This is a genomic window from Ruegeria hyattellae (assembly GCF_041537925.1).
Classification (GTDB): Bacteria; Pseudomonadota; Alphaproteobacteria; order Rhodobacterales; family Rhodobacteraceae; genus Ruegeria_C.
In genome coordinates this window covers 223584-281254 of record NZ_JBGOSH010000005.1, presented here as the reverse complement: position 1 = coordinate 281254, position 57671 = coordinate 223584, and the positions used below count along the sequence as shown (strand labels likewise).

Here is a 57671-nt window from a genome sequence, read left to right as displayed (position 1 = left end):
TCTTGCAAATCTCCTGCACGCGCTGCCAATAGCCCTCGGGCGCTTCGATCACGCCGCCACCGGCTGTCACCGGCTCAAGACACAGTGCGCCAACTGTTTCGGGGCCCTCGCGCAGGATGACCTCTTCGATCTGATCTGCCGCCCATTCGCCGAAATTCTCTTCCGGTGCACCGTCCAGCTCGTGCTTGCGGTATTCCATGCAATGGGGCACCCGCACGAAATCGGGGGCAAAGGGGCCGTATTGCACGGTGCGTTCGTCCTGACCACCCGCCGACATCGTCGCGAGCGTCGAGCCGTGATAGTCGCGGTCGCGATACAGGATCTTGGTCTTCTTGCCGCCATAGCGCTTATGCGCGATCTGGCGGACCAGCTTGAACGCCTTCTCGTTCGCCTCGGAACCGGAGTTTGTATAATAGACCCGGGTCATGCCCGGCATCTTCTCGATCAGCTTTTCGGCAAAGATCGATCCGGGGATCGAGCCCGCGGAATTGGCGAAATAACACAGCTTCATCAACTGGTCATAAACGGCCTTGGCGATGGATTCGCGGCCATAGCCCACGTTAACGGTCCAGACCCCGCCCGAGACCGCATCCAGATGTTCCTTGCCCTTCTGGTCCCAGACGCGCATGCCTTTGCCTTCGACAATGATGCGCGGATCATTGGTTTCAAAGGGCTTGTGCTGGATCAAGTGGTGCCAGATATGGGCGCGGTCGGCCTCGACCACGCGGCTCAGGTCGTTTTCGTTGAACGTGCCGTCCATGACAGGTCCTTTCTGCTATGTCTGTGCGCGCCGGAAGGGTCAGAGAATCCTTGCGACGATCGGATGTCCTACCTTTTCAGAAACGCCAAAACGGGGTTGACCGTTAGGGCCAGAACCAAGGGTGGTCTATAGCCAAATGGGGCTGCGCGGCGCGCAAGCCGGTAAGATGGTTGGGGATTTCCATCGCGACCCAATCCCGGCATTATCCCGGGGCGTAGGGGAGGAACGGCGCATGTCGCAGACGAAAATCTATGAAAGCCAACTGGACAAATGCGGGGCGAATTTCACGCCCCTGTCGCCGCTCAGCTATCTGCAACGCAGCGCTTCCGTCTACCCGGACTATCCGGCCGTGATCTATGGCGCGCGGCGCTATAGCTGGGCCGAGACCTACGCAAGGTGCCGCAGGTTGGCCAGCGCGCTCACGCGGCGCGGGATCGGCAAGGGTGACACGGTGTCGGTCATCGCCGCGAATATCCCCGAGATGTATGAGGCGCATTTCGGCGTGCCGATGGCGGGCGCGGTGCTCAACACGATCAACACGCGGCTTGACGCGGCGGTCATCGCCTTCATTCTCGGACATGCTGAGGCAAAGGTGCTGCTGGTCGATCCCGAATTTTCGCAGGTGATCGCAGAGGCGCTGAAACAGGTCGATCTGCCGGACCTGCTGGTGGTGGACATGGAGGATTCCAGCTTCGAGGGCGGCCAGACCGTGGGCGCGCTGAGTTATGACTCTCTTCTTGCCGAAGGCGATCCGGAGTTCGACTGGTCGCTGCCGGATGATGAATGGGACGCGATCTCGCTGAACTATACCTCCGGCACAACCGGCAATCCCAAAGGGGTTGTCTACCACCATCGCGGTGCCGCGTTGAACGCGACCTCGAACATCCTGACCTGGGGGATGCCGCAGCACCCGGTCTACCTGTGGACCCTGCCGATGTTTCACTGCAATGGCTGGTGTTTTCCCTGGACCATGGCGGCGAATGCGGGCACCTCCGTTTGCCTGCGCGCAGTGCGGGACGAGGCCGTGTTCCGGGCGTTTCGCGACCATCAGGTCACTCATTTCTGCGGTGCGCCCATCGTGCTCAACATGCTGGCCAACGCGCCGGACGCGCAGAAACAGTTCGATCATGCGATCAAGGTCATGACCGCCGGTGCCCCGCCCCCTGCCGCCGTTATCGAAAAGATGGAGATGATGGGCATCGAGGTGACCCATGTTTACGGTTTGACCGAGACCTATGGTCCCTCTGTCGTGTGCGCCTGGAAGGACGAATGGAATACGCGTTCTGGCGAAGAGCGTGCCACGCTCAAAGTCCGGCAGGGCGTTAAATACGTGGCTTTGTCCGGCCTGATGGTCGCCGACCCCGACACGTTGGAGCCGGTCCCGGCGGATGGCGAGACGATGGGCGAGATCTTCATGCAGGGCAATATCGTTATGAAGGGGTATCTCAAGAACCCGGACGCCACCGAAAAGGCGTTTCGCGGTGGATGGTTCGCCTCGGGCGATCTGGGTGTGATGCACCCGGACGGCTATGTAGCGCTCAAGGACCGGTCAAAGGACATCATCATTTCGGGCGGCGAGAATATCTCGTCCGTCGAGGTTGAGGATGTGCTGTATAAGCACCCCGCGGTGTTAGAGGCCGCGGTGGTGGCCAGGCCGGACGAAAAGTGGGGCGAAACACCCTGCGCCTTCGTCGAGCTCAAGCCGGGGGCGGATGCGGACGCGGCGAGTCTGATCGGCTATTGCAGGGACAACATGGCCCATTTCAAAGCCCCCAAAACCGTGGTGTTTGGTATTCTGCCTAAGACATCCACCGGTAAGATCCAGAAGTTCCTGCTGCGCGACCGCGCCCGCGCTCTGTGAGCGCGGCTGCCAATTTTCTTCGAAGACAAAATGGACCAGAGCAAAGGCCGGATGTCGCGCCAAAAAGGGCTTTGCAACGGCCTTGTCCAAGCGGTCTCGAAACCGCTTGGTTTCTCAATGCTCGTCGAAAATCGACAGGTTCAGATCCAGCATTTCCCCCATCCAGATCGCGCGGTCGCGATGATCTGCCAGGTGATCTCCGGTTTCGGGATGGGTGAAGACGGTCAACCCCTGCCGATTCAGAATCAACCAGGGGACCACCTGAGCGAACGCCTCGGGTGCAAAGGCCAATTGACAGCTCCATCGTGGATGTGGGCCGACGGCTTTGGCGTGCATCCGGCCCATTTCGACCGGAAAGAGCTTTGCTGCCTCTTCACAGACCTTCTGCGCCGCGTCTTGGGTTGCGGCGTCGAAATAGACATGGGCGTGGTAGCCGGTGATCTTTGACATTTTGGGTCTTCTGCTCCGCGCCTGATCAGGATAATTGTTCCGTCCCCGCTGCACGAACACTTTCGGAGATCACCTGCAACTGACCCGCGATCGGGCTGGTCTTGCGCCAGATCATACCGATGGTGCGCGAGGGGCGGGGGGTGTCGAACCGGGCGACTGAGACTGTGGCCGAACGGGTTTCCACTGGGACGGCCATATCCGGGATCAGCGTGACGCCGATCCCCGCGCCGACCATCTGAACCAGCGTCGACAGCGAACTGCCGTCCAGCCCCTCGCGGGGCAGGGCCGATCGGATGTTGCAGAAGGACAGGGCCTGATCGCGAAAGCAATGCCCTTCTTCCAGCAGCAGCAGGCGCATCTTGCGCAAGGACTCGGCGCTGGGTGTTGGCTTGCCCGCATCCACCTCAGGCCGGATCAATACGAAATCTTCGGCGAACAATTCCACCTCGGTGAAGGCGGGTTCTGATACCGGGAGCGCCACAATGGCGGTGTCGAGGCGGCCTTCAGTGACTTCCTCCAGCAGCTTTGAGGTCAGTGTCTCGCGGATGTGCAGGTCTAGCCCCGGATGAGATCGCGACAGCGCACCCACTAGCGATGGCAGCAGATAGGGGGCAACGGTGGGGATGACGCCGATGCGCAGGCGACCCGCCAGTTCTGCCTGTGAGGCGCGCGCCATGTCCGCAAGCTCGTCCACCGAGCGCAGGATGTCGCGGACGCGCACGGCAAATTCCTCACCGAACCCGGTCAGCCGCACATGCCGTGCACTGCGTTCAAACAGTTGAACACCAAGGTTTTCTTCCAACTCCTTGATCTGCACCGACAGGGCAGGCTGCGAGATTGCGCAGGCATCGGCGGCCCGTCCGAAATGGGCGTGGCGCGACAGCGCCTGAAAATACCGAAGCTGGCGGAGAGTGAGATTATTCATAACTAAAAACTATCGCAACAATCGGAAAATGCAACTTAATGCAATCCTCGGGTTTTGCTAATCTTCCACCATCAGCTACGGGGAGGAGGATGCGATTCCGGTCAGGGCACCCGCAACAGGGATGCCCGATGCCAATGGCGGGAACCGGACGCAGCAGACCCTTGCGCGGACACTCAGACGTAACGCAGCCATGATCGGAGACCCAAGATGGACGGCAACGACATCGACAACACCGGCAAATGCCCGGTGATGCATGCACACACGACTTTTGCCAGCAGATCAAATTCGGACTGGTGGCCCAACCAGCTTAACCTGCGCATTCTGCACCAGCATTCCAGCCTGTCGGATCCGATGGGCGCTGGGTTCGATTATGCCGACGAATTCAAGAAACTCGACCTGAAGGCGCTCAAGCAGGATCTCTATGCACTGATGACCGACAGTCAGGATTGGTGGCCCGCCGATTACGGCCATTACGGCGGTCTGTTCATTCGGATGGCCTGGCACAGCGCGGGCACTTATCGGACGGCGGATGGGCGCGGTGGTGGCTCGACCGGCACCCAGCGCTTTGCACCGCTCAACTCCTGGCCGGACAATGGCAACCTGGACAAGGCGCGTCGGCTGCTCTGGCCGATCAAGCAGAAATACGGCAACCAGATCTCATGGGCCGATCTGATGATCCTGGCAGGCAATTGCGCCATCGAATCCATGGGTGGCAAGACATTCGGCTTTGCCGGTGGCCGCGCCGATATCTGGGAGCCAGAGGAAGACATCTATTGGGGTGCGGAAAAAGAGTGGCTGGCCACCAGTGACAAGGACAACAGCCGCTATTCCGGTGAGCGCGATCTGGAAAACCCTCTGGCCGCTGTTCAGATGGGCCTGATCTATGTGAACCCCGAAGGTCCTGACGGCAATCCCGACCCGGTTGCCTCGGGCCGTGACGTGCGCGAGACCTTTGGCCGCATGGCGATGAATGATGAGGAAACCGTGGCACTGGTCGCCGGGGGGCATACATTCGGCAAGGCACATGGCGCGGGCAATCCTGATCTGGTCGGGGCCGAACCCGAGGGTGCGGCGATCGAAAATATGGGGCTGGGCTGGATCAATCAGTATGGCTCGGGCAAGGCAGGCGACACCACCACCAGCGGCATCGAAGGCGCGTGGAAGCCGAATCCGACAACCTGGGACAACGGCTATTTCGACGTGCTCTTCGGTTATGAGTGGAAGCTGGTCCAAAGCCCTGCAGGAGCCAACCAATGGCAGGCACAGGGCGTGGCCGAGGAACACATGGTCGTTGATGCCTTCGATCCCTCGAAGAAACACGCGCCTATGATGACCACTGCGGACATGTCGTTGCGGATGGACCCGATCTATGAGCCGATCTCGCGCCGGTTCCATGCCAATACCGAAGAGTTCGCGGATGCCTTTGCCCGGGCGTGGTTCAAACTGACCCACCGCGATATGGGGCCGCGCGCGCTCTATCTGGGGGACGAGGTCCCGGCAGAGGAACTGCTCTGGCAGGACAACGTGCCGGCTGTGGATCACACGCTGGTGGATGCGGCGGATGTGGCCGATCTGAAGGCGAAAATCCTTGCTTCGGGTTTGTCGGCTTCGGAACTGGTTTCGACCGCATGGGCCTCGGCCTCGACATTCCGTGGGTCGGACAAGCGGGGCGGCGCCAATGGTGCACGCATCCGTCTGGCACCGCAAAAGGACTGGGAGGTCAACCAGCCCGCGCAGCTCGCCCGTGTGCTGGACGTGCTTGAGGGCATTCAGGCCGCGTTCAACGGGTCTGCGAGCGGCGGCAAGAAAGTATCGCTTGCCGACCTGATCGTGCTGGCAGGCGGTGCCGCAGTGGAATTGGCCGCCAAAGAGGCTGGTCATGCGGTTGAGGTGCCGTTTACGCCCGGTCGTACCGATGCCTCGCAGGACCAGACCGATGTGGAGTCATTTGATGTGATGGAGCCGGTCGCTGACGGGTTCCGAAACTATCAGAAGGCGGAATACGCGGTGTCGTCGGAAGAGCTGCTTGTGGATCGTGCGCAACTTCTGACGCTGACGGCGCCCGAGATGACCGCGTTGGTCGGCGGTCTGCGGGTGCTGGGAGCCAATGCCGACGGCGCGTCTCACGGCGTATTCACGGATCGGCCCGGAAGCCTGACAAACGACTTTTTCGTCAATCTGGTCGACATGGGCACGGAGTGGAAACCGGCAGATGACGGTGTCTATGAAGGTCGCGACCGGAAAACCGGGGCGGTTAAATGGACCGGTACGCGGGTTGATTTGGTCTTCGGGTCCAACTCGCAATTGCGGGCTCTGGCTGAGGTTTATGCCCAGGATGACGGGGCTGCGCGTTTTGTTGGCGATTTTGTTGCCGCCTGGACAAAAGTGATGAACGCGGATCGCTTTGATCTGATCTGATCGGCCTTTTACAACACGAAAGGGCGCGCCAGAACAGGCGGGCCCTTTTCCTATGTCGGCGAAGATCTGAAATGGCTGTCAATTCCTTGGAACTCCGAAATGAATCCAGTTTTGAAGTTGAGTGGGGCCATCGGGGGCATTAGTTAATTGACATGAATGCATGTTGGTTGGTCACTCCGTATTTCTTTGATGAATATGATGGTCGCCTGACAGAGGCTGTGCCGCTGTCCTTGCCCTACACAACCAATGACCCAGTTGGCATTGTGGACAGGACGCCAGATAGTTTGGCCAAGGCGCATCGCCCAATCGTGGATTTTGTATACTCTGTGGTCGAACGGGGCGACTTGCCTGTGTCGATTGCTGGCGACTGCGCTGCAAGTTTGCCGGTCCTGGCAGGGTTGCAACGCGCTGGCATGAGCCCTGCGCTCGTCTGGCTTGATGCTCACGGGGATTTCAACACTCTCGAGACATCTCCCTCGGGCTTTTTGGGGGGCATGCCATTGGCGATGATGGTTGGACGCGGCGACCTTTCGATTGCCAGGAAGTCGGGTCAGAAACCGGTTCCGGAAGAAGATGTCTGGTTGATTGATGCCCGCGACCTTGACCCGCTCGAAGAGGTTGCTCTCAGATCATCTCGGATAAATCGCCTGCAGATAGACAGTTTGGACGAATTGGCATTCGACAGGCCGGTCTATCTTCACATCGACAATGACATAGTCGACGCAACGGACGTGCCTGCAAACAATTACCCTGTGTCAGGTGGCCCCAGCCTCTCTGCGACGATGGAAAAGTGCGAGGCATTCGCGTCGAAAAACACTCTATGCGCAATATCACTGAGCGGGTGGAACGGGCGCTTGGATCACGACGGATTAACGGGCCGCGCCTGCCAGACACTACTTTCTTCCATCACGTCAGCGGCGATTTGAATACACGCACCATTGCCGGCCTAGATGTTGGGCTGCGTGAGGTCCGCCAATGCCGCGATTGGGGAGCTTTCAGTTCTGGGTCGGGACGCCTCCGAACCGCATAAGGAAAGGGCCAGCTCTCGCCAGCCCTTTCCAAACCACCGAGAGTTTCTTCAATCGCCGTCGGCGACTCCTTCGGCCCGTGCGCGGGCGCGGCGGGCGCGGTAGCTGGGCAGCACCACAAGAATCACCGCAAAGATCAATAGCCCCAGCGTCATCGGACGTGACCAGATGAACCCCATCCCGTCATAAAGCTGCATCGCGCGCGAGAAGTTGTTCTCCAACAGCGGCCCCAGGATGAACCCGATCAGCAGCGGAGCCAGCGGATAGTCGGCAAAGCGCAAGATCGTGGCACAGATGCCGAAACCCACGAGGAGCAGCAACTCGGTCGCGTTGTTCTGGCCGATATAGGCCCCCATCAGGGTAAAGAACAAAATGAACGGGATCAGGAAGTTGCGCGGCACTGCCAACACCTTGGCGATGTAGGGGATCAGCGGCAGGTTCAAGATCAGGAGAACCAGATTGCCCAGATACATCGAGATGATCACCGCCCAGAAGATCTGCGGCTCATCCACCATCAGGCGCGGACCCGGCGAGACGTTGAGCGCGATCAATGCGCCTAGCAGGATCGCCGTGGTGCCCGAGCCGGGAATTCCCAGCGTCAGAAGCGGTACGAAGGACCCGGTACAGGCGGCATTATTGGCACTCTCCGGTGCGGCGATGCCTTTGATTGCGCCTTTGCCGAATTGTTTCTGCTCTTCCTTGGGAGCGATGTTGCGTTCCACCGCGTAGCCAAGGAAAGAGGCGATAGTTGCGCCAGCCCCCGGCAAAACCCCGATGAAAAAGCCTTGCAAGGACTGACGGCCAATCACCGGTGCGATGCTTTTGGCCTCTTGCCGGTTGATGCGCAGATTAGTGATCTTGCCGCCATCCTCGCCATCGCCGGTTTTCGAGCGGCCCGGATCCAGCACAAGATAGATCGCTTCTGGCAGGGCAAACATCGCCATGGCCAGCGTGATGAAGCCAAAGCCCGATTGCAGATCCATGATCCCCATGGTGAAGCGCGGCATGTTGAACAGAACGCCTTCGCCCACGGTGGCCATGATCAGGCCCAGGAAGGTCATCAGCAGCGCTTTGGCCACCTGACCAGTTCCGGCAAAGGCGGCAATGGCCGAAAGCCCCACCACCATAAGAGCGAAGTACTCTGATGAATGAAACAACAACGCCACCGAGGCCAGCATGGGCGCAAAGATCATCAGCAGGATCGCCCCGATGGAGCCCCCCGCAAAGGACGAGATTGCCGCCACCGTCAGCGCCTTACCGGCCTGCCCGGATCGGGCCAACGGATAGCCGTCGAAACTGGTCGCCACGGTCGACGCGACCCCCGGCGCGTTGATCAGGATCGAGGAGGTCGAGCCGCCAAAGACAGCGCCGTAATAGACGCCCGCCAGCAGGATCAGCGCAGTCGACGGATCGCCGATAGTGATCGCCACGGGGATCATGATCGCAATGATCGACATCGGGCCAAGGCCCGGCAGCATGCCGATAAAGGTTCCGATCAGGCAACCGCCGATGACCATCATGATATTGGTGAATGTAAAGGCCGTTGCGAGGCCCGTCATAATGCCTTCAAACATGTTAGCCTCCGTTCATGAAGCCAGGCAGGGGGCTCAGGAAGATCCCCAGCACCGCATCGACCAGATACCAGACGCACCCCGCAGCAATACCGGCAATCACCGCCATCAGAACAAAGCGTCGCTCGCCCAGAATGAATGAGCCCAGGAACAGGAACAGGAAGGTCGCGGACAGAAAGCCGAGCGGGCGCAACAGCAGCGCATAGGCAACCATCAACCCCAGCAGCATCAGCGCCTGACCCACATTGTAATCGCCCAGACGCGACAGATTGATATCGGCGGCATCTTTCTTCTCGGGCGATTTTTCAAGCCCCAGAACGATGGCCAGCGAGAACAGGATCGCACCTACTGCCAGAACCTTGGGAAAGCTCGATGGCCAGATCGGGCTGCGTTGCATGATCGGCGGCAGAACCCCGTCCATGGTGAAATAGGCGGCATAGCCATAGGCCACGCATACCAGCAGAATGACAAAGGCGATCCAGCGATCCAGCGCCATCTCAGTGTCCCTCTCTTTGCTTGTGAAAACGCCCGGGGATTTTGGTGCCCCGGGCGCTGTTGAGCGAGTGGTTTACGCCCGGATCAGAGGAAGCCCAGCTTCTTCATCAGATCGCCAATGGTCTGTTCCTGGCCTTCGAGGAAGACCTTGAAGTCGTCGCCATTGTTATGGATGTCGACCCAGCCGTTGCGGTCACGGACTTCGGACCATTCCGGCGTGGCGTACATAGCCTCAAGCGCGGCCTGATAGGCGGCCAGCTTGTCTTCGGGCAAGCCGGGAGCGGCAAAGAAACCGCGCCAGTTCACAAAGGTGGTGTCGTTGCCCTGTTCCTTCATGGTCGGCGCATCGGGGAACGCATCCACGCGCTCGTCCGAGGTCACACCGATGATGCGTACCTCACCGGCCTTGGCCAGTTCCACCGCTTCCGAGAAGCCGGTCGAGACTGCCTGAACCTCGCCGGACAGCAGACCCGCCATGGTGGCGCCACCGCCATCATAAGGCACGTATTTCATGGCAACTGGATCAGCACCTGCCGCTTCCATCACCATGGCCGCGACCAAGTGGTCCATGCCGCCGGGGACCGAGCCGCCGCCAACGGCCACGCCGTTCGGGTCAGCGTTGAACGCCTCGATAAGCCCGTTCAGGTCCTGAATGTCGCCATCTGCGGGCACAACTAGCGCCGCGTAGTCACCGATGGTGCCAGCCACCAGCGTCAGATCGCGGAAGCTTTGCGGAAAGACGCCCGTCAGCGAACGGATCACGATGGGCGTCGAGTTCACCATCATTGTGCCATGCTGGCTGTCGGCGTTCTCGATCAGATAACCGATCGCCTTGCCACCGCCGCCGCCGGACATGTTCTCATAAGACGCGCTGCCCACCAGCCCCGCCTTGGTCAGTGCCTCACCGGTGCCGCGCGCGGTGCCGTCCCAGCCGCCGCCCGCACCGCCGGGAATGAGGAAGTGGATACTGTCGACAACCTGATCGGCTGCCATTGCGGCCTGGCCCCCAAAGCTCAGCGCGGCCGCGGTTGCGGCCATCATGACCCGGCGGGTCACGTTCATTCTTGTCATGGTGTCCTCCCGTTTGACAAAAGGCGGCTGGGCCGCCCATCACTAGAAGACAAACACGCAAAGCTGACACAAACCTGTCGCGGCGGATCAAAGCGAAGGCCCAAACATGCGGTTCCTGCTGGTGGAAGATTCAATGACGCTCGCTTCGGCGGTGCTGGACCGGCTGCGGCTGGACGGTCATGTGGTTGATCACGCACCCGATGTCGAGCAGGCCCGCGCCTTTGCATCTGCCGCTGATTACGACTTGATTTTGCTGGATATTATGTTGCCCGATGGCGACGGGCGAGACTTCTTGAAGTCGCACCGTCTGGCCCGGAACGAGACGCCTGTGATCGTGCTGACCGCACGCTCGGCAGTGTCGGACCGGGTCAGTGTTCTGGACCTTGGCGCGGATGATTACATTACCAAACCCTTCGATTTTTCCGAGCTTGAGGCCCGCTGTCGCGCGGTTCTGAGGCGGCGTGGCGGGGGTGCATCCACCGTACAGCGATTCGGAGATGTCACGTTCGACCCGCTGGCTGGAGCCCTGACTGTGGGTGATCGTCGTGTCAGCCTACGCAACAAAGAACTACGGTTGCTGGAGATTTTTCTGAGCGCGCCGGACAGGATTTTTTCCAAGCCCAAGCTGGTGGACCGCCTGTTCAGCTATGACGAAGATGTCTCGGACAACGCGATCGAGGTCTATGTGGGCCGGTTGCGCAAGCACCTCAGTGGATCGGATGTGGAAATCGTCACCGTGCGCGGCATGGGCTACAGGATATCGCGCGTATGAGCCGCTCCGCACAAGTCAGCGGCTCGATCCGCCGTCGCCTGATCGGTCAGCTGGTGCTTGGCTCGGCGGTGCTGGCCGCAGTACTGGTCTTGCTGGTAATCAACTTGGCCAGAAACGTGGCGCAGGACACGCAGGACAGTATCCTGATGGCCAGCGTGACCTCGATCCTCGACACGATGACCGTGAGGGATGGAGAGATTTCCGTCGACCTGCCTTATGCAGCGCTGTCGATGCTGGGCAATGTCAGCGAGGACCGGGTGTTCTACCGCATCCTTGCCGATGGTCAGTTGCTGACCGGATATGACGATCTGCCCGATCCCGGTGAGCCGGGCCGCGAAGGCGGCTACGTCACCGCACCATATGCGGAATCCGAAATTCGCATGGCCACCGCCGAGCGCCGCCTGTCGGTGGGAGGAACCCCGATCATGGTCACAGTCTCGGTCGCCCAGACCCGGCAGGGGCTGATGCAGACGCTGGCGCAGGTCTCGCGCATCGGCGGCGCGGTGGGGGTCGGGTTCTTTGTGCTGGCCGCATTGCTGGCGGTTCTGACCACGCAATCCGGTCTGCGCCCGCTGCGCGATCTGGCGGGCGCCGTGTCGCGGCGCGGCCCCAAGGACCTGCGCCCGGTCAAGGGGCCGGTGCCGCAGGAAATGGCGCCGCTGGTCACCTCGCTCAACTCGTTCATCGACCGCTTGCGCTATTCGCTGTCCCGATCCGAGGATTTCATCGCCGAAGCCGCGCATCGCGTCCGCACGCCGCTTTTTACCGTGCGCACCCAGGCCGAGATTGCGCTCAGGCGGGTCGAGCGTCCCGAAAACCGCGCCGCGATTAAAGAGATGATCCGCGCCCTTGACGAAAGCTCGCGCGCGGCCGGTCAGTTGCTCGACCACGCGATGGTCACTTTTCGCACCGATCATTTGGAGAAAGAGCAGGTTCGCCTTGTCGACCTGGCCGAAGAACTTGTCGACCGTCTGCGCCCGGTCGCCGATCTGCGCGATATCGGGCTGTCCACGCAAAGCACCGGAAACCCGGTGGTTCAGGGCGACGCCGTGCTGATCGAAAACGCGCTGCGCAACGTGCTGGACAATGCCATTAAATACTCTGCCACCGACGGTGATGTTTCGATGCGCATCGGTCAGCAGGGCGGGCAGAGTTTCATCGAGGTCCGCGATCATGCCGGAGGCTTCCCCGAAGGCGCTCTGCATCGCATGACCGAGCGGTTCGCGCGCGGCGACAACGCCGGTGGCACCGTCGGGTCCGGCCTTGGCCTGACCATCGGGCGCGAGGTGCTCGAGGCCCATGGCGGCAGGCTTGCCCTTGAAAACAAAGGAGATGGCGCATGCGTCACGCTGTGGTTCCCGGCCTCGTGATCGCGTTTTGGATGCTGTTTGCCAGCGCACTGCACGCCTATGAAATCGAAGGCGAGTTGCGCGTCGGTGACCCTGCGGCCGACACGCAATTGCGCATCATCTCGACCACCGACATCGACCTGTTCGAGCCGCTTCTGGCCGCATTTGTTGATGCAAACCCCAAGATTGCCATCGACTATGTGGTCGCCAGCAGCGCCGAGGTCATGAAAGCGGTACAAAGCGGCGACCGTTTCGATCTGGCATTGTCTTCGGCGATGGATCTGCAGACCAAACTGTCGAATGACGGCTATACGCAGCCCTACAGTTCGGCGGCCACCGATCTTGTGCCCGACTGGGGCAATTGGCGCGATCACCTCTTTGCCTTTTCGCAGGAGACAGTGACGCTGGTAATCTCACCCGCCGCCTTCGAGGGGCTGGAGATTCCGCAGACACGGCAGGACCTGATCCGCCTGCTGCGCGATCACGAAGACCGGTTCCGGGGCAGGATCGGCACATATGACATTTCGCAAAGCGGCGCGGGGTATCTCTTTGCCACGCAGGACGCGCGCGCCTCGGAAAGCTATTGGCGGTTGTCCGAGGTGATGGGAAATCTGGGCACGCGGTTCTTCTGCTGCACCAGCGAAATGATCGAGAAGGTAGCCACCGGTGAAATCGCCATGGCCTATAACGTGCTGGGCAGCTATGCGGCTGCCCGAACGGACCTGGCCTACGGTATCCGCATCGTCGAGTTGCAGGATTACACGATCATGATGCTACGCACCGCTGCCATCCTGCGCGACGCGCCCAATCCGGAGACCGCCGGTCTGTTCATTGACCATCTGATCCGCGCCGCCTGGGGCCCTGCCGAGCTCGACTATTACCCGTTCCCCCGCTTTCCTGCACCTGAGGGCGCCGTCAGCGCAACCCGCCGGCCGATCCGGCTGGGGCCGGGGCTGCTGGTTTATCTGGACGGATTGAAGCGCCGGGCTTTTCTGTCGGAATGGCGCGATGCAATGCGCTGGTGACGGGACATCCTGCTATTCTTGAAACGCCGCGGCCAAAGGCGCCGGCAAGTCAAACTCCGTCAAAACCCGCGCACGAGCCTCGGCTGACATCTTGCGCGCGGTTTTCTGAACGATGCTTTCGATCTTCTCGGGTGTATGTTTCTCAGCGAAGGGCGCGAAATACCATTTCAGAAACACGAAGCAGATCACATCCTCCAGCGCCTGCACCTCGGCATCGCGCTTGATGCCCTGTTTGCGCAGCATCCGGCCCGTGGCGTCGACATCCTCGGGACCATAGCCCTCGGTCTCCATCCGGGCGCAGACCAGTTCGGCATGATGCTCGGCTTGCGCGCGCCGCCATGCAAGATACCCGGCACGGCCTTCGGGATATGCGCTGCGTGCCAGTTTCCAGCGTTCCACATGCTGCCCGCGCGCGGCGATCTGCAACGGCTCTGAGGCATCGGGGACAAGACGCGCCAGTTCCTCGCTCATGCGCTGACCATAGAGCAGCGCTTCGGGTTGACCCTCGTCCTGGCGCGGGTCCTTTGCGTTGGTGGCATCAATGGCGTCGATTACACGGGTAAGGGCGGCTGTCATGGCGGGCTCCGGCTGTGGCTGTCGTAATGGCGGCCCCATAGGCGCAGCGTTTCCTTGGCTTGTCCAGATAGGCTAGAGTGCCATTTCATCGATGGGAATGATCGCGCCGCGATGCGCAATAACCCGTGCCGCCAGGTTGTGCCCACGGCGCATGGCCTCGTGATCGGTGCTTCCGCCCGCGATGGCCGCCAAGTAACCGGCGTTGAAACTATCACCGGCAGCCGTGCTGTCGATCACCCGCGCGACCCGCACCAGCCGGTCGGGCACTGTCTTGTCAGCCAAAGATAACGGCCCCTCGGCCCCGCGTTTGAGCGCGCCGCGCGTTACTCCCGCCCCGGCGAGCCGGGCCAGAACCGCATCCTCGCTGCTCTCACCGAACAGCGCCATCTCGTCATCGACCGAAGGCAGCGCCAGATCGGCCCGCGACCAGTACCGCATGGTCCAGTCCTGTGCCGCATCACGGTCCTCCCAGAGTGTCGGGCGATAATTGCTGTCGAAGGCAAACCATCCACCCGCCGCCCGGAATCTGTCGATCCGCTCAGCCAGCAGGGCACGGACAGAGGCGGGAAGAACCGCCAGTGTGATGGCCGAAAGATAGACCAGGTCGAATTGATCCAGTACATCCGGCGTTACCTTGCAGGGCGCCGAGAACAACGTGCGGGCCGCTGAATCTGAGCGCCAGTAGGTAAAGCTGCGCTCGCCGGTTTCATCGGTGTCGATGGCATAGAGGCCGGGGGACTTGTCCGCCCGCTGCTCGATATGCGTGGCGTCGATCCCGTGCGCGGCCATGTCGGCCAGGATGCGCGCGGAAAATCGGTCAGTTCCCAGTGCGGTCACGTATGATATCGGGGTGTCCGCATCGGGCAACAGCCGCTTGAGGTACACGGCCGTGTTATAAGTATCCCCGGCGAAGCCCAGCCGGATCTGGCCCTGCGGGTCAGAGGCCAGCTCGATCATCACTTCACCGATACAGGCCAGCCTGCGGATGGAACGCTTGGGCGTCATGGTCAGGTCTCTTTCTCAGTGTCAGATATCGCCAAAGGTGGCCCGCACCTGAGCCCAGGCTTCAGCAAGGTGGGTGCGCAAGGCCTCTTCGGCGGCGTCGGGATCGCGCATCAGGATGGCTTCGAAGATGGCCTTGTGGGCCTCGAAATTACGCCGATTCCGATCCGGCAGCCGCGGCATCCGCATCCAGTGCGGCGCCAGCCAGGTGGTATAGGCGCGCTGGACCGCAGGTAGCACGGGATTGCGTGAAATATTAAAGAAAACGGCATGAAATTGCGTATCTGTCAGATAAAATAGTTCGGAATCATTAATAGCCATCCGGTTCTCGTCAAGCGCGTATTTGAGGGCCGAGATATCGTCCCGCGTCGCGTCCTTGGCCGCCTGACGCACCAGCGCCGCCTCGACCATGATGCGGGTCTCGAACAGGTTGCGCACACCGCCCGGTTGGTCCAGCAGATGCCCGACCACGCCGCTGATGGTTTCGATCGCGGTATCGACTCCGGGTTTGCGCACCACCGGGCGAAATCTCGGGCGGGTCTCGACCAGTCCCTTGCCGGATAGCATTTGCACCGCCTCACGGACGACGGTACGCGAGATGTTGAACTCTTCCATCAATTCGCGTTCCGAGGGCAGGGGGTTACCATCCACTAACTGGCCGGTCCGGATCTTGCCCTCGAGAGCCCGAACGATCTGGTCAGCGGCTCGGCCCGCGCTTGTGCCTGTCTTTACCACTGCGGCTCCTATTTTGCGTGACTATGTGGAGGCGACGCAAGGATCGCCCCTGTTTTTGTCATACAAAATCGACAGTCCAATTGCAATCAGCGGTCGGTTTTCGCGACTTTTTCTATGAGATGGAAGTATTTGGTTATACCAAATAGGCGGCGTTTGGAAAATTTGCCTGCTATAGCAGCGGGCTGCATTCCGGCACCGGAGTTTTGACCTGCCCGCAGCGTTTGTGCAGCAACAGGTTCTCGGCGGCCAATTGACCCATCGCTGCGCGGGTTTCAAGGGTGGCGCTGCCGATATGCGGCGTCAGAATGGTGCGCGGATGGGCGCGCAGGGTGTTGGGGATGCGCGGTTCGTCCTCGAACACATCCAGGCCCGCCCAACCCAAGCGATCCTCTTGCAGGGCCGACGCAAGCGCGGCCTCGTCCACGACCGAACCGCGCCCGACATTGATCAGCACGCCTTGGGGGCCGAGGGCCGCGATCACCTCGGCATTCACCATGTGCCGGGTTGCTGTGCCTCCGGGTACTACGCAGATCAGCGCATCCACGGATTTTGCCAGGTCGACAAGATCGTCATGGAAAGCGTAACTGGTATCTTTCCGCGACCTGGCGGTATAGCGGATGGTACAACCGAAGGCTTCGAGCTTTCGGGCTATGGCCATGCCGATCCTGCCCAACCCCAGAATGCCGACCGACCGCCCATCCGCGCTGCGCGCCAGGGGCAGCTCTCTGTCTGTTTCCCAACGGCCGGTCCGCGCCTGCGCCATCTGTGCCTCCCAGTTCCGATAGCAGGACAGGTAGAGCAGAACTGCGGTACTGGCGACTTCTTCGTTCAGGACATGTGGAGTATGGGTCACCAACACCCCGCGCCGCACCGCCGCATCGGTGTTGATCGCGTCGTAGCCGACCCCGTTGCAAGAGATCAGTTCCAGAACCGGCAGCGCCGCAAGATAAGTGTCGGGCAATCCCAGATGCCCGTCGGTCAGCACATAGCGGATCCGCCCACCATTCTTTCGCAACCAGCGCAGCGGATCAGCCATGTCGCAGGACTGGTGCAGGGTGAATTCCGTCCCCAGCGTGGCGCGCATGTCCTCCGTTATCGGGGCCACAACAAAAACGTCGCGCATCAGGTCCTCAATGGTTGTCGCGGGGCAGAGACTTGCGTGAGATGTCGCGGTAGTCCGGTGCGCCCCGCAGCACCATGCCCTTGTCGAAAGGCTGTACCAATTCGCGGAAATATTGCTGCCAGGGCGATTGGCTTTCAGGCACGGGATAGCCGCCTCGTGCCTGCAAATCGACCCTGCGTGCCGCCAGTTCGGCCTCATCGAGCAGAATATCCGCCGTGCCCTTGGTCAGGTCGAACCTGACCCGGTCACCGGTCCGCAACAGTGCCAGCCCGCCGCCATCCGCCGCCTCGGGCGCTGCGTTCAGAATGGAGGGCGACCCGGAAGTTCCCGATTGTCGCCCGTCACCGACGCAGGGCAGTGCGTCAATCCCGCGTTTGAGCAGATAGGCGGGCGGTCGCATGTTGACCACCTCGGCTCCGCCGGGATAGCCCTTGGGGCCAGCACCGCGCATGAACAGGACGCAGTTTTCGTCGATCCCCTCTGCCGGGTCGTCGATCCGGTGGTGAAAATCTTCTGGCCCGTCGAACACCACTGCACGCCCTTCAAACGCGTTCGGGTCGTCGGGATTTGACAGGTAGCGGGCGCGGAACTCCGGACTGATCACGCTGGTTTTCAGGATTGCGCTGTCGAACAGGTTGCCCTTGAGGTTGATGAACCCCGCCTCGGGCTTCAAGGCCTGCGCCAGCGGTCGAATGACATCTGCATTGCTCGAGCGCATTGCTCCGCAATTGTCACCCATGCTCTGCCCGTTCGCGGTGATCGCATCCGGATGGGGCAGGAGCCCGGCGGCAAGCAACTCGCCTATCACTGCCGGGACACCACCGGCACGGTGGTAGTCCTCGCCCAGGTATTCTCCGGCGGGTTGCAGGTTGACCAACAGCGGCACCTGATGCCCCACGTCCTGCCAGTCGTCATTGTCCAGTGGCACGTCCAGATGCCGCGCAATGCCGTTCAGGTGGATCGGTGCATTGGTCGACCCGCCAATGGCCGAATTGATGACGATGGCATTTTCGAAGGCCGCACGGGTCATGATGTCGCTGGGTCGCAGGTCGTCCCAGACCATATCGACGATCCGCCTGCCGGTCTCATAGCTGATCTGCCCGCGCTCACGGTAGGGCGCCGGGATCGCCGCCGCGCCGGGCAGTTGCATGCCAAGTGCTTCGGCCAGAGAGTTCATCGTCGTCGCGGTGCCCATCGTGTTGCAATAGCCCACCGAAGGGGCAGAGGCGGCGGCGATCTCCATGAATTCGCTGTCGTCGATCTCACCGGCGGCCAGCTTCTCGCGCGCTTTCCAGATCACCGTGCCCGATCCGGCGCGCTCGCCCTGATACCAGCCGTTCAGCATCGGCCCGACGCTGAGTGCGATGGCCGGCACATTGACCGTTGCCGCCGCCATCAGCAGCGCCGGGGTGGTCTTGTCGCAGCCGATATTCAGCACCACGCCGTCGATCGGGTAGCCGAATAGCGACTCGACCAGCGACAGGTAAGCCAGGTTGCGGTCCAACATCGCCGTGGGCCGCTTGCCGGTTTCCTGAATGGGGTGTACCGGCACTTCCAGCGGTGTGCCGCCCGCTGCGATGATCCCGTCGCGCACGCGCTTGGTCAGTTCCAGATGGTGTCGGTTGCACGGGCTCAGATCGCTGCCGGTCTGGGCGATGGCTATCACCGGCTTGCCCGACTGCAACTCTTCCCGAGTAAGCCCATAATTCAGGTAACGCTCTAGATACAGCGCGGTCATTTCGGGGTTTTCGGGGTTCATGAACCATTGCCGTGATCTCAGGTCTTCGGGCTTTACTTTCGGCATGGTTTCCTCTCCCATGAGTTTTGTCGGACCAAATTTAACGTTAGCGCAATCAGACAGGATGTGGCGACGGGCTGCAAGGGCGAACTTGGCCGGGCACAGGTACGGGTCGATGCTGGCACGGTCTGGAAAGGGGTCAGCATATGCAATCAGAGATTAGGACGGCCTTGCTTGGGACCGGGCTGATGGGGTTTCCGATGGCGCGAAACCTGCTTGCCGCCGGGTTCGACACCGCCGTCTGGAACCGCAGCGCGGACAAGGCGTCCCCGCTGGCGGAGTTCGGCGCGCGGGTCGCTGCCACCGCCGCCGAGGGGGTCGACGATGTGGATATAGTGATCAGCATGCTGTCCGATGGCCGCGCGGTGCAGCAGCTTGCAGGGCAGGCGGATCTGCGCACGGCTCTGAAACCGGGCACGATCTGGATCGACATGTCCAGTACCAAACCGGACGAGGCGCGCGCGCTGACCGACAACCTGCAGCAAATCGGTGTCGAGGTACTGGATGCGCCAGTTTCCGGTGGAACACGCGGTGCCGAACAGGCGACCCTTGCGATCATGGTTGGAGGCGACCCTCAGGTTCTGGACCGCGCGCGCCCCGTGTTGCAGGCCTTGGGACGTCCCGTGCATGTGGGACCGAGCGGTGCGGGGCAATTGGCGAAGCTGGCCAATCAGACCATCGTTGCCATCACCATCGGCGCGGTGGCCGAGGCGACATTGCTGCTTGAGGCGGGTGGTGCGGATGTGACGGCGGTGCGCGACGCGCTCAAAGGTGGGTTTGCCGACAGCGCCATCCTGCAACAGCATGGCGCAAGGATGAGCGCGCGCGATTTCGCACCCGGCGGGCCATCGCGCCTGCAGGTCAAAGATCTGGACAACGCGCTGGCCGAAGCCGAGGGGTTGAACCTGGTTCTGCCCAGTGCGCGCGCGATCCGTGACAGGTTTCAACGCTATGTGGTAGAACTGGACGGTGCGGACCGTGACCATTCGGGTCTGTTCGAAGAATTGCTGGACCTGAACGGGCGCGCGGTACTGGACAAGCCCTGATAGCCACCGCGCCTAAGCCTCGGCGGTGCCGGGATCCAACGGAAGCAGATTGCGCGACAGGTGGTCGTGGATGCGCTGCCGGAGGAGCGCCTCGTCATGGGCAAGCGCCGCTTCGAGAATACTGCGATGTTCTTCCACATTTTCCGCAATGAAGGCAAATTCCCGGTCGCTGCTGATCATTTGCTGGCGAAACTGTTGATAGATGCGCGCATGGGTTTGTTTGAGGATATCCGACCCGCAGGCTTCGATCAGGGTCTGGTGGAATTCCAGCTCTGCCTCGGTCCAGAGCGTCAGCAGCATTGACGTCTCCCGACCGTCACCGATCCGGCTTTCGATATGGGACAGCTTATGATGGGCCGCCGCTAGCCGGGCCTCCCACGCGACACCGCCATTGCGGATCGACTGGCACGCGCCTTCGGATTCCAGAAGGATTCGGAATTGGGTCAGATCATGCTGCAGCGACGGTGACCGTTGCGGGATACGAAAGCCGCGCTGCTCCTGGAAGTCGACAAGGCCCACGGTGGACAGGCGGAACAGGGATTCGCGCACCGCGCTGGCAGAACAGTCATAGTCTTTGCGCAGCGCTTCCGGTCTAAGTCGTTGGCCTGGTGCAAATTCTCCGTTCACCACGCGGTCGCGCAGAGTGTCATGAAGTGAGGGGATAGCGGTCATGAGTCTGTTCCAATTGCCGGGTCAAAATATCCAAAAAATTTCGCTAAACAATAAGAATTACGAAATTTTTGAAAAATGCACAATTTTCTTGTCAGAAAAAGGGGGGCTGACTAGTTTAGTCATACCAAATGCGGCAGAGGGAAGAGGAGCCCTCCGCCGTATCTGCAAAAAACCAGGGAGGACATAATGAAATTACTCAGGACATTTTCGGTTGCGGTGTCGGCTGCGGCCTTGTCAGTCGGGGCGGCGCTTTCGGCCTCGGCAGAGACAACAACACTGCGGATCCAGACCCATTTCTCGCCCGAGACGCTGTCTGGTCAGTTGGCCAAGAAATTCGTCGATGATGTGACCGCCATGTCCAATGGCGAGATCGAGATCGAGATGTTTTATTCCTCTGCCGTCGTTAAGTCGGCCGAGACATTCGACGCGGCCGCGACCGGCATTCTCGATTGCGACATGACTGGCGGGGCCTATCAGACCGGCAAGAACCCGGCCTTCCAGTTCGCGGGTGACCTGATGGGTGGCTATGCCAACCCCTATCAGCAGATGGCCTGGTTGTTGCATGGCGACGGTCGTGCGAAGATCAACGAGCTTTATAACGGCCACAACATGCAGTTCATCGGCTGGTGGATTCCGGGGCCTGAATCGCTGTCCTCGACCAAGCCGATCAGCGGTGTCGAAGACTTCAAGGACTGGAAGTTCCGCTCGCCTCCGGGTATGGCGACGCTGGTGTTCAAGAACCTCGGTGCCTCGCCCATCGTGATGGATTTCAACGAGATCTTCACCGCGCTGGAAACCGGCATCATCGATGGCGCGGATGCGGCCAACCTGACCAACAATATCGGGCTGGGCCTGTATGACATAGCCAAGCACACCAACTATCCGGGTTTCCACTCGATGCCCGCCGACCACCTGGCCTGCCGGATGGATGTTTGGGAGGCGATGCCCGACCACCACAAGGCCATCATGGAAGTGGCCATGGATTCGCTCGCACTGCACAACGCCACACTGAACGAGGTCAAGAACGCGCAGAATGCCAAAATCCTGCGGGATCAGGGTGTTAACCTCTACGAATGGTCGCCCGAAGAGCTTGCCAAGTTCCGCCAGGCGGTGAAGGCGGGTTGGACCGAGTTTGCCACCACGCCGGAATCCAAGGAACTGCTGAACAGCCATATCGAGTTCCTGACCGGTATGGGCGCGATGTAGCGCAACACTCGTGCGTGGCACGATAAGCGAATGACGGCAGGGCGCATGTGCCCTGCCGAACCACTCAAAATCTGACAGACTGGCGCAGGATGAAGATCACCGGGATCACCAGCCATGTGCTGCAGTATGACCTGCCGGAACCGCTGGGCTATTCGCAGCAGTATTACAGCACGCGCAGCGCGCATCTGGTCAGGGTCGAAACCGATGCTGGGCTGACCGGCTGGGGCGAATGCTTTGGTCCGGGGACCGTGGCCATAGCCAACAAGGCCATTGTCGAACGGGTGATCCAGCCGATGGTGCTGGGCATGCCGGCGCTGGACCGCGACGTGATCTGGCACAAGGTCTACAATCTTCTGCGCGACCACGGCCAGAAAGGCATGCCGATGCAGGCGCTCTCGGGCGTTGATATTGCGCTCTGGGATATTGCGGGCAAGGCAGCGGGCCTGCCTGTCCACAAACTGATCGGGGGTGCCCATCGCAGCGATGTGCCGGTCTATGGCTACGGCATGATGCTGCGTGATGAGCCTGTCGCTGAACTGGCCTGCCGGTTTGAGGATGAGGCCGCCGCGATCCGCGAAATGGGTTTTGCCGCCACCAAAATGAAGGTGGGGTTCGGCCCGAAACCGGATGTCGAATTGGCCAGCGCCGTGCGCCGGGGGGTCGGAGAGGACTTTCCCTTCATGGTCGATGCCAACCACTGCTACACGACCAGCGATGCCTTCCATGTCGGGCGGGCGCTGGAGGAACTGGATGCATATTGGTTCGAAGAACCCGTGGCGCCCGAGGATCATGACGGCTATCGCGAATTGCGCGCCGGATTAAGCATCAACATATCGGGTGGCGAAGCAGAGTTCGGGCGCTGGGGTTGGCGTCGGATCCTGGAAAACCGGGGGCTGGATATCGCCCAGCCAGAGGTTTGCGCGCTGGGCGGGATTACCGAATATCTGCGAGTTCTGGCACTGTGCCACGCGCATTTCACTCCGGTGGTCAACCATGTCTGGGGTTCGGCCATCGCGGTGGCCACCAATCTGCAATTGCTGGCTGCGATGCCGCCCTTGCCAGGCGGGTTGCACCCGTGGGAGCCGATGTTGGAGTTCGACACGACCGACAACAGGTTCCGCGACGACCTGCTGCTGCAGCCGTTGGATATTCAGGGGCAGGTCAGGGCGCGCGCAGGCCGCGTCGCAATACCGGACAGGCCGGGCCTGGGCGTTGAGCCGGATCCGGATTTCATCCGGCATTATGAGATAACATGAGCAAGGGAGGGGACGTCTTGGAAGAGGAAACCGGTGGATTTTGGGAATGGGTGATCCCCCTTGCCTTTCTGATCTGCACGGGCTGGGCAATCTGGCACACGCCCGCCTATCTTCTGGATTTCATCCCGCCAGAGAATCCGAGCCTGTTCGACCAGATGAGCGAGCTGCATCAGCGCAAGGATGTCGCCCCCGGCCTGCCGGGCCTGTTCGGCGGGTTTGCCGATGCGCTGGACTGGGCCGCGCTGGTCCTGATCCCGATCATCTTCGTTATCGGCTGTCTCAACGTGAAGGTCGCGCCGATGGAATACACGCATTGGCGGTCGATCGACCGGATCGCCCTGTTCATTGGCCGGGTCACGATGATGATGATCATCTCGATGACCGGCGTGATGCTTTACGAGGTCTTCCTGCGCTACGTGATCGAGGCCCCGACACTCTGGGCGAATGAATTGACGCTCTGGATTGCGGGGTTTGTGTTCATGGCCTCGGGCATCTATGCGATGCAGCAGCGCAGCCATATTCGGATTTTCATCCTGTATGACCTCGCGCCGCGTTGGATGCAGAAACTGTTCGACACGATCTCGGTCGTGCTCCTGGCGATCTTTGCATTTTTCTTGGTCTACGGCAGCTACCACCAGGTATTCGTCACGAAATTCTACAAGTGGGAGATGTTCGGCACCGCCTTCGACCCGCCGATACCCGCCACCATGCAGCCCATGGTGCTGATCACAATCGTGCTGGTCGCCCTGCAGGCCTTGGTCAACCTGATCGCCGACTGGAACCTTGAGCCGACCGTGCACACGGCGGCGGACGATATCGACGAAGACGAGCTTGAAGCAATCAAACGCAGCGTGGGGTCTGACTGATGGATGTAGGAACGATCTCGCTTGTTCTGGTTTTTGGCCTGATCATCCTGTTGGCGATCGGGATGCCGCTGGGTTTTGCCTCGGCAGTGCTGGCGCTGGTGGTGATGATCATGAAGTTCGAGCCGGAGTTGATCTTCAACCCGCTCAGCTTTGGCGAAGGTATGCTGACCGGGCGCCCTGGCACCGGTGCACTGTATATCCTGACCCAGAAGATATTCGACCTGTTAACGGAATATGTGCTCATATCCGTGCCCCTGTTCATCTTCATGGCAGCGCTGCTGGAACGATCCGGCATCGCGAAAGAGATGTATAACGCGCTGGATTTTTGGCTCAGCCGGGTACGCGGCGGGATTGCGATCGTGACCTCGCTGATGGCGGTGATCATGGCGGCCATGTCTGGGATCATCGGCGGCGAGGTCGTGCTGCTGGGCCTGATCGCGCTGCCGCAGATGCTGCGACTGGGCTATAACCAGAACCTTGCCATCGGAACGATCTGCGCCTCGGGTTCGCTGGGCACGATGATCCCGCCCTCGATCGTTCTGATCATCTATGGTCTGATCACTGAGACCTCGATCAAGGCGCTGTTTACCGGAGCATTTGTGCCGGGTTTCATGCTGGCCAGTTTCATCATCCTCTATATCGTGATCCGGACCCAGCTGAGGCCCGAAGACGCGCCGCTGCCGGAACAGAAACCCGGCGATCCGACCGGGATTCAGAAACTGGGGATGTTCGCGGCTTTCCTGTCGATCCTGCTGGCGGGTGTTTCGGCCTTGTTGCTGGTGCGGGTGGGGTTCCTGACGCTCACCGGCCAGAACGCAGCGCTGGGCGAGAATGTCGATCCCATCGCGCTGGGCATGCCGCATCATATCCCGTGGCTGGCGATCAGCTTTGTGCTTGGGCTGGCTCTGATCTTCGTGGTCTTCGGGCGTGAGAGGTCGAAACTGGGCTGGGATCACGGCAAGGGCCTGGTGCCGCCCTTCACGGTGATCGGCGTGGTGCTTGGCTCGATCTATGGCGGCATCACCGGTATCACCGAGGCCGCCGGCATGGGGGCGATGGCGGTGTTCATCATTGCGCTCTTTCGGGGTGAGGCCTCGGTCGCGCTGGTCTGGGACAGCTTGATGCGCACGTTGCGGTCAACCGGCACGATCATCTGGGTCACCGTGGGCGCGGCGGCGCTGTCGGGGGCCTATACGCTGGCGGGCGGACCGCGTTACATCGCTGATCTGATCGTGGGGGCCGAGATGCCCACGATGCTGGTACTGCTGACCATGATGCTGATCCTGCTCTTCATGGGGGCGTTCATGGACTGGGTCGGGATCGTTTTGTTGATCATCCCGGTCTTTCTGCCCATCGTGCAGCGGTTGCCGATCGAAGAGATCGGCTTTATCGGCCAACTCAGCCCGCAGCATGTGTCGATCTGGTTCGGGGTGCTGTTCTGTATGAACATGCAGGTCAGTTTCCTGTCTCCACCCTTTGGACCGGCGGCGTTCTACCTCAAATCGGTGGCCCCTCCGCATATCTCACTGACCGATATCTTCCGCGGGTTCCTGCCCTTTATCGGGGTGCAGCTTGTGGCGCTGGCGGTGCTGCTCATCTGGCCGTCCATCGTGACCGTTCTGCTCTAGATTCGGGAGGGCTTTGCATGCTGTCAGATCGCCAATCCCATCGGTACCCATGGGGGGGAACCGGCGCCCGCCTGAAGGGGCAGAGCCCCGATTCAGGGATCGCCGAAAGCTTGTCCGGATGAGGCGCATTCTCGTCATAGGAGCCGGGCTGATCGGCAGCCGCCATGTCGACGCAGTGCGCCGGCATCCCGGCTGCGTTCTGGCCGGGGTTGTGGATGCAGATCCGGCGCGGCGGGACGATGCGGCACCGTTCTTTCGGGACCTCTTCGATGTGGATGTCGCGGTGGATGGCGCGATCATTGCGACGCCGACGGGGCTGCATCACGCGCAGGGCGCGCATTGCGCGGCGCGCGGCTGGCATATGCTGATCGAAAAGCCGGTCGCGACCACCGAGGAGCAGGCGCTTGATCTGGCGCAGGTCGCGGCCCGGGCGAATGTGCGCTGCCTTGTCGGGCACCACCGCCGCTACCACCCGGCCGTGGACGTGCTGCGCGAGGTGATCGACTCGGGTGCGATCGGTGATCCGGTCAGCTCGACCCTGATGTGGTCGGTGCGCAAGCCCGACGACTATTTCGGCACGCTCTGGCGTCAGTCCGAGGGCAGCCCGGTGATGATCAACCTCGTGCATGACATCGACCTGCTGCGCTTCGTTCTGGGCGAGATCACCGATATCTGTGGGTTCGGCGCGGACCACCAGCGCGCGGGAGGGCGGGTCGAAAGCGGTGCGGTGGCGCTGCGCTTCGCTTCGGGCGCTTGCGGCACGATCAGCTTTGCCGATACCGCGCCCAGCCCCTGGGGGTTCGAGGCAGCGACCGGCGAGAACCCCAATATCGCCACCAGCGGACAGGACATGTGGTGGATCACTGGCACCAAGGGCGCGGTCTCGTTCCCGTCGCTGACGCTCTGGACCGGTGCACGCGACTGGTCGCAGGCGCCGCGAGCGGATCGGCTACCCGCGCAAAGCGCGGTGCCGCTTGACGCGCAGCTGGGTCATTTCATTGATGTCATCGACGGCAGGTCTGCGCCGGTCATCAGCCTCGATGATGCGCGCCATACACTCAAGACGACCCGTCGGATTGAGGCCCTGCTGGCCGCTGATATCAAGACCGGCAGGGTCGTGCATGTCGTCTGACTTACTGAATTCCAGCGCCTGGGAGGGCAGCAAATGAACAAACCCGATATTGGATTTATTGGCCTTGGGCTGATGGGCTCGGCCATGGTGCAGCGGCTGCAGGATCAGGGCTATGGCGTCACGGTGACGCCAAACCGCTCGCGTCCCAATATCGAGGCGGCGGTGGCGCGAGGCGCGTCCGAAGTGGCAACAGCGCGGCACGTGGCCGAGGCCAGCGATGTGGTGATGCTATGCATGGATACCTCGGCGAGCGTCGAAGCGCGGATGCGTGGCCCAGAGGGTGTGATCGCCGGGCTGCGGCCCGGCGCGGTCGTTGTGGATTTCGGCACCTCGCTGCCTGCCAGCACCCGCGCGCTGGGGGCAGAGGTGGCGCAGGCGGACGGGTTCTATCTGGACGCGCCGCTGGGCCGCACCCCCACGCACGCGCTGGAGGGTCAGCTCAACATCATGGCGGCGGGGGACACCACCGGTTACGAGAAGGTCAAACCGGTGCTGGACGATCTCGGCGAGAATGTCTTCCACCTGGGCGATCTGGGGTCTGGCCACACTGTCAAGTTGATCAACAACTTCTTCGGCATGACCGTGGCCAATGCCATGGCTGAGGCCTTTGCCATGGCCGATGTCGCCGGAGTGCCCCGGCAGAGCGTCTATGACGTCATGGCCGCCGGTCCGCTGCATTCGGGGATGATGGATTTCGTCAAGGCATATGGCGTTGACGGCAACCCGGCGATGCTGGCTTTTGCCATCAAGAACGCCGCCAAGGATGTGGGCTATTACGACCAGATGGCGCGTGATGCGGGCGTTGCCTCACAGATGGCCCCGGCGGCGCTAGGCGCGCTTCGCGAGGCGGTCGACGAAGGGCGCGGCGACGACATGGTCAGCCAGATGATCGACCATTTCGCGGCGCGATTCGCAGCCAAACCGGGCTGAGGCGGTGACTGCGCCGGTACTCTCAGACCGTCCGACGCTGGGCATCGTGATGATGCTGACGGCCTATCTGCTGTTTTCCGTCGTCGATACCTCGGTCAAATGGATGCTGGCGCTGGGCGTTCCGGCCTTGCAACTGGCCTTTCTGCGCTATGCGGGTCATTTCGTGATTTCACTCAGCGAGGCCGGGTTGCGCGGCCTGGGGCCGGTCGCGCCTATTCGCAAGCATTTCGGGCTTCTGACGCTCAGGGCCGCGGCGCTGGCCCTGGCGACGGTCGGCAATTTCTTCGTGCTGACCTACCTGTCGCTGACGCTTGTGTCAGCGATCATGTTCTCGGCCCCGATTATCGTCTGCCTGCTGTCCGTCCCGCTGCTGGGAGAGCACATCGGCCCCTGGCGCTGGGCCGCGATCCTACTGGGGTTTGTTGGTGTGCTGGTGGCCATCAACCCGTTCGGCGCCGATTTCCACTGGGCCGCGCCACTGGCGATCCTGAACGCGACGGGCCTCGCAATCTATGCCATCCTGACGCGGCATCTGGCGGGTGAGGTCAACAGCCGTACCATGCAATTCTTTACTGGCGCGGTGGGGACCATCCTGCTGGCACCATTTGCCTATGCCATCTGGCAGCCCTCAACCGACCCTTTGATCCTGACGCTCTGGGCCGCGCTTGGTCTCTGCGCTTGGGCGGGCCACGAGTTTCTGACCCGCGCCCACCGCTTTGCAACCGCAAGCGTGCTGATGCCATTTTCCTACAGCTTTCTCATCTATCTGACGATTGCCAGCTACATCGTGTTCGATCAATTGCCGGATGCCGCCACCCTTGTGGGTGCGGTGATCATTGTGCTGTCCGGCGTGATCATCTGGCAGCGTGAACGAATGCGGGATCGTCCTGCTGGCGCGGCATCTTAGCGCGACCCAAATAGGGCTCGGGGTGTCTTTCGGACCGCCCGGCGCTTTGTGCAAGCGCCTGAAACCCCGGCTTGAACCGGCGCTGCGGCGCCAGATGCAACACCGGTGACACCGGAAGAAACTGGGAAGTTGATATGCGAGTTGGCGTAATCGGACTGGGCGACATGGGCAGCGGGCTGGCCAAGAACCTGATGGCGAACGGATTTCAGACCTGTGGTCTGGATCTGGATGACGGGCGGATGCAGGCTTTTGCCGAGATGGGCGGGGAACCTGCAGGCAGCGTTTCAGCGGTAGGGGCAAACGCGGATGCGGTTTATGTCATGGTGATGAACGGCGATCAGGCGAAATCGGTCATTCTGGGCGAGCATGGCCTGATCAGCCATATGCAGCCCGGTGGTGCGGTGATCCTGACCGCCACGATCAAACCAACCGAGGCGCGCGTGATCGGCGCAGCGATGGACGGCTCGGGCATTCACCTGATCGATAGCCCGGTCTCGGGGGGATTTCCCGGTGCACATGGCGGGACGCTGACCATGATGGCGGCGGGTGCGGCTGAGGTGCTGGACGTTTTTGCGCCGGTGATGAAGGCGGTCTCAGGAACAATCCACCGGGTCGGGACGGAACCGGGCGAAGGGCAGGTGGTCAAGGCCTGCCTGCAATCGCTGATCGGCGCCATCTTCGGTGCGACCTTCGAGGCCGCGGCACTGGCTGCCAAGGCGGGGGTGAGCGGTGAAGTGCTCTATAACGTCTTCTCCACCTCAAGCGCGGGCTGCGGTATCACCAACACCGCGCTTGGCAATATCATCGACCGCAAATTCGAGGGCACCGGCTCGGGCATCGGGACGATGCACAAAGACCTGACCATCTCACTCGACATGGCCGAAGAGCTTGGCGTGCCGCTTTTCATGGCGGCGAGCGCGATGCAGATATTCCATCAGGGCAAATCCAAGTACCCCCATGGCGACAACTGGATCTGCACGCGCGTGATGGAAGAGATCATCGGCGCGGAACTGCATCGGTAAAGGGGGCTGGATATGAAACTTGGGGTAATCTGCGACGGCATCAGCCGCGATCTGGTCCATGCGATCGATGTGATGGACGAATTTGACCTGACCTATGCCGAACTGCAATTCGTGGGCGATACCGAAGTGGGCGACCATTCGCCCAATGAGATCCGTGAGATCGACGCCCTGCTGCGCGCGCGCGGCAAACCTGTCAGCTGCCTTAGCCGTCATATCTTTGCCGGTATGACCGTGGCCAACCGGCCGGGCGATGATCTGCACACCCGGCATATGGATGCGCTCAAGCGGGTGATCGACATGGCGCATGTGGTGGGATCACCGCTGGTTCGGATCATGACGCCGAAGAAGGAGCAGATCCTCTGGGGTCATAACGGGGCCGAGAAATGGAACGTGGCCCATGGCGCCTGGGACGCGATGCTGCCCCTGGTTGCTCCCGCCGTCGATGAGGCGCGGGACGCGGGCGTGACGCTGGTGGTCGAGACCGGGAACGGCACAATGGTCAACTCCAACTATACCGGGCGCAAGCTGATCGACGATCTGGGCGCCAAGGATGTGCTGAAAGTGCTGTGGGATCCGGCCAACAATTGCTGGTGCCATGAGCGCGCTTATCCTGATGGCTACAACGAGGTCAGGGACGGCTATCTGGGTCATATCCATATCAAGGACGTTGAGGTCGATACGCCGCGCGCGACATTACACGTACGCGAGATGGGGCAGGGGCAGTTGGCGGATCAGTTCCATCCGATGGGTGAGGCGCTGCGGAGCGATGGATATGACGGCGTGATCAGCTTCGAATCCGTCTATCACTCCGGAAACGGCGATTTCGAGACCGGGTTCCGCCAGTGCATCGATCGGTTCAAGGCGCACTTCGGATGAGCGCCGTCGGGCTTTGCAGATTGGAACATAAGGACAAGTAATCATGAGCGACCAGACCATCACGCGCGCTTACTACCGTGGCGAAAAAAGCTTCTCAGTCGAGCAGGCGGCAGCGCCTGAACCGGGTGCGGATGAGGTAACGCTTCGCGTTGCCTTTTGCGGCATCTGCGGTACCGACATGCATGTCTATCACGGCAACATGGATACGCGCGTCGGCTTCAATCGCGTGATCGGCCATGAGATGTCCGGTGTGGTCGAGGCGGTTGGCGCGAACGTTGGGACCGTCGTGCCGGGCCAGAAAGTGGTGGTGCGCCCGCTGGACCATTGCGGAGATTGCCCGGCCTGCCAAGGCGGGCATCCACATATCTGTCACAAACTGAAATTCCTCGGCCTCGATACCGATGGTGCGATGCAAGAGCTTTGGACAGTGCCCGCCCATACGCTGCATGTACTGCCCAACGGGTTGCGCATGGATCACGCCGCGCTGATCGAACCTGTGGCCGTGGCCTGCCACGACGTGCGCCTGTCCGGGTTGCAGCCCGGCGAGGATGTGGTTGTGATCGGTGGCGGGCCGATTGGGGTGTTGGTGGCGATGGTTGCCCGCGATGCGGGGGGCCATGTGCTGATCTCCGAGGTCAACCCGCATCGTCTGGCCATCGCCGAGACGCTGGGCTTCGACACCGTCAATCCTGTCGAGGCCGACCTTCAGGCCAGTGTCGAGACGCGCACCGGCGGCAAGGGCGCGGATGTTGTGTTCGAAGTGTCAGGTAGTCAGCCCGGCGTCGACGCGATGACGGCGGTGGCGGCAACGCGGGCGCGGATCGTGATGGTCGCCATTCACGCGCAGAAACCCAGCATCGACCTGTTCCAGTTCTTCTGGCGGGAATTGAAGCTGGTCGGTGCGCGGGTCTATGAACCCGAAGACTACGAAACAGCCATCACGCTCATCGCCGAGGGCGGAATCGATGCCGACACGATGATCACCGATATAAGCCCGCTCTCGGACATACAGTCCGCATTTGAGGCGCTGGACCGCAGCCCGACCGCGATGAAAAGCCTCATCAAGGTGGGAGGGGACAAATGAGCGTCATGGCAAGCTTTGACCTGACCGGCAAGACCGCGCTGATCACCGGGTGTAAACGCGGCATCGGGCGTGGCATGGCCGAGGCGCTGGCAGAAGCCGGGGCAGATATCGTCGGTGTTTCAGCCACTCTGGAGCCCTCGGGAAGCGACGTGGAACAGGCCGTGGTGGCGATGGGGCGCGGCTTCCGGGGCTATCAGTGCGATTTCTCGGACCGGAGCGCGGTGCGGGGATTTGCAGGGCAACTGGCTGCGGACGGGGTCGCGCCGGACATTCTGGTTAATAATGCCGGCACGATCCGGCGCAAACCCGCAACCGAGCATCCCGACGACTGGTGGGATGAGGTAATCGAGGTGAATCTCTCGGCCCAGTTCATCCTCTCGCGCGAAATCGGGCGGGGGATGGTCGATCGGGGGCACGGCAAGATCATCTTCACCGCGTCGCTGCTGACGTTTCAGGGCGGGATCACGGTGCCGGGCTATTCCGCCTCGAAGGGTGGGATCGGGCAACTGACCAAGGCGCTGGCCAATGAATGGGCGCCGCATGGGCTGAACGTCAACGCCATTGCGCCGGGTTATATCGCCACCGATAACACCCAAGCGCTGCAGGACGATCCGGACCGGTCCAGGGCGATCCTCGACCGCATCCCGCAGAAGCGCTGGGGCAAGCCCCAGGATTTTGCCGGGCCGGTGGTGTTTCTGGCTTCATCCGCGTCGGACTATGTGAACGGCGAGATTCTGGTGGTCGACGGGGGCTGGATGGGTCGGTGACGGGGCAGTGGCCCCGGCACCGAAAGCGGAACTATTTGGTGTCCCGGATGACGAAATGTTTGGTGGTGGTCTCGATCACCTCCCAAAACCCGACAAACCCGTCCGGGATAAAAAACGACGCGCCCTCGCGGAATTCGCGGCGAGTGCCGTCCTCGTGGATCAGTGCGCAATGGCCCGAGACGATGTAGCAGTATTCGTCCTTGTCGGTGAAGGCGTGCCACTTGCCCGGCGTCGAGGTCCATGTGCCGACCGTCAGCTTGCCGTCGGGGCTGGTGAACTGGATTTCCGTGTCGTGATGCGGATCGCCCGAGACGACGCGATCGGGCAGGTCGGCCAGACGCCGCTGGCCAGTGGATTGCGGCGTGTCATTGGCAATGTCGATGACATGGGTTTGCATGGCTTAAGTTCCTTTTGTTTCCTGTCGGCTTTGTCGGTCCGGGTGAGATGAATTGGCCTTCAGTGGCCGATCAGCACCACGCCCACGAGCACAAAGATCGCGATGAAGATGGTTTCGGCGACAATCAGCACGATCGCCTGTCCGCCCACGTCGAGAATGCGCTTGAGCGAGGTTTTCATGCCGACCGCGGCAATTGAGATCAGCAGGGCCCAGCGGCTGAGGCTGCTCATCAGGTCAACGACCGCCGCCGGGATCAGCCCCAGCGAATTCATCACCGCAAAGATCAGGAACCCGACCACAAAGAAGGGCAGGATCGGCGGGCGCTTGCCGTCGGCTTCGCCGGCCTCGGCATATCGGCGCACAAGGATCGAAATCACCAGGACCACCGGGGCCAGCATCGCGACGCGGATCAGCTTGACCAGGGTTGCGACCTCGCCGGTCTGATCGGAAACCGAGAACCCCGCGCCAACCACCTGGGCAACGTCATGGATGGTGCCGCCCAGGAAAACCCCGGAGTATTCGTGGTTGAATTCGAATGTCTGGGTCAGGATCGGGTAAACGATCATCGCAACTGTCGACAGCACGGTCACCGACAGGACGGTGAAGATGAGGTTGCGCTCGGAATGCTCGTTCTTGGGCAGCACCGCTGAGATTGCCATCGCCGCCGAAGCGCCGCAGATCGCAACCGACCCGCCGGTCAGCAACCCGAATCGCCAGCCGCGCCCCAAAAGCCGGGCGCCAAGAAGACCAAAAAGGATGGTGGCTACGACGCCAGCCACAACCACCGTGATCAGCCCCGCGCCAAGCCCCACCATCAGCTCGACGCTGATCCGGGCGCCCAGCAACGCGACACCAAAGCGCAGCACGGTGCGCGAAGTGAACTCGATCCCTGGTTTGCAGGGGCCGTCTTCAGCCAAAAAGTGAAAGGCGATGCCCAGCAGCAAAGCCATCAGCATGGCTGGGGCGCCATAATGTTCGGACAGAAACTGTGCCGCGGCCGCAACAACGGCGGACACAAGAAACCCTTGTCCGTTCGACCGTAAAAAACCAGAAAGGCCCTGTACCTTGGTACGGGCGAGATCTGCAGTCTGCATCTTGCCAATCCTGAATGACGGCACCCTCAACTGCCCGGAGGGAACAGGAGGGTGCCCAAAGGCCGGGCGCAGCGCCCGGCAGGGAGTTTCGTTTTTCCGTTCAATCCCCACCGCAGCCGAACGGGCGCGACAGGGTGTGGTTTTAGGCCACGCGCTTGGAGCGCATGTCGCCCGGGTTGATCCCGGCGACGGCGACAGGCTTTTTCATCGCGTCGCGACGGAACGGCTCGCCCAGTTCCTGGTTCAGCAGCACTTCGATGAAGGTGGTCTTGTTATCCTTCATCTGGCGCATGATTGCCTTGTTCAGCTCATCGGTCAGCTGTTCCATGCTGGTCACCTGAACGCCCTCGACACCGCAGGCGCGCGCAATGCCCGCGTAGCTGACATTCTGGTCGAGTTCGGTACCCACGAAATTGTCTTCGAACCAAAGCGTCGTGTTGCGCTTTTCAGCACCCCACTGGTAGTTGCGGAATACAACTTGGGTGATCGCTGGCCAATCTTCGCGGCCACAGGCCGTCATCTCGTTCATCGAGATGCCGAAGGCACCGTCACCCGCGAAGCCGACAACAGGCACGTTCGGTTGACCGATCTTGGCACCCAAGATTGACGGGAACGCATAGCCGCAGGGACCAAACAGGCCGGGGGCCAGATATTTGCGGCCTTCTTCGAACGACGGGTAGGCGTTGCCGATGGCGCAGTTGTTGCCGATATCCGATGAGATGATCGCGTTTTTGGGCAGCGCGCTATCGATCGCGCGCCACATCTGCCGCGGGCTCATGTGGTCGGGCTGCCGGTTACGGGCGCGCTCGTTCCAGGTGGTGCCAGGATCGTCATCCTCGTGATCCATGCTGGACAGTTGCTGTGCCCATGTGGATTTGGCGGTGGCGATGGCGGCCTTGCGGGCTTCGCGGTCTGCGTCACCGGCGGTATCGCCCAGACGGTCCAGAATACCTTCGGCCACTTTCTTGGCATCACCGACGATGCCGACCGAAACCTTCTTGGTCAGTCCGATCCGCGCCGGATTGATATCGACCTGAATGATCTTTGCTTTGGCGGGCCAGTAGTCGATCCCGTAACCCGGCAGTGTGCTGAACGGGTTCAGGCGAGTGCCGAGGCAAAGCACGACATCGGCCTTGCTGATCAGTTCCATCCCCGCTTTCGAACCGTTATAGCCCAGCGGACCGGCATGCAGCGGGTGATTGCCGGGGAAGGCGTCATTGTGCTGATAGCCACAGCAGACCGGGGCGGTCAGACGTTCGGCAAGCGCTGCCGAGGCCGGGATCGCGTCGGCCAGAACCACACCGGCACCGTTCAGAATCACCGGAAATTCGGCATTGCTGAGCAGTTCGGCGGCCTCGGTGATGGCAGCGTCGCCGCCCGAGGGACGCTCGAATTCCAGAATGGTCGGCATCTCGATATCGACAACCTGGGTCCAGAAATCGCGCGGAATATTGATTTGGGCCGGGGCCGAGGCGCGGTGAGCCTCCATGATCACGCGGTTCAGGGTTTCGGCGATACGCGAGGGGTCGCGGACCTCTTCCTGATAGGCGACGCAATCGGCAAACATGCGCATCTGCTCCATCTCCTGGAAGCCGCCTTGCCCGATGGTCTTGTTGGCCGCCTGCGGCGTGACCAGCAGGACCGGCGTGTGGTTCCAGTAGGCGGTTTTGACGGCGGTCACGAAGTTGGTGATGCCGGGGCCGTTCTGGGCAATCATCATCGACATTTCACCGGTGGCGCGGGTAAAGCCGTCGGCCATCATGCCGCCAGTGCATTCATGCGCGCAATCCCAGAAGTTGATCCCGGCTTGCGGGAACAGGTCCGAGATCGGCATCATGGCCGAGCCGATAATACCGAACGCATGTTCGATCCCGTGCATTTGCAGGGTTTTGACGAAGGCTTCTTCGGTTGTCATTTTCATAGTGCGAATCCTTGTGAGTGGAGCGTTAGCTCACTGAGAGTGTTAGATAATTTCGTCTTTCAGGTAGTACCAGACATACGCAAATCTCTGGCCTACACGGCGGAAGGGGGTCAGCAGGCCATGGCTGGGCAGCGCCGAGGTGAAGATTGGCAGCGAGAACGCCTTGTCGGATTTGTCGCCCGCCACCAACTGGGCCATGCGGCGGCCAGCTTGCGCAGAATACATCACGCCATTGCCGCCATACCCCATGGCGTAATAAATCTGCTCGTCCGGATTGGGCTGAAAGATCCGGGGCATCATGTCGTGGCTGACATCGACCCATCCCCACCAGGAATAATCCAGGTTGATATCCTCCAGCGCCGGGAATTTGCGGGCCAGACCCTTTTTCAGCATCGCCAGGTGCTTGTCGTTTTCTGCATCGCGCCCGGTCAGGGCGCTGCGGCTTCCGATTTGCATCCGGTTGTCGGGCAACAGCCGGTAATAGTGGCGCAAGGTGCGAGTATCGGTCAGCGGCGACTTGGTCTGGATGCCGCATTCGGCCAGTTCGGCCTCAGTCAGAGGGCGCGTGACCAGCGAGTTCGACAGGATCGGCATCAGCCGGTGTTTGGTCTTTTCGTTAAGGCCCGGCGGCGTGTATCCGGCCGTGGCCAGCGCCACTTTCTTGGCCCGTACGGTGCCCCCCGGCGTGCGCAGGTGATGCACGCCGTTCTGCGTGGTCCATCCTGTCACTGGGCTGGCGGTGTGAATTTTGGCCCCCAGTCGGCGTGCCATGTTGACATAGCCAAAGGCCAGCTTGCCCGCATGAATGCAGGTGCCGTCTGGTTCCCACATTGCGCCGACGGCTTCCTGATCACGGACATGGCTTTCATGCAACTCCTCGCGCGACATGATGCGCGAGCCGTAGCCGAACGTTTCGTTCAGAAGCGCGCTCTCGCTTTTCAACCCGGGCATCACCTTGTCCCGGTGGGCGATATAGTAATGCCCGCCGGGTTGCGGATCGCAGTCGATGTCGTCCTGCGCGATCAGGTCGTTGAACAGCTCGAAAGCTTCGGTGACTTCGGCGTGCATTCCCTTGGCGACGTCCACGCCCCAGCGCTGAATCCACTGCGAGCGCTTCAACCGCCCGGATGAAATCTGAGCCTGCCCGCCATTGCGCGTCGAACAGCCCCAAGCGACGGTATTGGCCTCAAGCACAACGGCCTGAATGCCGTGATCCTTGGCCAGATGGATCGCTGTGGACAGGCCGGTATAGCCCGAACCAATGACGACCACATCAGCGTCGAAATCGCCGGAAACGGGGCCGTCATCCTCGGGCGGAGTGCCTGCGGTGCCGATCCAGTAGGTCGGTGCATGGTCTCGGTTGTGGCCCGGACCGGCATCAACAATGGGATCGTATTTGGGGTCATAGCTGGCTTTGGGCCAGTGGCGGGGGATCGCATTATCAACCATGACGTAATCTCGCGGGAAAGGGGGTGAGACTCAGGCCTTGAACATGGGCCGGGATTTGCGCAGTGCCTGCTTGACGACGATCTTGCCGTCCCGCAGCGTGAACAGGTCGGCGCCTTCGGCCTCGACCCGCATGCCATCGGCACCGGTGCCCGAGAAAGTCCATTCCGACACCGCGCGGTCGCCATGCACGAAATGGCTGTGGTGATCCCAATGGGCGTCTTTCATGCCGGCCCAGACCCCGGAGAAGGCCGCCGCGATTGCTGCCGCCCCTTCGACCTTGTTGCCGTATTTCTCGTCTCCGCCAACCGTGTAGAACACGCAGTCATCGGCAAAATGGGTCATCACGCCGTCGATATCGTGCCGGTTGAACGCGTCAAACGTTTCAGCCAGATCCTGAGCGGTGAGGGTATTGGTCATGGTGTTGTCTTTCGTGGGTTTTCAGGTGGTTGTTCCGTCGTCCCGGTATGGGACAACGAGTGTGGGGATATCCGCGCGGCGCAGCACACGCTTGGCGACAGTGCCAAGAAACGTGTGCGAGAACCCGTGATCATGAGCGCCCAAAACAATCAGGTCGCAATTCAACTCATGTGCGCGTCGCAGGATCACTTCGGCGGGGTGTCCGTCGATGATCTCGATCGTTTCGATCTGATCCTGAATACCGCGATCATCTTCGGGCAGGGCAGCCCAGAATGCCTTTTGCCGCTCGGTCAGCACTGCCTTGACGTGGTCATGGCGCGCTTTCAGGGTCTCGGCGCGCGAGCCTGTATCCTGCATGAACATGCGCAGGGTAATCAACGCGTCGTCGCTGAGGGGTTCGGAGACGTGCAAAACATGCAGTTTTGCCCCGGTCGACGCGGCCAGACTGGCCGCGTGCGTTAAGGCGTAGGTGGAATTTCGCGACAGATCAGTCGCGAAAAGGATCTGCGTAATTGTTGGTTTCATGGTTCAGTTCCTTTTTCCGTTCAATCGCGCCTAGTAGCCGAACACACGTGGCAGCCAGAGCGAGATCTCGGGGAAGAAAGCGATGATGAAGATCGCAACGGTGTTGATGAAGGCAAACGGCAGGGCGCGCAGCGATATTTCTTCGATCGAAATCTTCGATATCCCCGATGCGATGAACAGGTTTTCACCCAGCGGCGGTGTCTGGAATCCGATGCCCAGCGTACAGACCATCACCACACCGAAGTGGATCGGATCGATGCCCACGCTATAGGCTACCGGCAGCATCACCGGGACCAGGATCAGGATCGTTGCCAGGGTCTCCATGAACATGCCGACAAATAGCAGGAACAGGATCACAAGTGCCCAGATCACATATATGTTGTCTGTAAAGGACAGCATGCCCTGCGCGATTACGGCCGGTACCTGATTTTCAACCAGCAGCCGTCCGAACACCGTTGCAGTGAACATGATCAGCAGAACCCGCCCGGTCAGCCAAGTGGTGGTTTCCAGCGCGCCAAACAGGCTGCTCCACGACAGTTCACGATAGATGAACGCGCCCACGATCAGCGTGTAGAAGATCGCAACGATGGCCGCTTCGGTCGGGGTGAAATAGCCCGAATAGATGCCGCCTAGGATCACCACCGGTGCCATCAGCGCCCAGAAGCCGCGATACATCTCGCACCACATCTGGCGTGCGGACCAGCCTTCGCTGCTGCCCGTGTAGTTGTTCTTTTTCGCAAGGATATAGTTCATCAGCAGCAGGCTGCCGGCGATCAGGAAGGCGGGCATGAAACCGGCGATGAACAGCTTCGGGATCGAAACGGTCTGGAATTGGCCGAACTCCTCCACCGCTTCGGGTGGGGGCGGCATGCCCAGTGCGGCGATGCCGAAAATGATCAGCGGGATCGAAGGTGGGATGACGATGCCCAGGCCGCCTGACGAGGCGGTGATGGCCGACGCGAAGCCTTTCGAATAGCCCCGGTCGATCATGGCCGGGATCATCAGCATGCCGACGGCGGCGGTGGTCGCCGGGCCAGAGCCCGAGATCGCGCCGAAAAACAGACACGCCATGACGGTTGCAGCCGACATGCCGCCAGTGAACGGACCAGCGAAGCTCTCGGCGACATTGATAAGGCGCCGAGACAGTCCCGATGCTTCCATCAGTGCGCCGGCAAGAATGAAGGCGGGGAGCGCCATCAGCGGGAAGGACCCGACCGAAGTGAAGGCGATCTGGACGAATTTGATGGGGTTTTCCCCAAGATACAGGAAGGTGATCAGGGTCGAGACGCCAAGCGCCACGGTGATCGGAGCACCGATGAACAGCAGGAAAAGAAACCCGCCAAACAGCAGTGGGATGATTTCGGCGCCCATTACTTGTCTCCCTCAGAGCTGGAAGTGTCATGGCTTTCGATTTCGGCCTTGACAGCGTCGAGATCGATCGAGTCGGGGTCGACCAACTCTTCGTCCAATACCAATTTGCGGTAGTTCACTTGAATCACTCGAATGGTCATCAGCGTGAACGCGATGGGCAGAACGATATAGACCCAGCTCAGGTGAAACCCGAGGGTCTGCGATGACTGGAACTTGTTCATCTTGTTGAAGATGAAGTCGATCGCCAAATAAACGAATACGACATTGAAGAAGATCCAGAAGAGATCCGCGAAGGCCTCGATATATTTGATCGCGCGGGCCGACAGGAATTTGAACTGGAACGTGACCCGGTTATGGGCGCCCATCTTGGCGGCGTAGCTGGCGCCAAAGAAGACGAACCAGACGAACATGTAGATCGACAGTTCCTCGACCCAGGAAAACGAGAATGCAAACAGCGTTCTCACGATGACCTGAAGAAACAACAGACAAACGAATATCGCCAGCAATGTGCGGCAGATATAGCTTTCGATGTTGTCTACAAATCCCCAAAATTTCGACATCTGACCCTCCCTTTATTGTAGGGGGCACCATCAGGCGCCCCCAATTATGTTGACCTTTTGGTCTATGATTATTGCGAAACCGGTTCCCGGCCGATTTCGGCCAGCACAGCGTTGAGTTTTTCGACACCGCCAATGCTTTCATAGAACTTCGGCCACACAGCGGTGGTCGCCAGTTCGATGAATTCGGCTTCGTCATTCTCAGGGTCGCTGATCTCCATACCCTTTTCGATCAGGAGAGCTTTGATCTCAGCTTCCTTTTCACGCAAGAAGTCGGCCGAGGCCTGCGTCGCTGCCTTGCCAGCCTCAAGGACAATCGCTTGATCCTCGGCGGACAATTCCTGGAACACCTGCTCGGAAATGATCAGCGGCTCGATCGAGAAAATGTAACGGATGTTGGTCACATATTTCTGAACTTCGTAGAACTTCATCGCGTTGATGGTGGTGTAGGGGTTGTCCTGACCGTCAACAACTTTGGTCTGCAGACCGGCAAAGGTCTCCGACCATGCCATCGGCGTCGGGCTGATGCCCCAGGACTTGTAGGTGTCGATCATGATCTCGTTCTTGGGAACGCGGATCACGAGGCCTTCAAGATCGGCCACCGATTTTACCGGCTTTTTCGAGTTGGTCAGAACGCGGAAGCCCGTATAGGTCCATGCGATGATCCGCACACCGGCGTCGTTGATGGTGTTTTCGGTCAGTTCCTGACCAATCGGTCCCTGGGTCAGTTTCTCGGCGTCCTCAAGGCTGAGGATCACATAGGGCAGGGTGAACACGCCGACGGTCGGCGAGAACGGGGTGATGTTGTTGATTGCCAGCAGCGACATATCGAGCGTGCCGATGGCCGCGTCGTTGACCGTATCCTGCTCGGACCCGAGCTGGCCGTTCAGGAACAGTGTGGCGGTATGATTGCCGCCCGACAGCTCTTCGAGTGCGGACTTGAAGCCCAGCCCTGTTGCCTCCTGGCTGGAACCGCCGCTGTCGCCCACTGCGATCTTAAAATTCTTGGCCTGTGCTGCCCCCGCGACCAGCATGGCTGTAATGGAAATGGCCGCAGTTGTGGTGCAGACCCGATTGAGAAATGACATGAATGTCCTCCGGCATGTTTGTCCTGATATTCGGGGTGCGCGCCGGAATGCGCTCCTCTGCACATGTTCCAGTCCGAATCTGCCCCGATGCAGACTCGTGTAGCTTGCGATTCGCGTTTCCAAAATGGTAACTATTGAACGTAAAGTTTCATAAATGGCGAACATTGGATGGCGCGGCAGTCACTTGTTACCAAAGTCGGCGAGGCCGACATTAATTTGTTGAGGATTTTCAGGGCGGTAGTCGAAAGTGGTGGCCTGTCTGCCGCCGAGACCGACCTGAACATCGGAAGATCGACTATTTCCAAGTACTTATCCAATCTCGAGATCCGGTTGGGGTTGAAGTTATGCAACCGAGGCCCGGGTGGATTTTCGTTGACCGAAGATGGCACAAAAGTGCTTGCGGCGGCGGATCGCCTGCTGCTTTCGGTGTCCGATTTTCAGGCCGAAGTGAATGAAATAAAACAGGATCTGGTTGGCAGAATTCATGTTGCCCTATTCGATCTATGTGCGTCGAACCCCGATTCCCATCTTGCCCGGTCGATCCGCACCTTCAACCTGTTGGCACCGGACGTGCAGATCGAGCTATCGCTCGAGCCCCCGAATGTCATCGAATCCAAGTTGATCAGTGGCGATGTCGATGTCGGAATCCTTGCCGAGCATCGGGTGTCGAAAAGCCTGAACTATGTCCCGATCTATACCGAAAACATGTACCTGTTTTGCGGCCAGGGGCACCCGTTCTTTGACCGCGACCAAGCCGGTCTGACCCTTGATGAGATACGCACCTCGCGCTATGCGGGCATCAGCGTCAACTCTCCGAACCTGCATGTCGGCCAGTCGCTCAAGCTGCGCCGGGCGGCGAAAGTCCAGAGCGAACATGCCCTGTCGATCCTGATCCTGTCAGGACGCTATCTTGGGTTCCTGCCCGATCATCTTACGAAGAGCTTTGTGGAACAGGGGCAGATGAAGATGATCCTGCCGGAAAGGCTGAACTATCGCGCGACGTTTTCCGCCGTCAACCGGCGCAGCCCAGAGCCGAACCGGATCACGCAGGCGTTCTTGCAGACGCTGGTGAACGAACATTCCCAATAGTCAGACCTGCTGCGGCGCAACACCCGCGCCTGGTGCCGCTTGCCTGATGACGGGATTCGCCACTAGAGTTGCACGGATCACTCACAGGAAAGTCCGGCGCCATCCGCCCAAAGCCCGACATATCGCAAGAGACCGTTGCCAAATGGCAGCGGATCGTTGACCTGATCGCAAATGTTGCCGACGTGCCTGCCAGCCTCGTGATGCGCACGCAGGAGCCACACCATTCGGTCTTTGTCACCAGCCGGACCGAGGGCAACCCCTATGCCACCGGGTGCCGCTTCACGCTCAATGAAAAGCTTTATTGTTACGGTGTTCTGCAACGCGATGGCGAATTGACAGTCGAGGATGCGACCTGCGATCCGGATTGGGTCGACAATGACGATATGGAACATGGCATGAGATTCTATATCGGCTACCCGCTGAAATGGCCCGACGGGTCGGTGTTTGGGACGATCTGCGTCCTCGACACCCGCCGCAACCGGCGCGCATTGCTCTTTCGCGAAGGGCTGCAGGAGTTCGCCCGCGTGATCGAGGCCGATCTCGAACTGCTTATCGAGATTGATCGGCGCATCACGCTTGAGGCGGAACTACAGGTGACGCTGGACCAGTTGGAACTCCGCGTTGCCAGCCGCACCGCAGACCTGGAGGAGGCCAACGCCGCCCTGCGTGTCCTGCTCAGCAGCGTGGAGACCTCGCGCGAGGAATACGACGCCAAGATATTGCGCCAGATTAAGGGGTTGGTCGTACCACATTTGGCCAAACTGCACGGCAGGCTCACCCGGGACCCCGCGGGCCGCGCCTATCTGGAATTGGCTGAGGATAACCTGAAGTCGATCACCTCTGATATGAGTGGGCAATTGACCACGGTGTTCGAGGCCCTGACCCCGACCGAGCAGGAGATCGCGCAGTTGATCATGCGCGGCCAGACCACCAAGGACATTGCCCGCACACTGTCGCGCGGTCCCAGCACGATTGAGTTTCACCGCAACAATATCCGCGCGAAACTGGGTCTTAAGCGCAGCGGTCAGAACCTGCGCAGCCTTTTGTTGTCGATCCAATAAACATGGGGAAATCCCCCATGTTTCCCCCGTGGTTTTCCGATGGACAGGTGCGCTGCTGCTTTCGCTACCCTTAGGTCATGCGCGGGACAAGAACCGCGAGGCAACAGGGGAAAGCAAAATGAAAAAGAACGACCTGAATCTGCAGCCGACCATGGTGCGGGGCAGCAAAGACGACATGGCACCGGGCCTGTCGCGCCGATCTTTCTTCATGGCGGCGGGGGCTGCCGGTGTGGGCGGGGCGGCGTCCTTGCTCAGCAGCACATCGGCGCAGGCGCAATCCACCGACTGGACACAGCCGGGCAACAATAACGGCGTGATCGAATTGCAAAAGACCACTGGCAGCACCGTCGATGGCGCGGTGGGCGTGGATTATTTCGGCCATTGCGCGATCAAGATCACCTCACCCGGAGGTGCCACGGTTCTGTTCGATCCCTGGCGGGACGATCCCTCGGGCGCGTGGGGGCTCTGGTTCAAGAACGAATTCCCGGAAACCCCGGTGGATATCTGCATGTCCACTCACACCCATTTCGACCATGACGCGATTCACCGCCCTGTCTCGACCATGGTGCTGGACCGGATGGTCGGCAATTTCGAATTTGCCGACATCAAGATCACCGGCTTTGCCGACAAGCATGTTTGCCGCGCTCCCGGCTGGTATGACTGGACCAATGCGCTGGGCGAGTTTGGTGTGCAGGCCTGCCCGCCGGACAATGTCAGCCACATGGACATGGTGGTGTATCTGGTGGAAACCGGCGGCATCCGCACGCTGATCTGGGGCGACAACCGGCACGACCCGCCGCAGGAGTTCTGGGACGCCATCGGTCAGGTCGATGTGCTGACGCTGCCGGTGGACGGCTCGCAGCACATTCTGGATTATCAGCAGGGCAACGACATCGTCGAAAAGCTCAAGCCAAAGATCGTGATCCCCACGCATTACCTGAACGAGACCACAAGCTATACGTTGACCACTCTTCAGAATGCGGATGAGTGGGTCAAATCCCAGCAGAGCTACAAGATGCTGGACAGCGCCAGCCTGTCGCTGGAAGCGGGTGACATAGCGGGCCGGGATCGTGAGTTCATGTATTTCGGACACAACGCCCTCACAAGTTGACCTCCCAGTTGCCACTCACGGGTGAGCCGGCGCGCAAATTTGCGCGCCGGAATGCTTTGTTGGGTGAGGCGGCGGCGTAAAATAGCAAACCAGCCGCATTCGAAAAACGGCAGCTATTGACCTCGCCCGGTGCTTGTTCGTCTTTGCCGCGACTTGTATGAACGGCTGCTGTTTATGCTGCTCGACGCATGAAATTCGACGTCGTTGCAGCGAAATCTGCGCTGCGAGCGCACGCAGCACAAACTCGCCGCTTCCGGGTTGGGCTCACTCGAGACCTTTGCCGCATTACTCAGGAAGGGCCGGTTTTAGAAACATGGCCGTTCGCCGCGATATGCACGAACTGATCAGATGCGGAAAAAGCGCTCGTTGGACGCGTCGGTGCCAATGGGCGCATTTCGCACATGGCGGCCAATGCCAACACCAACTCAGGTGGACTGTGGGCAGTGCAGAAATGGGCCGCTTGACAATAACTCGTGCCGACTTAAGCGTCGATTCTGCAATGCCCCTGATGACGGGAACGTGCCTCAATCAGTCGCTTTGGGAAATCATCGTAGTTTGCAAAGCGCGACGCTCAATTTTCTTCTAAGCGCGTGAATTCTGAATCGATCACACCGAAGGACAAGACTGTCGAGACATATTGCATGGTCTCGGTCGACTTGGCCTCGTCACGATAGAGGTAATGGCATTGTTCCCGCCCCTGATGGACCGATGGGAGCCTCTGGCAAATGGAATTGCCGTTGATGCTCCATGTCCCTGAGAGGGGGATGCCATTCATCCAACCAAAATGCATTGCGACCGTGCCGTCAGTTCCTCGGTCTTCTGAATACGGTGCTCCAAACGGGCCTGTCGTGAACTGTTCTTCGAACTGGTTGGAGTACAACAGCAGTAGCTCATCATGCGTGATGCGGTCCCCTTCGCGTCCCTTGTCGAAGTTGTAAGGCCATTCGGGCAATCCAGACTCCAACATGGCTTCGGAAAAGAGGCTAAAAACACTAGCGTCTTCATAAATTTCGAACCATGGCTTCATCCACATCAAATTCAGCCATACGTTATTGGTCAGAAAGCGTTGGATGTATTCACGCGCCTTTTCGCCGTCGCCTTCACGGTAATATGCTTCCGCCAGAATCCTAAAGTGCTGTTCGCGCAGTTCGTCCTCCGGGATGCTCAGCAATAACGAAAGCGCTTTCTCGCTGCTACCCGCCCTGAGATAATTCCATGCCAAATCCCCTTTTTCGCCCGCACTGAGTCGTGCGGACAGCGCTTCGTACTGTTTGAACGCTTCGATGGCCTGCTCGTAATCGCCAACCGCATTCAGAGTGAGGCCGTGCAGAAGCCTCAGGCCTGGCTCGGTTGGGTTGTTGAATACTGCCGCTCTCGCGATAGACAAAGCGCGGTCTCTCTGGAGTTGCTGCAATAGCAATCTGACCTGCAATCCAAGAGCAACTGAATTTGAGGGATCGTCGCTGAGCACATCTCGGACAATAGTCTTTGCATCATTCAGTGCGTCCAGCGTGAAGCGTATCGTGTTGAAGCTTCCTTGCCAGATTTGAAAGTTGGCTTGTGCATATCCGAGTTTAGCCTCGATAAAGCTGGGATCTAGCGCGATTGCTTCCTCGTATAGCGGCAGAGCCTTACCGATATCTGTGAAATCCTTGCTGTGCAGCAGTCTTTCGGCGCTTGCAAAGGCAAGGAACGCGTTTGCGTCATTTGTGGAAGTTTCTTGAAAAATTCGCCGCTCAACCGGGTTGAGTTTGAGCTTCAAAGCACCGGCTGCCTTGAGTTTCAGTTCGCCAACGAGATCGAACAGTTGATCTTTTTCCCCCTCGGCGATCTGCTGCCAGATGACACCGTCGCCGCTCTCTGCAGCATCTCTGAGGCGCGCACGGATTTCGATATTGCCTTCGTGCGTTCTGATCGACCCATCCAGAACATACCTGACATCAATGTCCCGTTTCAGATCCTCTAACGTGACGGCGATACCTTTGTGTTCCATCGACCTACTATGCGGTGCAGTGGGTAACTGCCTGAGTCTGTTGTAGGATCGAAGAAACAACTCTGTCACGACATCCGCTGAGACTCTGTCAGAGCTAGTTTCGGCCGTAAACGGGACGATCAGAATTCCATCGTCGGGATTGCCGAAGCTCGGAGTCCAGATTGAAACGATGAGGACACTTAATCCCACCAATAGAACAACCGCTGCCACAACCGATGGTTTTCTGATCGGGCTTGAGATCGGGCCTGGATCGGCAAGAATTTTGCCAGCGTCACCCGGATCAAGAAGCACTTTGAATGCTTGTATCGGCTCCGAAAGGTTCTTGACCTTGTTGAGCCCCACGTCGGCAAAGCCAAGATCCAGTTTGCCTTTCACGCTTTTGAAGACCGTATCCGAGATCATTATCCCATTGGGTTCAGCCAATCCTTCCAGGCGGGAAGCGATGTTCACCCCTTCGCCGAAAATGTCGTCTTCCTCGACGAGAACGTCACCGAGATTGATCCCAATACGATAAGAAATTCGTTTATCTACATCCTGATCACGTTCGTGAATGATCATCGCGCGTTGCACAGAAGCGGCCCATGAAACAGCGTTTACGGCACTGGAAAACTCGATCAGTATGCCGTCTCCGGTGGTCTTTACTATTCGCCCTTCAAACTCAGCCACGCTGGGGTTAATGACCTGGTCGAGCACTTTTTTTTGCCGAGCGAGGGTTCCGGTCTCGTCCAACTCCATTAGCCGACTGTAGCCAACCATGTCGGAGGCCACTATCGCAGAGAGTCTTCTAACCTCATTTGCCACGGACCCCTCCAGCGCGTTTCAAACTTAGTGTAATGGCATTTTTGTCGGCTGTCCTAGCCTGATAAGTCGGGATGAGAAACTCGTCGAACGGGAACATCGCCGATGCAACCTTAATGTGCGGCTGTGGCATGAGCACTGAACAACTCGGTCGCGCCTCATTGGACAATCAGCATTAGTCGGCGTTGCGAGAGTTCAGCGCGTCGAAGGCTTCGCGTTTGCAGCGAATGGCCGCAATGACGGGCCGCGCTGCAGCGATTGGCATGTTGGGTGAACGGCAGGAATGGGCCGTATGAATCGATGGCGAACGGTCCCATGAAGGAAATGCCACATTGCATCCGAGGTCCGGAAGGAGCCCAATCCGACAAATGCCGCGTGGTGCACGAAGGATGGCAATGCGAAGTAAACGGACTTTGCAAAATATGGCAATCGGCCGGTAGCTCACCTTAGTAGGCGGCACAGCGAATGGCGATTACATGGCGCAAGTAGCACGTAGCGTGACCCTCTGGTATTGACTGGTCTTCGAGACGGCCCAAAACGCGGCCAACTTTGATTGAAACCCATTGTTGCCCGCCGACACAATAAAGGAAGCTCTAACTTGATTTTTCGAACCGCCTTATTTGCATCCATAGTTGCTGCCACATCAGCCGTGGCCCAGGAAACTCCCATCGTCCATGACGGAGAATTCAATTTTCTTCGCGCTCAGTACGGCGAGCAATGGGATGCCCAAGACATTGAGATCGATAAGAAACTGGAGGAAGTTCGAGAGAGAAATGATGGTAAGCCCCCTAATATTCTCTACGTTCTCATCGATGACGTGAGTTTTGGCCTCATGGGCAATCCTGCGATGAACTTTGTCACCGGATTTGACACACCAAACATCAACGATTTCGCCGCAGAAGGCCTTTCTTTGATGCGGATGTATACTGAGCCTTCCTGCACACCTACCCGCACTGCATTCCTGACCGGAGGGCACCCAATTCGCGCGGGTGTCAAGGAAGTGAAAGTTGCCCTTGTTGGTGAAGGGTTGTCCAAGGACGAAGTTACCATCGCCGAAATTCTCAATCAATCCGGCTATAACACAGCTCATGTTGGGAAATGGCACCAGGGCGATATTGAGGAGTCATTCGCTCATAATCAGGGGTTTGATGTCGCGTATTTCCCAGTCCATCAGCAAGTACAACTGAGCCTGATGACACCAGAGGCTGCGAATGCAGGTAACCTCAACGGCTGGCATCCGTCTACTCAATCCGGGAAATACGGAATGGATGAACGGTTCAAACCCTATGGTCTTGTAACTGGCCTCGAAGCCAGGGCCGGAGAGGCCGCACGGGAGGTCGGCATAGAAGCTGGCGAGGAATGGACACAGGCGCACTATGAACGTATGAACGAGACCTATCAGGCTCAGGTCTTGGAGCAACTTGACCGTTTGGCGGGAGAAGATGATCCATTCTTTCTCCAATACTGGCCGCTTTACCCAATCAATTTCACTTACGGCGAACAGCAGCGGTCCCGCAACGGTGGCTTTATGGCTGATAAAATGGAGCAACTTGACGATTGGATCGGTGATTTGATGGCCAAGGTTGATGAACTTGGAATTGCGGATAACACGCTTGTTGTGATCATGGCAGACAACGGCATCTTTAAGCAGTATTCGCCCACTTCAGGCATGATCGAATTGATTTACCGGGGCGGCAAAGCGGAACACCTCGAAGGTGGGGTGCGTGTTGATGCTTTCGTACGCTGGCCAGCTGCAATCGAAGGAGGCAAGTACGCAGGGGACATCGTTCACGTTTCCGATCTATTCACAACCTTCGCCCGTATCGCTGGCGGAACTGAATTCATCCCGCGTGACCGGGTCATCGACGGCGTGGACCAGACAGCATTGTTTCTTGAGGGGGATGGCAACTCGCGAAGAGATTATGTCTATATCTACGAAGGACCGGTTTTGCGTTCGATTGTGAAACAGGAATTCAAGATGCACATGCCCGCACCTGGTGTACCAGGGGCCGCTGCGCCGGTGTTCAATATCCTTCGCGATCCGCGCGAGATGTATTCTGACATCGGCCAATCGCTTTGGTCCGGAGCGTCCTTTCAGGATATGGCCAAACGCCATCAAAAAATGATTGCAAAATACCCACATCGCGAGATTGGAACTGATGAACCCTATGGAGGCATTGAAAATCTGCGACCAGAAAGTGAACTGGCCCGCAAGACTTTTGCAAGTTGGCAATAACCAAAACGCCGCTTCACGGACTAGGTTAGTGTATTGTCCGGGATCAGCACCTTTGGGCCTGATTAGAGTATTTGCATAACGGAAGGTTTCTGGCTCATCTGAACCGTCAAGGAGTGAAGATGAGACTGAAAGTTGGAACCGACAAACCGGCGGCCGAACGGGTCGTCAAAGACATCCGCCGCAAGACGCAATGGACCCTTCTGCTGTAACCATCGGACCTTATACGCAAAAACCCTATACGACGGATTCAGTCTTTAACATTTCAGGGATGAGCTATGGCGCAATCTCGGTGCCTGCAGTGCGCGCATTGTCATCCGGTGCAAAAGAGGCCGGTATTTGGATCAATACCGGGGAAGGCGGTTTGTCGCCCTATCATCTGGAAAACGGCTCAGACATCGTTTTCCAGATCGGCACGGGCAAATTTGGCGTGCGTAAACCTGAAGGCGGTTTTGACGAGGACAAGCTGCGCGCTGTAGCCGCCCATGACGCAGTAAAGATGTTCGAGATTAAGCTTAGTCAAGGGGCCAAACCCGGCAAGGGCGGCATTTTGCCCGGCGCAAAAGTGACTGAGGACATAGCCAAAATACGCGGACTGACGGTTGGCCAGGACGCGATCAGCCCCAACCGTCACCCGGAAATCAATAGTGTCGACGATCTTCTGGACATGATCGCTTATGTGCGCAACGTCACCGGTAAGCCAGTTGGCTTCAAGGCCGTGATCGGAGCCTTTGGTTTTTTTGAAAACCTGTGTAAGGAGATTCTAAAGCGCGGCCCCGAAAGCGCCCCGGATTTTGTTACAATCGACAGCGCCGATGGCGGCACCGGTGCCGCGCCGATGAGCCTGATCGACAATATGGGCATGCCTATCCGTGAAAGCCTGCCGCTGACCGTGGATATCCTCAGGAAATTTGGCTTGAAGGATCGGGTGAAAGTCTGTGCTAGTGGCAAGATGATCAACCCCTCCGAGGTCGCATGGGCGTTTTGCGCAGGCGCGGATTTTGTAAACTCGGCGCGCGGCTACATGTTTGCGCTTGGCTGCATTCAGGCCCTTCAATGCAACAAGAACACCTGCCCCACTGGCATCACCACCCACGATGCCAAACTGCAATTCGGACTTGATCCGGTCAGTAAAGCGGAGCGTGTCGCAAGCTATGCCAGGAACATCAAGAAAGAAGTCGGGATCATCGCCCACAGCTGTGGCGTCGCCGAACCGCGCCTGCTGAAACGGTATCACGCGCGCATCGTACTGAATAATGGCCAGTCGGCTTCGATGGACGAGCTGTATCCAGATCCACAGCTGGTGCAAGCTGCCGAATAGCCGATATTACAAACCCAATCGACAACGCAGCTTGGGCTACGAGCCAACCCGCATTTGCATCAGGAGACCACATGTCAGCTTCTATCCCAACCGCATCATCGCCCACCAAAGCCTCGGATTTGCTGGTCGCAGCGCTGGAGGCTGAAGGTGTCGAATACATCTTTGCTGTACCGGGTGAAGAAAACCTCGATCTTCTGGAATCGCTCAGACCCTCCAGTATCGAGCTGGTTTTGACCCGGCATGAACAGGGCGCGGCCTTCATGGCGGCCACCTACGGCCGGTTGACCGGTAAGGCGGGGGTCTGCATGGCAACGCTTGGTCCAGGCGCAACCAATTTTGCCACTCCGGCGGCCTATGCCCATCTGGGTGGCATGCCGCTGATCATGATTACCGGACAAAAGCCGATTAAGAAATCGAAACAGGGCCAATTCCAGATCATCGACGTGGTGGGTCTGTTTGCGCCGATCTGCAAGATGTCCAAGCAGATCGTGCATGGAAACACCATCCCCTCCCTGATCCGTGAGGCGTTCCGTGTCGCGCAAGAGGAACGCCCCGGCGCTGTCCTGCTGGAACTGCCCGAGGACATCGCCGCCGAAGATACTTCGGAACCGGTTCTGAAACCGCATCCGCGCCACTATGCCGTGGCTGGTGACACGGTGTTGAACGAAGCAGCCGACATGATCCGTTCGGCAAAGATGCCTTTGCTGTTGTTGGGTGCGGGGGCCAACCGTAAACACGCGCGCAGCGCGCTCAGCCAGTTCGTTCAACAGACGCAAATCCCATTCTTCAACACGCAGATGGGCAAGGGAGTGGTGGATGAACGTTCCGAACTGTTCCTCGGCACCGCGGCGCTATCTGACGGGGACTACCTGCATTGTGCCATTGAGCGTGCCGATCTGATCATCAATGTCGGGCATGACGTCGTCGAAAAGCCCCCCTTCTTCATGGAAGAAGGCGGCACCAAAGTGATCCACGTGAACTACAAGGCCGCGCAAGTCGATCAGGTGTATTTCCCACAGGTCGAGGTGGTTGGGGATCTGACGCAATCCATTGCTCGGCTGGGTGATAAACTGGGTGGGCCGCTGGAGTTTGATCGCAGTTACTTCGAGCGCGTCAAAAAGGAAACAGATCTACATATCTCGGCAAGAGCCGATGATGCCCGGTTCCCGGTGATCCCGCAGCGCTTTGTGGCAGATACACGCAAAGTCATGGGAGATTGCGATATCATCGCGCTAGACAATGGCATCTACAAAATTTGGTACGCGCGCAACTATCAGGCCTATCAGCCCAATACGGTGCTGCTGGATAACGCGTTGGCCACAATGGGGGCCGGGCTGCCCTCGGCAATGATGGCCGCCAAGCTGTATCCTGACCGTCGCGTCATGGCGATCTGCGGCGATGGCGGGTTCATGATGAACAGCCAAGAGATTGAAACTGCGGTGCGGCTGGGCTTGAATCTGGTCGTGACGGTGCTGAACGACAGCTCATACGGCATGATCCGCTGGAAGCAGTCCCATGCAGGTTTCGACGATTGGGGGCTGGAGTTCAACAACCCCGATTTCGTGCAATATGCAAACAGCTATGGCACGACCGGCCACCGGGTTGAGCGCACCGAGGATCTGGTGCCGATTTTCGAGGCGGCCTTCGCCGCTGGCGGTGTGCACCTGATCGATCTGCCGGTCGATTACAGCGAAAACCAGCGCGTGCTGATTGATGAGCTGGCCGCAAAGGTCTGCCTGATATGAGAAATGTTCTGGAGGTCGTGGATCCCTTTGATCTGATCGAGGTGGGCAGTGTAGTGCTAAGTGGATGGAATGATGTCGACGCCATGCTGGATGTTGCCCGCGCCCTTTATCGTAATCGCGATGAATGGCTGCCAGCCTACAAAAGGATCGAAATCCTGAAGGAAACCGCCCGGCTGATGACTGGGCGTGCCGAGGAGTTGGCCTTGCTGATCGCCAGCGAGGGTGGCAAACCGCTGGTCGATGCCCGCGTCGAAGTCACGCGGGCCATTGATGGGGTCGAACTGTGCAGTCACGAGATCGGTCAGATGGCGGGGCGGGAAATCCCGATGGACTTAACTCGGACGGGGTCCGGCCGCATTGCGTTTACCCAGCGGGAACCCATCGGCGTGGTGGTCGCGGCCAGCGCGTTCAACCATCCGCTCAACCTGATCGTGCATCAGGTGGCCCCGGCTGTGGCCGCGGGGTGCCCGGTGATTGTAAAACCGGCGTTGGATACCCCTTTGTCTTGCAAGGTTTTCGTCGACATTCTGCATCAGGCGGGTCTGCCTCAAGACTGGTGCCGGTTCGCCGCCTGCCACAATGACGTGGCCGAACAAATGATCACCGATCCGCGCGTTGGGTTTTTCTCCTTCATCGGTTCAGCTCGGGTTGGCTGGATGCTGAGGTCGAAACTTGCGCCCGGCACGCGCTGTGCGTTGGAACATGGCGGCGCGGCCCCGGTGATCGTGGATGAAACCGCTGATATCGACGCGATGATCCCATTGTTGACCAAGGGTGGGTTCTATCATTCCGGGCAAGTTTGTGTTTCCGTTCAGCGCGTCTTTGCCCCCACAGCAATGGCCGCTGAGGTCGCGCAGAAACTGGCTGATGCGGCCGCCGCGCTGAAGGTCGGAGACGCCCGAGATCCCAGCGTGGATTGCGGCCCCCTGATCCGTCCCGCCGAGGTCGACCGCGTCGAAGCCTGGGTGAACGAGGCCGTTCAGGCCGGGGCAACCGTGTTGACAGGCGGCAAACGGCTTGGGCCGACAACTTATGCACCAACAGTCCTGCTGAACCCGCCCGCAGATGTGCGTGTTTCCACTGCCGAGATTTTCGGGCCGGTTGTTTGTGTTTATGGGTATGACAGTCTGGGGGATGCGTATTGCACCGCGAATGGTTTGCCTTTTGCGTTTCAGTCTGCGGTTTTCACCAAAAACCTCGATACCGCCATGCAGGCCATTCAGCGGCTGGATGCTGCAGCGGTCATGGTGAACGATCATACCGCCTTCAGGGTTGACTGGATGCCATTCGCAGGTCGCCGTCAGTCTGGATATAATACGGGCGGTATCGGTTACACGATCCACGACATGACGCAGGACAAGATGGCCGTGATCCAGTTGTGAAGTGTTGGGCGGTGTAGTGATCCGCTAGATCTAACCTCTTTGCCTGGCAGTTCTTGAGGTGGATCTCAAACCAGCCATTCGAGAAACCGCAGCGAAAGCTAACTTTGTCCGCATTGCCGCCAGTTGACCGGGTAAGCATGCTGCACTTGCGGCGAACGTCTGCTCCTGAGGGCGGCACCGCAGCATGAAATTGCGGCGGATCGGGTCAAACGGCTGGCTTTGCAAAGTCTGAAATCTGCGCATTGCACCCCTTGGTGCAACTCGCAACATAGGTAGGGGCGCGCCACAGTAGTCGAACGTCAGCTTTCAGCATCAGGCCACTGATTCCGAGCATTTGCAGAAAACGCTCCCCTAATGGCGTCGATGGCTCATACTGAAGGTCAGCTCCGGGCTGAGGGTGTGTGAAAACTCTGACCGTCCGGCGGAGTACGCCGAAAACACCCTTTATGTGCGCTCTCTCGCGGCACAGGGAGAGCTTTTGCACAGGTGCTGAAAACGAGCGCGACGAGAGAGATCATGTGCCGGAGTTTTCACACACCCTCGGCTGGCATCGGTCTTTGAACCTAGACGGGTAAAAAGCAACTTCGTCCGCATCTGCCCTGGTCGATCTAGCGCAGCGAAGGTCCGTTCTGCCTAGACCGGCCGTTCGTGGATCTTGCAGCGAATGAGGTTTAAGAGCCCACTTTGTCGAACGCTGCGCAACGCATGAGCGTCAGCGAAGCGCAGAAAGCACCCCTTGCAAATCCAGTCCTGTCGCCAGATCAGGCCACAATTTTCGCCGCGCTTCCGCGATCAAAAGCTGCCATACGTCGTGGGTGCAGCATGAAACTGACATCGTGTGACCAAGTTGCAGGGCGAATTGATCTTTCGCTGCGGCTTCCTCGAGAATTAGTTTCGTACGAACAGGTGCCCGGCGGTGAAGCCCCAAAGGGCTGAAACCTGCGTTTTTTGTTTGCGGGTACTACTGCTGCAAGGTGTATAATCTGCTCTTAGATTACAGAAAATTACGCAGCTGCGGTGGTGATATGCTACGCCCGGGGCAGATGACCGGCGCGCGGACAGCATCCGCCATCGAAATCAGGCAGGGAGCCGTACCATAAAAACCGTAGACAAGGCGATGCTTCTGTTGCGCCAGTTCTCGTTGGAAAGTCTGGAGATCGGCTTGAACGATCTGGCCCGCGCCAGCGGTCAGGACAAGGCGGTGACGCGCAGGCTGCTGCTGTCGCTCAGCAAGCACGGCTTCATTGAGCAGAACCCGGAGACCCGGAAATACCGGCTGGGCCACGGGTTCCTGTCGCTGGCCCGGCTGCGTGAGGCGACGGTGCCGATGGTCAAGGCCACCCAAGTGGTGACGCAGTGGCTGTCGGCGCAGGCAAACGAAACCGTCCATGTCGGCATCCCAGGCGAAAACAGGCTGGCGACCGCTTCCTACACCCTGCCTGCGCGGGGCAATGTGATCAACCTCAGGCCCGCGGAAACCTACCCGTTTCATTCCTCCTCTTCCGGGCTGGCGTTTCTGGCCTTCTGCTCTGCGGACACCCGGGAACGGTTGCTGAAACTGAAGCGGGAGAAGTTGACGCGATTCACCGTGACCGATGACGAGAAACTGCAGCAGATTATCGAGGAAACCCGCAGCCGTGGATATGCCTGCTGCCGCAACACGGTGGAGGAAGGTGTCGCCAGCGTTGCGATGCCATTCTTCACTGACGGCGAAGACCCGGCAGGCACCATTGCCATCGCTGTTCCCGACCTGAACCTGGACGAAGCCAGGCAGGAGGAACTGGCGGCGCTGCTGCGGACGGCCATCGGGAAACTGGAGACTGCGCTGACCGGTGCGCCTTCCGGGCGGGTGTTTGGGTAGGGTGCGATAATAGCACCTTTGGTGCGAAAAATTTCTGAAAATCGATTCCCTCTGCCACAAGGTTCGCAGCTTAGCGGCTGATGCCTGCGCCCCGCGGCGCCTCACCGCTTCTGGTTTGGAACCTGCAGATCGCCCGCGCCAGCGGGCTGAAGGAAAGATTTGATGGCTTATAATCTCCCGGAACAAGCTCCTGTGGTGATCATCGGCGGCGGCATTATCGGCGTCTCGGCGCTGTACCACCTGGCGAAGCGGGGTGTGCCTGCAGTCCTGATCGAGCGGCGCAAGGTCGCCAGCGGCACCACGTGGCACGCCGCCGGCATCGTCGGCCAGCTGCGCGACAGCACCGCCCAGACCGAACTCGGCAAATACACCGCCCATCTATTCCGCGAGTTGGAGGAGGAAACCGGCCAGGCCACCGGCTACAAGCCCAATGGTACCATCAACCTGGCGATTGGCGATGTGCGACACGAGCAGCTGCTGCGCAGCCATGACCACGCTCACCGCATGGGGATCGAGAGCTTTCTGCTGTCACCCGCGGAATTGCAGGAGAAATGGCCCTGGATCGAAACGGAGGATGTGAAATCCGCCTTCTTCGTGCCGTCCAACGGCCAGGTGAACCCGCTGGACGTGACTGTTGCCATGGTCAAGGGCGCCAAGGCTCAGGGGGCGCAGCTGTTCGAGGAGACCATGGTGACGCGGCTGGTTGTCCGCAGCGGCAAGATTGCCGGGGTGGAAACCGACAGGGGTGTGATCGCCACAGACAAGGTGCTGCTGGCCGGCGGCATGTGGAGCCATCTGTTTGCCAAATCGCATGGCGTCACTGTGCCGCTGCACGCGACCGAGCATTTCTATATCGTGACCGAGCCGGTCGAGGGGCTGCCGAAGGATCAGCCGATCCTGAACATCGCCGAGGAGCGCACCTATTGGAAGGAAGACACCGGCAAGCTGCTGATCGGCTCTTTCGAGAAGCTGGGCAAGCCCTATGGCGCCGATGGCATCCCTGAGGATTTCGAGTTCGACGAGCTGCCCTTCGACATGGAGCATGTGGAGCCGAACCTGGAGAAGATGTTCGAACGGATGCCGCCCCTGGGCGAGATGGGCATCCAGACCTTCTTCAACGGCCCTGAGAGCTTCACCCCCGACGGCCGCCCCTACCTGGGGCCAACCAGTGAGATCAAGGGCCTGTTTATTGCCACCGGGATGAACTCCAACGGCATCCTCAACTCCGGTGGCGTCGGGCTGACGATAGCGGAATGGATTACCGACGGCGAACCCTCGCGCGGGATGGGGCCGATGCTGGCGCGCCGGGCGCACCCGTTCCAGCGCAACACCAAATACAACCATGACCGCAGCGCGGAATCGGTGGGCTTCCACTATGGCGTCTCCTGGGCGGGCCGCCAGATCCACAGCGCCCGCGGCGTGCGGCGGGTGCCGCTGCATGACCGCCTCACGGCGGCGGGCGCCGCCTTTGCCGAACGGATCGGCTGGGAGGTTCCCATGTATTTCGACCCGGAGTGCAAGGGCTGGAACGAGGAGCCGAACCTGTGGTGGAAGGACTGGTCGCCGCATGTCGAGGTGGAATGCCTGGCGGCGCGGGACGCGGCGGTGCTGATCGACCAGTCGATGTATGCCAAGATCCAGGTGCAAGGCCCCGATGCGGTGAGCGCGCTGAACCGGGTCAGCGGTGCGGAAATGGATGTGGAAACCGGGACCTCAGTTTATACCCAGTTCCTGAACTCCCGCGGCGGCATTGAGGCGGATGTCACTATCACCCGCACCGCGCCGGACTGCTTCATGGTGATCACCGGCCACCCCAGCCAGATCCGCGACCAGGCCTGGATCCGCGACCATGCGGACCCGGAGTGGCGGTTCGAGATCTTCGATGCGACCTCAGCCTACGGCCTGAT

48 protein-coding genes and 1 pseudogene (2 of these 49 cut by a window edge) are annotated in these 57671 nt (G+C 59.7%); 27 read left to right on the top strand and 22 right to left on the bottom strand.

What is annotated here, in order from left to right; translation table 11 throughout:
* A protein-coding gene (locus AB1E33_RS14700) for an aminotransferase family protein (RefSeq protein WP_372578021.1) crosses the window boundary here: on the bottom strand, positions 1 to 760 show its 5' portion. 632 nt of this gene lie to the left of the window's left edge; the window shows 760 of its 1392 coding nt (coding positions 1-760); its start codon is at positions 758 to 760; the stop codon falls past the left edge of the window.
* 232 nt (positions 761 to 992) lie between these two features.
* Here AB1E33_RS14700 and AB1E33_RS14695 point away from each other — a divergent pair, with 232 nt between their 5' ends.
* Complete coding sequence (locus AB1E33_RS14695) at positions 993 to 2621, top strand: acyl-CoA synthetase (RefSeq protein ID WP_372578020.1); 1629 nt, start codon at positions 993 to 995, stop codon at positions 2619 to 2621.
* A 114-nt stretch (positions 2622 to 2735) separates the two neighbouring features.
* Here AB1E33_RS14695 and AB1E33_RS14690 read toward each other — a convergent pair whose 3' ends face one another.
* Positions 2736 to 3071: a DOPA 4,5-dioxygenase family protein gene (locus tag AB1E33_RS14690; RefSeq protein ID WP_372578019.1), complete on the bottom strand. Its 336-nt coding sequence runs from the start codon at positions 3069 to 3071 to the stop codon at positions 2736 to 2738.
* 25 nt (positions 3072 to 3096) lie between these two features.
* Positions 3097 to 3996 carry a hydrogen peroxide-inducible genes activator gene (locus AB1E33_RS14685; protein ID WP_372578018.1) on the bottom strand — a complete coding sequence of 300 codons (900 nt, stop codon included), beginning with the start codon at positions 3994 to 3996 and terminating at the stop codon, positions 3097 to 3099.
* Positions 3997 to 4203: 207 nt separating this feature from the next.
* Here AB1E33_RS14685 and katG point away from each other — a divergent pair, with 207 nt between their 5' ends.
* Positions 4204 to 6414, top strand: a complete 2211-nt coding sequence (katG, locus tag AB1E33_RS14680; protein ID WP_372578017.1) for a catalase/peroxidase HPI — start codon at positions 4204 to 4206, stop codon at positions 6412 to 6414.
* A 152-nt stretch (positions 6415 to 6566) separates the two neighbouring features.
* Positions 6567 to 7340 (top strand): arginase family protein, encoded by a 774-nt coding sequence (locus tag AB1E33_RS14675; protein WP_372578016.1) that lies wholly within the window; start codon positions 6567 to 6569, stop codon positions 7338 to 7340.
* A gap of 152 nt (positions 7341 to 7492) precedes the next feature.
* On the opposite strand, the gene AB1E33_RS14670 is transcribed toward AB1E33_RS14675, so the two are convergent.
* From AB1E33_RS14670 to AB1E33_RS14660, 3 genes are all read right to left on the bottom strand, one after another.
* The gene (locus tag AB1E33_RS14670) at positions 7493 to 9016 is read right to left on the bottom strand and encodes a tripartite tricarboxylate transporter permease (RefSeq protein WP_372578015.1); all 1524 of its coding nucleotides are present in this window, start codon (positions 9014 to 9016) and stop codon (positions 7493 to 7495) included.
* A gap of 1 nt (position 9017) precedes the next feature.
* Positions 9018 to 9509, bottom strand: a complete 492-nt coding sequence (locus AB1E33_RS14665) for a tripartite tricarboxylate transporter TctB family protein (RefSeq protein WP_372578014.1) — start codon at positions 9507 to 9509, stop codon at positions 9018 to 9020.
* An 83-nt stretch (positions 9510 to 9592) separates the two neighbouring features.
* Positions 9593 to 10579 carry a Bug family tripartite tricarboxylate transporter substrate binding protein gene (locus tag AB1E33_RS14660; RefSeq protein ID WP_372578013.1) on the bottom strand — a complete coding sequence of 329 codons (987 nt, stop codon included), beginning with the start codon at positions 10577 to 10579 and terminating at the stop codon, positions 9593 to 9595.
* Between the two features lie 106 nt (positions 10580 to 10685).
* On the opposite strand from AB1E33_RS14660, the gene AB1E33_RS14655 reads away from it, so the two are divergent.
* The 3 genes from AB1E33_RS14655 to AB1E33_RS14645 are packed head-to-tail and all read left to right on the top strand — an operon-like array spanning position 10686 to position 13725.
* Positions 10686 to 11351 carry a response regulator transcription factor gene (locus AB1E33_RS14655; RefSeq protein ID WP_372578012.1) on the top strand — a complete coding sequence of 222 codons (666 nt, stop codon included), beginning with the start codon at positions 10686 to 10688 and terminating at the stop codon, positions 11349 to 11351.
* Complete coding sequence (locus tag AB1E33_RS14650) at positions 11348 to 12721, top strand: sensor histidine kinase (protein WP_372578011.1); 1374 nt, start codon at positions 11348 to 11350, stop codon at positions 12719 to 12721. The genes AB1E33_RS14655 and AB1E33_RS14650 overlap by 4 nt, the downstream gene beginning before the upstream one ends.
* Positions 12691 to 13725 (top strand): ABC transporter substrate-binding protein, encoded by a 1035-nt coding sequence (locus AB1E33_RS14645; protein WP_372578010.1) that lies wholly within the window; start codon positions 12691 to 12693, stop codon positions 13723 to 13725. Before AB1E33_RS14650 ends, AB1E33_RS14645 begins: the two co-directional genes overlap by 31 nt.
* A gap of 12 nt (positions 13726 to 13737) precedes the next feature.
* On the opposite strand, the gene AB1E33_RS14640 is transcribed toward AB1E33_RS14645, so the two are convergent.
* The 5 genes from AB1E33_RS14640 to AB1E33_RS14620 all read right to left on the bottom strand — a co-directional run bounded on the left by AB1E33_RS14640 (position 13738) and on the right by AB1E33_RS14620 (position 18965).
* The gene (locus AB1E33_RS14640) at positions 13738 to 14301 is read right to left on the bottom strand and encodes a DUF4202 domain-containing protein (RefSeq protein ID WP_372578009.1); all 564 of its coding nucleotides are present in this window, start codon (positions 14299 to 14301) and stop codon (positions 13738 to 13740) included.
* 72 nt (positions 14302 to 14373) lie between these two features.
* Positions 14374 to 15306 carry a sugar kinase gene (locus tag AB1E33_RS14635; RefSeq protein WP_372578008.1) on the bottom strand — a complete coding sequence of 311 codons (933 nt, stop codon included), beginning with the start codon at positions 15304 to 15306 and terminating at the stop codon, positions 14374 to 14376.
* 21 nt (positions 15307 to 15327) lie between these two features.
* A complete protein-coding gene (locus tag AB1E33_RS14630; RefSeq protein WP_372578007.1) occupies positions 15328 to 16038 on the bottom strand; it encodes an FCD domain-containing protein in 711 nt (236 codons plus the stop codon).
* Positions 16039 to 16207: 169 nt separating this feature from the next.
* On the bottom strand, positions 16208 to 17161 hold the full coding sequence (locus AB1E33_RS14625; RefSeq protein ID WP_372578006.1) for a 2-hydroxyacid dehydrogenase: 954 nt from the start codon (positions 17159 to 17161) through the stop codon (positions 16208 to 16210).
* Between the two features lie 7 nt (positions 17162 to 17168).
* Positions 17169 to 18965 carry an IlvD/Edd family dehydratase gene (locus AB1E33_RS14620; protein WP_372578005.1) on the bottom strand — a complete coding sequence of 599 codons (1797 nt, stop codon included), beginning with the start codon at positions 18963 to 18965 and terminating at the stop codon, positions 17169 to 17171.
* Positions 18966 to 19105: 140 nt separating this feature from the next.
* Here AB1E33_RS14620 and AB1E33_RS14615 point away from each other — a divergent pair, with 140 nt between their 5' ends.
* On the top strand, positions 19106 to 20005 hold the full coding sequence (locus AB1E33_RS14615) for an NAD(P)-dependent oxidoreductase (protein WP_372578004.1): 900 nt from the start codon (positions 19106 to 19108) through the stop codon (positions 20003 to 20005).
* Positions 20006 to 20017: 12 nt separating this feature from the next.
* On the opposite strand, the gene AB1E33_RS14610 is transcribed toward AB1E33_RS14615, so the two are convergent.
* A complete protein-coding gene (locus AB1E33_RS14610; RefSeq protein WP_372578003.1) occupies positions 20018 to 20677 on the bottom strand; it encodes a GntR family transcriptional regulator in 660 nt (219 codons plus the stop codon).
* A 186-nt stretch (positions 20678 to 20863) separates the two neighbouring features.
* Here AB1E33_RS14610 and AB1E33_RS14605 point away from each other — a divergent pair, with 186 nt between their 5' ends.
* The 11 genes from AB1E33_RS14605 to AB1E33_RS14555 all read left to right on the top strand — a co-directional run bounded on the left by AB1E33_RS14605 (position 20864) and on the right by AB1E33_RS14555 (position 32351).
* The gene (locus AB1E33_RS14605) at positions 20864 to 21883 is read left to right on the top strand and encodes a TRAP transporter substrate-binding protein (RefSeq protein ID WP_372578002.1); all 1020 of its coding nucleotides are present in this window, start codon (positions 20864 to 20866) and stop codon (positions 21881 to 21883) included.
* Positions 21884 to 21972: 89 nt separating this feature from the next.
* Entirely contained in the window at positions 21973 to 23139 is a 1167-nt protein-coding gene (locus tag AB1E33_RS14600; protein WP_372578001.1) for a mandelate racemase/muconate lactonizing enzyme family protein, read from the top strand.
* On the top strand, positions 23136 to 24005 hold the full coding sequence (locus tag AB1E33_RS14595) for a TRAP transporter small permease subunit (protein WP_372578000.1): 870 nt from the start codon (positions 23136 to 23138) through the stop codon (positions 24003 to 24005). Before AB1E33_RS14600 ends, AB1E33_RS14595 begins: the two co-directional genes overlap by 4 nt.
* Positions 24005 to 25633, top strand: coding sequence for a TRAP transporter large permease (locus tag AB1E33_RS14590; protein ID WP_372577999.1), 1629 nt, complete (start codon positions 24005 to 24007; stop codon positions 25631 to 25633). The genes AB1E33_RS14595 and AB1E33_RS14590 overlap by 1 nt, the downstream gene beginning before the upstream one ends.
* Before the next feature lie 118 nt (positions 25634 to 25751).
* The gene (locus AB1E33_RS14585) at positions 25752 to 26765 is read left to right on the top strand and encodes a Gfo/Idh/MocA family protein (RefSeq protein ID WP_372577998.1); all 1014 of its coding nucleotides are present in this window, start codon (positions 25752 to 25754) and stop codon (positions 26763 to 26765) included.
* A 33-nt stretch (positions 26766 to 26798) separates the two neighbouring features.
* A complete protein-coding gene (locus tag AB1E33_RS14580; RefSeq protein ID WP_510762301.1) occupies positions 26799 to 27695 on the top strand; it encodes an NAD(P)-dependent oxidoreductase in 897 nt (298 codons plus the stop codon).
* A 4-nt stretch (positions 27696 to 27699) separates the two neighbouring features.
* A complete protein-coding gene (locus AB1E33_RS14575) occupies positions 27700 to 28602 on the top strand; it encodes a DMT family transporter (RefSeq protein WP_372577997.1) in 903 nt (300 codons plus the stop codon).
* A gap of 134 nt (positions 28603 to 28736) precedes the next feature.
* Complete coding sequence (locus AB1E33_RS14570) at positions 28737 to 29624, top strand: NAD(P)-dependent oxidoreductase (protein WP_372577996.1); 888 nt, start codon at positions 28737 to 28739, stop codon at positions 29622 to 29624.
* A 12-nt stretch (positions 29625 to 29636) separates the two neighbouring features.
* Positions 29637 to 30500 carry a sugar phosphate isomerase/epimerase family protein gene (locus tag AB1E33_RS14565; RefSeq protein ID WP_372577995.1) on the top strand — a complete coding sequence of 288 codons (864 nt, stop codon included), beginning with the start codon at positions 29637 to 29639 and terminating at the stop codon, positions 30498 to 30500.
* Positions 30501 to 30543: 43 nt separating this feature from the next.
* Positions 30544 to 31584, top strand: a complete 1041-nt coding sequence (locus AB1E33_RS14560; RefSeq protein ID WP_372577994.1) for a zinc-dependent alcohol dehydrogenase — start codon at positions 30544 to 30546, stop codon at positions 31582 to 31584.
* Positions 31585 to 31589: 5 nt separating this feature from the next.
* Positions 31590 to 32351 (top strand): SDR family oxidoreductase, encoded by a 762-nt coding sequence (locus AB1E33_RS14555; protein WP_372578173.1) that lies wholly within the window; start codon positions 31590 to 31592, stop codon positions 32349 to 32351.
* Between the two features lie 31 nt (positions 32352 to 32382).
* Here the strand turns inward: AB1E33_RS14555 and AB1E33_RS14550 are convergent, their stop codons facing one another.
* From AB1E33_RS14550 to AB1E33_RS14510, 9 genes are all read right to left on the bottom strand, one after another.
* On the bottom strand, positions 32383 to 32748 hold the full coding sequence (locus AB1E33_RS14550) for a cupin domain-containing protein (RefSeq protein ID WP_372577993.1): 366 nt from the start codon (positions 32746 to 32748) through the stop codon (positions 32383 to 32385).
* 59 nt (positions 32749 to 32807) lie between these two features.
* The gene (locus AB1E33_RS14545; protein ID WP_372577992.1) at positions 32808 to 33842 is read right to left on the bottom strand and encodes a YeiH family protein; all 1035 of its coding nucleotides are present in this window, start codon (positions 33840 to 33842) and stop codon (positions 32808 to 32810) included.
* 142 nt (positions 33843 to 33984) lie between these two features.
* Complete coding sequence (gene xsc, locus AB1E33_RS14540) at positions 33985 to 35763, bottom strand: sulfoacetaldehyde acetyltransferase (RefSeq protein WP_372577991.1); 1779 nt, start codon at positions 35761 to 35763, stop codon at positions 33985 to 33987.
* Between the two features lie 42 nt (positions 35764 to 35805).
* Complete coding sequence (locus AB1E33_RS14535) at positions 35806 to 37212, bottom strand: NAD(P)/FAD-dependent oxidoreductase (protein WP_372577990.1); 1407 nt, start codon at positions 37210 to 37212, stop codon at positions 35806 to 35808.
* A 30-nt stretch (positions 37213 to 37242) separates the two neighbouring features.
* Positions 37243 to 37629 carry a nuclear transport factor 2 family protein gene (locus AB1E33_RS14530; protein ID WP_372577989.1) on the bottom strand — a complete coding sequence of 129 codons (387 nt, stop codon included), beginning with the start codon at positions 37627 to 37629 and terminating at the stop codon, positions 37243 to 37245.
* A 21-nt stretch (positions 37630 to 37650) separates the two neighbouring features.
* The gene (locus AB1E33_RS14525; protein WP_372577988.1) at positions 37651 to 38154 is read right to left on the bottom strand and encodes a universal stress protein; all 504 of its coding nucleotides are present in this window, start codon (positions 38152 to 38154) and stop codon (positions 37651 to 37653) included.
* A gap of 30 nt (positions 38155 to 38184) precedes the next feature.
* Positions 38185 to 39525 carry a TRAP transporter large permease gene (locus AB1E33_RS14520; protein ID WP_372577987.1) on the bottom strand — a complete coding sequence of 447 codons (1341 nt, stop codon included), beginning with the start codon at positions 39523 to 39525 and terminating at the stop codon, positions 38185 to 38187.
* Positions 39525 to 40085 carry a TRAP transporter small permease gene (locus AB1E33_RS14515; protein ID WP_372577986.1) on the bottom strand — a complete coding sequence of 187 codons (561 nt, stop codon included), beginning with the start codon at positions 40083 to 40085 and terminating at the stop codon, positions 39525 to 39527. The genes AB1E33_RS14520 and AB1E33_RS14515 overlap by 1 nt, the downstream gene beginning before the upstream one ends.
* Before the next feature lie 68 nt (positions 40086 to 40153).
* Positions 40154 to 41170, bottom strand: a complete 1017-nt coding sequence (locus tag AB1E33_RS14510; protein WP_372577985.1) for a TRAP transporter substrate-binding protein — start codon at positions 41168 to 41170, stop codon at positions 40154 to 40156.
* 168 nt (positions 41171 to 41338) lie between these two features.
* Here AB1E33_RS14510 and AB1E33_RS14505 point away from each other — a divergent pair, with 168 nt between their 5' ends.
* From AB1E33_RS14505 to AB1E33_RS14495, 3 genes are all read left to right on the top strand, one after another.
* Positions 41339 to 42259 carry a LysR family transcriptional regulator gene (locus tag AB1E33_RS14505; RefSeq protein ID WP_372577984.1) on the top strand — a complete coding sequence of 307 codons (921 nt, stop codon included), beginning with the start codon at positions 41339 to 41341 and terminating at the stop codon, positions 42257 to 42259.
* Between the two features lie 68 nt (positions 42260 to 42327).
* Complete coding sequence (locus AB1E33_RS14500) at positions 42328 to 43320, top strand: LuxR C-terminal-related transcriptional regulator (RefSeq protein ID WP_372577983.1); 993 nt, start codon at positions 42328 to 42330, stop codon at positions 43318 to 43320.
* 118 nt (positions 43321 to 43438) lie between these two features.
* Positions 43439 to 44431 carry an MBL fold metallo-hydrolase gene (locus AB1E33_RS14495; protein ID WP_372577982.1) on the top strand — a complete coding sequence of 331 codons (993 nt, stop codon included), beginning with the start codon at positions 43439 to 43441 and terminating at the stop codon, positions 44429 to 44431.
* A gap of 571 nt (positions 44432 to 45002) precedes the next feature.
* Here the strand turns inward: AB1E33_RS14495 and AB1E33_RS14490 are convergent.
* On the bottom strand, positions 45003 to 47225 hold the full coding sequence (locus AB1E33_RS14490) for an adenylate/guanylate cyclase domain-containing protein (protein WP_372577981.1): 2223 nt from the start codon (positions 47223 to 47225) through the stop codon (positions 45003 to 45005).
* A gap of 595 nt (positions 47226 to 47820) precedes the next feature.
* Between AB1E33_RS14490 and AB1E33_RS14485 the strand changes: the two genes are divergently transcribed.
* The 6 genes and pseudogenes from AB1E33_RS14485 to AB1E33_RS14460 form a co-directional block, all read left to right on the top strand.
* A complete protein-coding gene (locus AB1E33_RS14485; RefSeq protein WP_372577980.1) occupies positions 47821 to 49458 on the top strand; it encodes a sulfatase-like hydrolase/transferase in 1638 nt (545 codons plus the stop codon).
* A gap of 181 nt (positions 49459 to 49639) precedes the next feature.
* Positions 49640 to 50776, top strand: a pseudogene (locus AB1E33_RS14480) (FMN-binding glutamate synthase family protein); the annotation flags it as partial.
* A 71-nt stretch (positions 50777 to 50847) separates the two neighbouring features.
* On the top strand, positions 50848 to 52521 hold the full coding sequence (locus AB1E33_RS14475) for an acetolactate synthase large subunit (RefSeq protein ID WP_372577979.1): 1674 nt from the start codon (positions 50848 to 50850) through the stop codon (positions 52519 to 52521).
* A complete protein-coding gene (locus AB1E33_RS14470; protein WP_372577978.1) occupies positions 52518 to 53903 on the top strand; it encodes an aldehyde dehydrogenase family protein in 1386 nt (461 codons plus the stop codon). The genes AB1E33_RS14475 and AB1E33_RS14470 overlap by 4 nt, the downstream gene beginning before the upstream one ends.
* A 1063-nt stretch (positions 53904 to 54966) precedes the next feature.
* Complete coding sequence (locus AB1E33_RS14465; RefSeq protein ID WP_372578172.1) at positions 54967 to 55764, top strand: IclR family transcriptional regulator; 798 nt, start codon at positions 54967 to 54969, stop codon at positions 55762 to 55764.
* Positions 55765 to 55926: 162 nt separating this feature from the next.
* On the top strand, positions 55927 to 57671 hold the 5' portion of the coding sequence (locus tag AB1E33_RS14460; protein ID WP_372577977.1) for an FAD-dependent oxidoreductase. The gene runs 718 nt beyond the window's last position; only the first 1745 of its 2463 coding nucleotides appear in the window; it begins with the start codon at positions 55927 to 55929; the stop codon falls past the right edge of the window.

What these genes read in the sequence shown, in the direction of transcription:
- AB1E33_RS14620 (WP_372578005.1), bottom strand. Translation starts at nt 18,965, where the DNA reads ATGCCGAAAGTAAAGCCCGAAGACCTGAGATCACGGCAATGGTTCATG.
- AB1E33_RS14475 (WP_372577979.1), top strand. Translation starts at nt 50,848, where the DNA reads ATGTCAGCTTCTATCCCAACCGCATCATCGCCCACCAAAGCCTCGGAT.
- AB1E33_RS14550 (WP_372577993.1), bottom strand. Translation starts at nt 32,748, where the DNA reads ATGCAAACCCATGTCATCGACATTGCCAATGACACGCCGCAATCCACT.
- xsc (WP_372577991.1), bottom strand. Translation starts at nt 35,763, where the DNA reads ATGAAAATGACAACCGAAGAAGCCTTCGTCAAAACCCTGCAAATGCAC.
- AB1E33_RS14505 (WP_372577984.1), top strand. Translation starts at nt 41,339, where the DNA reads ATGGCGCGGCAGTCACTTGTTACCAAAGTCGGCGAGGCCGACATTAAT.
- AB1E33_RS14580 (WP_510762301.1), top strand. Translation starts at nt 26,799, where the DNA reads ATGAACAAACCCGATATTGGATTTATTGGCCTTGGGCTGATGGGCTCG.
- AB1E33_RS14660 (WP_372578013.1), bottom strand. Translation starts at nt 10,579, where the DNA reads ATGACAAGAATGAACGTGACCCGCCGGGTCATGATGGCCGCAACCGCG.
- AB1E33_RS14590 (WP_372577999.1), top strand. Translation starts at nt 24,005, where the DNA reads ATGGATGTAGGAACGATCTCGCTTGTTCTGGTTTTTGGCCTGATCATC.
- AB1E33_RS14565 (WP_372577995.1), top strand. Translation starts at nt 29,637, where the DNA reads ATGAAACTTGGGGTAATCTGCGACGGCATCAGCCGCGATCTGGTCCAT.
- AB1E33_RS14515 (WP_372577986.1), bottom strand. Translation starts at nt 40,085, where the DNA reads ATGTCGAAATTTTGGGGATTTGTAGACAACATCGAAAGCTATATCTGC.
- AB1E33_RS14545 (WP_372577992.1), bottom strand. Translation starts at nt 33,842, where the DNA reads ATGCAGACTGCAGATCTCGCCCGTACCAAGGTACAGGGCCTTTCTGGT.
- AB1E33_RS14535 (WP_372577990.1), bottom strand. Translation starts at nt 37,212, where the DNA reads ATGGTTGATAATGCGATCCCCCGCCACTGGCCCAAAGCCAGCTATGAC.
- AB1E33_RS14520 (WP_372577987.1), bottom strand. Translation starts at nt 39,525, where the DNA reads ATGGGCGCCGAAATCATCCCACTGCTGTTTGGCGGGTTTCTTTTCCTG.
- AB1E33_RS14615 (WP_372578004.1), top strand. Translation starts at nt 19,106, where the DNA reads ATGCAATCAGAGATTAGGACGGCCTTGCTTGGGACCGGGCTGATGGGG.
- AB1E33_RS14470 (WP_372577978.1), top strand. Translation starts at nt 52,518, where the DNA reads ATGAGAAATGTTCTGGAGGTCGTGGATCCCTTTGATCTGATCGAGGTG.
- AB1E33_RS14595 (WP_372578000.1), top strand. Translation starts at nt 23,136, where the DNA reads ATGAGCAAGGGAGGGGACGTCTTGGAAGAGGAAACCGGTGGATTTTGG.
- AB1E33_RS14650 (WP_372578011.1), top strand. Translation starts at nt 11,348, where the DNA reads ATGAGCCGCTCCGCACAAGTCAGCGGCTCGATCCGCCGTCGCCTGATC.
- AB1E33_RS14525 (WP_372577988.1), bottom strand. Translation starts at nt 38,154, where the DNA reads ATGAAACCAACAATTACGCAGATCCTTTTCGCGACTGATCTGTCGCGA.
- AB1E33_RS14570 (WP_372577996.1), top strand. Translation starts at nt 28,737, where the DNA reads ATGCGAGTTGGCGTAATCGGACTGGGCGACATGGGCAGCGGGCTGGCC.
- AB1E33_RS14675 (WP_372578016.1), top strand. Translation starts at nt 6,567, where the DNA reads ATGAATGCATGTTGGTTGGTCACTCCGTATTTCTTTGATGAATATGAT.
- AB1E33_RS14495 (WP_372577982.1), top strand. Translation starts at nt 43,439, where the DNA reads ATGAAAAAGAACGACCTGAATCTGCAGCCGACCATGGTGCGGGGCAGC.
- AB1E33_RS14695 (WP_372578020.1), top strand. Translation starts at nt 993, where the DNA reads ATGTCGCAGACGAAAATCTATGAAAGCCAACTGGACAAATGCGGGGCG.
- AB1E33_RS14640 (WP_372578009.1), bottom strand. Translation starts at nt 14,301, where the DNA reads ATGACAGCCGCCCTTACCCGTGTAATCGACGCCATTGATGCCACCAAC.
- AB1E33_RS14585 (WP_372577998.1), top strand. Translation starts at nt 25,752, where the DNA reads ATGAGGCGCATTCTCGTCATAGGAGCCGGGCTGATCGGCAGCCGCCAT.
- AB1E33_RS14685 (WP_372578018.1), bottom strand. Translation starts at nt 3,996, where the DNA reads ATGAATAATCTCACTCTCCGCCAGCTTCGGTATTTTCAGGCGCTGTCG.
- AB1E33_RS14605 (WP_372578002.1), top strand. Translation starts at nt 20,864, where the DNA reads ATGAAATTACTCAGGACATTTTCGGTTGCGGTGTCGGCTGCGGCCTTG.
- AB1E33_RS14655 (WP_372578012.1), top strand. Translation starts at nt 10,686, where the DNA reads ATGCGGTTCCTGCTGGTGGAAGATTCAATGACGCTCGCTTCGGCGGTG.
- AB1E33_RS14555 (WP_372578173.1), top strand. Translation starts at nt 31,590, where the DNA reads ATGGCAAGCTTTGACCTGACCGGCAAGACCGCGCTGATCACCGGGTGT.
- katG (WP_372578017.1), top strand. Translation starts at nt 4,204, where the DNA reads ATGGACGGCAACGACATCGACAACACCGGCAAATGCCCGGTGATGCAT.
- AB1E33_RS14635 (WP_372578008.1), bottom strand. Translation starts at nt 15,306, where the DNA reads ATGACGCCCAAGCGTTCCATCCGCAGGCTGGCCTGTATCGGTGAAGTG.
- AB1E33_RS14625 (WP_372578006.1), bottom strand. Translation starts at nt 17,161, where the DNA reads ATGCGCGACGTTTTTGTTGTGGCCCCGATAACGGAGGACATGCGCGCC.
- AB1E33_RS14610 (WP_372578003.1), bottom strand. Translation starts at nt 20,677, where the DNA reads ATGACCGCTATCCCCTCACTTCATGACACTCTGCGCGACCGCGTGGTG.
- AB1E33_RS14690 (WP_372578019.1), bottom strand. Translation starts at nt 3,071, where the DNA reads ATGTCAAAGATCACCGGCTACCACGCCCATGTCTATTTCGACGCCGCA.
- AB1E33_RS14600 (WP_372578001.1), top strand. Translation starts at nt 21,973, where the DNA reads ATGAAGATCACCGGGATCACCAGCCATGTGCTGCAGTATGACCTGCCG.
- AB1E33_RS14510 (WP_372577985.1), bottom strand. Translation starts at nt 41,170, where the DNA reads ATGTCATTTCTCAATCGGGTCTGCACCACAACTGCGGCCATTTCCATT.
- AB1E33_RS14665 (WP_372578014.1), bottom strand. Translation starts at nt 9,509, where the DNA reads ATGGCGCTGGATCGCTGGATCGCCTTTGTCATTCTGCTGGTATGCGTG.
- AB1E33_RS14645 (WP_372578010.1), top strand. Translation starts at nt 12,691, where the DNA reads ATGCGTCACGCTGTGGTTCCCGGCCTCGTGATCGCGTTTTGGATGCTG.
- AB1E33_RS14560 (WP_372577994.1), top strand. Translation starts at nt 30,544, where the DNA reads ATGAGCGACCAGACCATCACGCGCGCTTACTACCGTGGCGAAAAAAGC.
- AB1E33_RS14530 (WP_372577989.1), bottom strand. Translation starts at nt 37,629, where the DNA reads ATGACCAATACCCTCACCGCTCAGGATCTGGCTGAAACGTTTGACGCG.
- AB1E33_RS14670 (WP_372578015.1), bottom strand. Translation starts at nt 9,016, where the DNA reads ATGTTTGAAGGCATTATGACGGGCCTCGCAACGGCCTTTACATTCACC.